This is a genomic window from Acinetobacter sp. WC-323, from assembly GCF_000314615.1.
Lineage (GTDB): Bacteria > Pseudomonadota > Gammaproteobacteria > Pseudomonadales > Moraxellaceae > Acinetobacter > Acinetobacter courvalinii.
The window spans coordinates 1-57453 of the sequence record NZ_AMZS01000012.1; the positions used below are offsets into that span (position 1 = coordinate 1).

Here is a 57453-nt window from a genome sequence, read left to right on the forward strand (position 1 = left end):
TCAACCAAACTTCGGCGATGATAGCCTGACCATTTTTTCCATAGTGTCCTACCTAAACGTTTAATTGTTCGAAGTAATTCATTTCGCTCTAGCGAGCTACTCTTTGTATCTTTCCATGGTTTCGCATTTTTTCTAGGTGGAATCACCGCATGTGCTTGCCGATCTGCAATGACCTGACGGCATTGCTTGGTGTCATAAGCTCCATCGGTATAAACAGAGTCAATCTGCTCATCTTGTGGAATCTGATTAAGTAAATCACCAAGCACCTGTGAATCACAGACATTATTGGTTGTGAGCTGAATAGCGCGTATTTGTAGGGTTTTGGCATCTATACCAATATGTAGTTTACGCCATTGGCGACGATATTCAGCTCCATGTTTCTTGCGTTTCCATTCGCCCTCACCTAGAAACTTCATCCCTGTAGAGTCTACGAGTAGATGCAGCCCATCGCTACTTTTTTGGTAGCTGATTGCAATATCAATATGCTTTTGTCTTCTACAAAGCGTACTGTAATCTGGTGCGGTCCAATTTAATCCGCAAAGTTTAATCAGACTTTGCACAAAGCCAGTGACCATACGTAAAGATAGACGGAATAAGGATTTAATCATTAAGCAGCATTGGATGGCTGCGTCGGAGTAGGTTTGATTTCGCCCTTGTTTGCCTTTTGATGGAGCATACCATTGCGTAGCAGGATCAAACCAAAGGGCAATATTTCCGCGATTAATGAGTGCTCGGTTATATGCGGGCCAATTGGTTGTGCGGTAGATTTTGTGTGTAGGCTTCTTCATTTGAAAATTATATCGCTGAAAAAGCCTTTACAGATAGGTTTGTGCAACAAAGCCGCTGCGGAATAAAAGGCTAAATTAGTATTAAATATTAAAATACGAGAATACTAGTTATTTTAAAGTGGTGTTTTTAAATATTTTTGGATGAATAATCATAAGTGAATAAATAAGTTTCTTAATTAAAAAATGGCTTATTTTAGTCAGGTTTTAAAGGCTGAATAATTGCGGATTTATCAATCAGGCATTTATTGGGTCGTGGGTATTTTAAAATACAAAAAAAGAAAACCTGAAAATTGCTCAGGTTTTCTGATCACATGAGGAGTGACGCCGTAAAAAGAGGAGGTATGGAAGCAGTTAAGACGCAACAGGCTGTTTACTTGGCGTGAGAATCAGATGCGCAATTACCCCGATGCAAATCCCCCAGAAGACTGAACTTAAGCCTAGAAAATGCATGCCAGAAGCGGTTGCCAGAAAAGTAATCAGTGCAGCATCACGATGTTGAGGATTCTGCATGGCAGCGGTGATATTGGTTGCAATTGCGCCGAGTAAGGCGAGGCCAGCCAAAGCCGCAACCAGTTCTTTTGGCAGCAAACTGAATAACATCACAAGACTGCCTGCAAACAGTCCGCCGAGAATATAAAAAATCCCGTTGGCAATCCCTGCGATATAGCGTTTTTCTTTCAGTTCATGGGCATCCTTGCCCATACATAAGGCTGCCGTAATCGAAGCGAGGACGATGGTAATTCCACCAACACAAGCCACAGCAAGAGAGGCAATACTAGTAGCACTGATAATGGGTTTGGCAGGTGTGTCATAGCCGCTCAGTTTCATGATCGCCATACCCGGTAAAAACTGGCCGGTTAAGCTGACTAAAATGAGAGGAACAGCGAGGTTGAGTGTTGAGTTCCATGTCCATTCTGGGCTAATCCACTGCGGAATAGCTAAACTAAAACTCACATCAACCGGATTCATTTTGCCTAAAATGAGGCTTAATAAAACTCCAGCAGCTAGCACCCAAATCATGGTGTAGCGCGGCATCAGTCGTTTAGCGACCAAGAACACAATCAACATGCTAAACACAATCAACGGCATATGATCTGAAGCCGTAAACAGATTGATGCCAAACTGGAACAGGATGCCTGCCATCATACCCGCAGCAACATCTTGTGGAATCCATTTCAGTAGTTTGTCGAAACAACCTGTAATGCCAACCAGAAAAATCACAATTGCAGAAGTGATATAGGCCGCGACTGCTTCATTCAGTGAAATGTCAGGAAATAGCGTCACCAATAAGGCGGTACCGGGTGCAGACCATGCGGTAATGACTGGGGTTTTATATTTTATCGAGAGATAAATCCCCGCCACGGCAGCACCGATGGAAATGCCCCAGATCCATGACACCATCATGTCGGTTGAGACATGGGCACGTTGCGCCGCCTGAAAGAAAATAATCAGTGGTCCTGAATAGGAAATCAGAACCGCAAGAAAACCAGCAACCGTCGCTGAAATGGACCAATCTTGTTTTAATGTTTTGAGTAAAGTTGTCATTGGGTAATGGCCTCCATGCACATCCGGTACTTTATTTGAAATGCAAAAGATCAGGGCTAACCCTGATCTCCACCTCCCACGGGAATGACGCTGCCGGTGATATAAGAGGCATCATCGGATGCAACAAAGACAATGGCTTTGACTTGTTCCTCAATACTGCCATAACGGCCCATGAAGGTGCGATCTATGGTTTGATCCACCACTTGTTGCATCCAGTCTTTTTCATTTTGACTGAGTGGATTGTTATTGCGTGGCACTTTGCGTGGTGGGGCTTCGGTGCCACCAGTGGCGATGGCATTGACCCGAATTCCATCTTTGGCATGTTCAAAGGCCAGCGACGCTGTCAGTGCATTGACGCCACCTTTGGCGGCAGAGTAGGGAATACGGTTAATGCCGCGAGTCGCAATCGATGAAACATTGACGATCACACCTGCCTGTTGCTGAATCATTGCAGGCAAGACCGCTCGGCAGCACCATAAAGTTGGAAACAATGAGCGATTCACTTCCTTGATAATTTCTTCTTCAGAGAATTCCTGAAAAGGTTTCATCCAGATTGCACCACCGACATTGTTGATCAGCACATCGACCCGACCAAAATGTTGAATAGCTTTGGCAACCACAGTTTGTGCACCTGCAAAGCTTTCCAGATCGGCTTGAACCGTAATGGCCTCAGCGCCTATGGCTTTGACTTCGGTCAGTACCTCCTGCACATAATCAGAACGATCAGCCAGAACCAGTTGCGCACCTTCCACCGCCAGTTGTAGCGCCACCCCACGGCCAATGCCCTGAGCACTACCTGTGACAATCACCACTTTATCGCTAAATCTTTGCAGGTTTGACATGGATAACTTTCTCACCTTGAATTAGTTTGCTGAGAATTTCTCAAACAGGAAGTTGGCAGGTTTGATCTGTTCAGCATCTAACCAGCCACGGACGGCTTCGACCATCGGGACAGGACCACACAGATACACATCAACATCGCCGCTATTGAGCCATTCAGATTCGATATGGCTTGTGACATAACCTTTACGCACATGCTGACTGTCAGGATGAGCAACGACAGTTCGATATTCAAACCACGGAAATTTCGCCTGCAACTCATTCAGTTTTTCTAAAGCCACCAGATCAAAGTCGTTGGTCACACCAAACACTAAGCGTACAGGTTGGGTTGAACCTTTTTCTTCCAGCACCTGCAACATCGAGATAAAAGGCGCAATACCGGTACCACCTGCCAGCATCAGCACAGGACGAGTGACATTACGTAGATAGAAGCTGCCGAATGGACCTGTGAAGCTCATCTTGTCGCCTGCCTGCGCGGCCTTGCTTAAGAAATCGCTCATTTTGCCATTTGGGACATTACGCACCACAAAGCCCGTTAAGCGGTTGCCCGGCTTTGAGCTAAATGAATATGAACGGGTTTCACCTGTTTCAGGAATAGCGACATTGACATACTGTCCTGCAAGGAAGTGAATATCGGGCTGACCTTCATCCAGTTGAATATCAAAGGTAATGGTTGAGTCGGAAAGATTTTCGACCCGAGCCAATGTGCCTTGGAAAGCATGGATTTCGGTTTTACAGACATCAGATGAAGCCTGAATCTGGAATACGGCATCTGAGCTTGGACGACATTGGCACGCCAGAATATAGCCTTGCTCTGCTTCTTCTGGGGTGAGGGCATCCTCGATGTAGCTTTCTTCCGGCATGTCATAACTGCCAGATTCGCAGAATGCACGGCAAGTACCACAGGCACCGTCACGGCAGTCCAACGGGATATTAATTTTTTGGCGATAAGCAGCATCGGACAGGGTTTCACCTTGAGCGACACTGATAAAACGTGTCACACCATCTTCAAATTGAAGTGCGATATTGTGGTTTGACATGGCATGTATCCTACAAAATATTTGAAACTTTTATCCTCAGCCAACAGTCCGTTTGGCTGAGGAGAGCTATTTTTTACAGGTGGTAGATATCAATCACTTGATTGATATAGTCATTTTTCAAAACCACATATTTGCTCAAGATTTTGGGCTGATCACCGGAACAATCGATCACATAACGTGACATGCCAAAGTAGCTATAGGTGGTTTTGTAGCGGAAGCTCAAGGTATTCCAGTTGAAGCGAACCGTGACTTTATCCCCGTCGCGCTCTACGATTTCAACATTGGCAATATTGTGGCAAGTACGCGTATCAGGCATGGTGGCAGAAGAGCGTTCGGTCTTGATCCGGAACACACGGTCTTCTAGTCCTTGACGATCCGGGTAATAAATCAGGGAAATTTCAGACTGTGGATCCTGCGTGAGCTGGTCATTGTCATCCCAGGCCGGCATCCAGAAACTGGCCTCAGTTGCATAGCAATTCAGCCAGTCATCCCATTGTTCATCATCTAAAAAGCGAGCCTCACGATAGAGAAACTGAGCAATATTTTCTAAAGTTAGGTTATCTTGGCCACTCATGCTGTTTCTCCCTGATCAGCAATTTGTTTCTCTGATGCAATCGCATGTTTCATAGTTTTTAACCAATATTGATGCTGGGCAAGATAAAGTCCTTCATCTTCGGTTTTAATCCCACTGAGCATGGGTTTTAAACCAATTTCATTGGCTGCATCATCGGGGCCATAAATCCAGTGCTTGGAACCACGGCACATGTCATTCCATTCCAGTGCGATCCCGGCATAACCTGCCTGACAAGCACGGAACTCTTCTAGGTCATCGGGTGTCGCCATACCAGAGGCATTGAAGAAATCTTCGTATTGGCGAATACGACGTGCACGTGCCTCAGGAGCTTCACCTTTCGGTGCGATACAGTAAATCGTGACTTCAGTGCGATCGACTGAGATAGGACGCAATACACGAATTTGCGAACCGAACTGATCCATCAAATACACGTTTGGATAGAGACACAGATTACGCGAGCGTTCGATCATCCATTTCGACATGGCTGCACCGTATTTCTCGGTATATTCATCTGCTTTCGGGAAGTTCGGACGATCTTCTGGATTGGCCCATTGTGTCCACAGCAACATATGACCATTTTCAAAACCATAAGAACCGCCACCTTGTTTGCCCCAAGAACCCGCGCTCATGGCGCGAATATTATCGGCAGCCTGAGTCTCTTTGCGGTGTTGTGTGGTGGCAGCATAGTTCCAGTGCACTGCTGATACATGATAACCATCGGCACCATTTTCCGCCGTCAGTTTCCAATTCCCTTCATAGGTATAAGAGGAGGTACCGCGTAGAACTTCTAACCCATGTTCGGATTGATCGACAATCATGTCGATGATTTTGCTGGTTTCACCCAAGAATTCTTCAAGTGAGGGTACATCTGGATTGAGACTGCCAAACAAGAAGCCTTTGTAGTTTTCAAAACGTGCGACTTTTTTCAGGTCATGTGAACCATCTTGGTTAAAGCAGTCCGAATAACCTGCTTCACTGGGGTCTTTCACTTTGAGGAGTTTGCCTGAGTTGTTAAAGGTCCAACCGTGGAAAGGGCAGGTATAAGTGGCTTTGTTCCCCCGTTTATGACGGCAAAGTTGCGCACCACGATGCGAACAGGCATTGATCATGGCATTCAGTTCGCCGTTACGGTTGCGGGCGATGATGACAGGTTGACGACCAATGTGGGTGGTGTAGAAATCGTTGTTATTGGGAATTTGGCTTTCATGGGCCAGATACACCCAATTACCTTCGAAAATGTATTTCATTTCAAGGTCAAATAGGGCTTGATCGGTAAACACTGAACGATGAAGTTTAAATTCACCGGTGTCGATATTATCGACCAGTAATTCATCAATGCGGTCAAGATGGCTGGTATTGATTACAGGAATACGTGGCATGTCCGTTCTCCGACTTTCCAAAACTGTGGAAGTCATCGAGTTGCGCTTAAAGCGTCTCGATATCCTAATAAGTTGAATGTGGCGAGTGTGGTGGCTTGAACCGATAAGGATGAATGTGGGCAGCTGGAATCTAGCGGAAGCGATTCATAACTTCATCGGTTTATCTCTTGTCTATACCTTAAAAGAATGAGTAAACTCTGTCTAAGACTGAATTTATATTTTTATATATCTTAAAGGTATGGAAACCTCATGGAATTACGTCATTTACGGTATTTTGTTGCGGTCGTTGAAGAGCAGAGTTTCACCAAAGCCGCAGAAAAACTATTTATTGCTCAACCTCCTTTGAGCCGGCAGATTCAAAATCTGGAAAGTGAGTTGGGTATTCAACTGTTCGAGCGCGGTAGTCGACCTCTACAAACCACACCTGCCGGACATTTCTTTTATCAGCATGCGATTAAACTTTTGTCTAATGCTGAAGAAATTAAAAGTATGGCGAAACGGATTGGACTGATTGAACGCAGTGTTACCATTGGTTTTGTCGGATCGTTACTATATGGCCTATTGCCACGGATCATTTATTTATTCAGGCAACAGCAGCCGCATCTTAATATTCAACTGGTGGAAATGAGCACCACAGAACAAGTGCAAGCCTTAAAAGAAGGTCGCATTGATGTAGGCTTTGGGCGCTTGCGGATTAGTGATCCTGCGGTTAGGCGAATTTTATTGCGCAAGGAACGTCTGGTGGTGGCGGCACATACCAGCCATCCGATTGCGCAGCGGACGGAAGGAGTCTATCTAGCTGATCTGATTGATGAAAAGATGTTTATGTATCCCACATCTTCAAAACCTAATTTTTCGACTCAACTGCTGAATATTTTTGCCGAGCATAGCCTGGTCCCCAAAAATATGCATGAGATACGGGAAATCCAGCTGGCTTTAGGTCTCGTGGCGGCAGGTGAAGGTTTGTGTGTGATTCCTGCCAGTGCGGATACCATTCGTTTTCCCCATCTCAATTACATTCCAATTCTGGACAATGGGGCTGTCAGCCCAATCTTTCTGACCGCACGGGCAATGGATCGTAGTGAAGACCTACAGCTGTTATTTGATTGTGTTTATCAGGTCTATGATCTGGAAGGCATTGCTTATCAGCGCACTGTATTTACACTAGATCAGAATCCGATTGATGATTCCAACGGCATTGATTTTTAAGTAAGTATAAAAATGCCTAGACTTCAAATAGCTAGGCATATTATTACTCATTAAGCTGACTTAGAATCTTCAACGCAATTATTTGCTTTGTAAAGTTTTGAGATCTTTCAATACTTGATCGGCATGAGTTTGTGTATTCACGCTGGTGTAGTGATACATCACCGCGCCTTGAGGATTAATCAAAAAACTCTCGCGTTTGGCAATTTTAGTAATACCCAGGTTTCGAACGATGCCAAATTTAGTTGCCAGTTCACCCTGATCATCAGCAAGAATCGGAAAGGGGAGGCCGAGTTTTTCCGAGAATTTTTGATGTGAGGCAACATCATCTAGACTGACACCCAGCACCACAGCATTTGCTTTGGTAAATTGAGGATAGAGTGATTTAAATTGATTGGCTTCTTGGGTACAACCCGCCGTATTATCTTTTGGATAGAAATATAGCACCACCCATTTGCCTTTATACTGGCTCAATGTATGCCATTTCCCACTCTGGTCTTGCAGTTTGAAATCCGGTGCGGATTTTCCAACCCATTCTTTTTGTGCAGTATCTTGTTTCGAAAATAAGGTATTTTGTGCGCTACTGAGCATCGGTGCGCTGAGTAAGAAAAGTGAACTACATAAAACGAGAACTTTGGACTTTATCGTATTCATCATGTTGATCTCAAAGTGTAATAGAACCTACTTTAGCAAATTTAGAGATTGGATGGGGTAGAAAATTCTTTACAGGGTTTTGCTCTGCTTTATATATTTCAATTGAATCATAGAGCGCTTTTAAAAGCCGAGAAATGATGAATGTTGAAAGTCATTTCTCCTTTGGGGAGGAGGGCTGCAAGTCAGCAATAGGATGAGTAGGACTCTTCATATAAATCCTCTCCCTAGCCCTCTCCTTTAAAAAGGAGAGGGAACTTTCATTGAGAATTTAACACAGCTCAAAAAATGATTTATGCAAAAATTCTAATGATTTAAAAAAAAGGAAAATTAATGGATGTTGGTGCAGTCCTGATTAAATTAAAAACAAATAGGCAGGCTGAGGTCGAGGCTTGGCAGCAAGAAATTCAACAACGTAAAGCCGAAGCGATTCAAACGCTGCAAGCTGAAGGAGTAACCGTTGAATCCTGGTTTCAACTTGAATTGAATGGCGACGATTATTTACTCGCCTATATGCGTGCTAAAGATATTGCGCATGCACAACAGGTTGCAAGAAACAGTGCCTTTGAAATTGATCAAGTCCATCGACAGTTTAAGCAGCATTGGGAACAGGTGATTCCAGCGCAGCTTTTGGTAGATTTGGAAAATAATGAGCAGTATTAATCGGGGTATACTGCGTTGAAGTTTTTGGAATTGAGCAAGCGTGTGACCTATAAGATTTTACTCATCACCGGCTGGGGTGGTGGTACCGAATTATTAAAACCCTTACATGAGGCTTTAGAACAGAAGGGACATCGCGTTGAGCGAATCAATATTTTTAATGCGCTGGATGAGGATATTTTACAACAGCAGGTCGAACATGCAATGAAATTCGATGTGATTATTGGGTGGTCGCTTGGCGGACAACTGGCGACTTTACTGGTCGATCAGATCTGGAAAAAATATGCTGAGCAGAAAGTTTTAATTACTTTAGCGTCAAATCCATGTTTTGTGGCACAAGCAGATTGGACCACTGCTATGCCTGTGGAAACCTTTATGCAGTTCAAACAGTCATTTGAACAGGATGCGATTAGTACTTTAAAGCGGTTTGGCCTGTTGGTCTGTCAAGGTGCAAGTTCGGCAAAGAAAGATTTTGTAGCCATGCAGAAATTGATTCGTCCACAACCGATTGCCTTGCTTCGGCAAGGATTAGAGTTGCTGGAGCAATTGAACTTGGTTGAGTGGTATAAAAATTATCAAGGTAGACAGTTGCATGTCTTTGCTGAGCATGATGCTTTAGTTCCTCACCAAGTTGTGCGAAAAACTAAAGATTTAGCTGCAAAAAATTTATCTGTTGTTTCGATTGATGGCGCTTCGCATGGTTTTCCGTGCTTTATGTTAGATCAGACTGTGCAATTAATTGAAGATTTTATTCAGTAGCTGGTTTAATCTTGCTTGAATTGAAAGTTCTCGCAATATATTTTAGGTTTTGACAAGTTTAAGATAAAACCTATTTTATAGATCTAACGGAATCGTGCCGAGTACTCATCCATTTTCAGGATATGCCTTCGGCGACCTACTTTTCTTTCGGGAAAAGTAGGCAAAACCATTTGTCATCTGCAAAACCTGTTCACTTCTTTCATTTTTTCTTTTGATCAAGTGTATGAGGCCTTGTATTTTATTTATACCACGCAGGTTGCAGATGACATTTCCGAGTATCGAAAAGTGTGATCAGGCAAATGGTAAATTTTGAAACAGCAGCAAATGAGGTAAAGGATGACCGATTTATTTGATTTAGAACATATATGGCATCCCTATACTTCGATGTTAAATCCACTGCCAACTTTTAAAGTCAAACGTGCCTATGGTGCAACCATCGAACTGGAAGATGGTCGAACTTTAGTTGATGGCATGTCGTCATGGTGGTGTGCGATTCATGGTTATAACCATCCTGAACTCAATCAAGCAGTTTCAGACCAATTGCAGAACATGGCACATATCATGTTTGGCGGTCTGACCCATGAACCGGCGATTGAATTGGGTAAACTCTTATTAAAAATTACGCCACCGGGCTTGGATAAGATTTTCTATGCAGATTCAGGTTCTGTTGCTGTAGAAGTGGCCTTAAAAATGGCCGTGCAATATTGGGCTGCATTAAACAAACCAGAGAAAACCAATTTTATTACCACGCGTTCTGGCTATCATGGTGATACCTGGAATGCAATGTCGGTGTGTGATCCAGTCACGGGGATGCATCAGATTTTTGGTACCAGTTTACCCAATCGCATTTTTGTTTCTGCACCACAAAGCCGCTTCGATGGAGAGTGGAATCCGCAAGACATTCAGCAACTCAAGCAACAGATTGAACAGCATCATCACAGTATTGCTGCACTGATTATCGAGCCAATTGTACAAGGTGCAGGCGGCATGCGTTTTTATCATCCTGAATATTTACGTCAGGCCAAAGCGTTGTGTGAGCAATACAATCTATTGTTGATCTTTGATGAGATTGCCACAGGATTTGGGCGCACAGGTAAAATGTTTGCGTGGGAACACGCACAGGTTGAACCCGATATCATGTGTATGGGTAAGGGCTTAACAGGCGGTTATATGACCCTGTCTGCGACCTTAACCAGCAAACAAGTGGCTGAAACCATTAGTCGAGGGGAAGCAGGCGTATTTATGCATGGCCCAACCTTTATGGCGAATCCATTGGCGTGTGCAGTTGCATTAAGAAGTACTCAATTGCTGGTGGAACAGGATTGGCAAGCCAATATCCAACGAATTGAAAAGATTCTGGTTGAACAATTAACCGATTTAGCACAGCTCGATCATGTTGCTGATGTGCGGGTTTTAGGGGCGATCGGTGTGGTTGAATTAACCAGCAATGTGGATATGAAAACTTTACAGCAACAGTTTGTGCAGCGTGGTATTTGGGTACGGCCATTTGGAAAATTGGTATATGTAATGCCGCCGTATGTGATTACGGATGATGAGTTAAATTACTTGTTAATGCATCTGATTGAAGTCGTCAAAGAAATGCCGGGAGTAAATGCCAATGTCCTTGCTTGATCACTATGCCGAGCAGCTTGAGCAACTCAAACAGCAAGGTAATTTTCGCCAATTTACTTCAAATCAACAGCAAGGACGATGGATTACCATCCAAGATCGAACCATGTTGAATCTGGCATCCAATGATTATTTAGGCTTGGCCGCTGATTTACATTTAAGAGAAGAATTTCTTGATACGCTGAAAATTGAACGAGCGCTCTTTAGTTCATCTTCTTCACGTTTGCTCACGGGTAATTTTGCAGAATATGAACAGTTTGAAAATAGCCTAAGCAAAGCCTTTGGCCGTGCGGCCTTACTCTTTAATAGCGGCTACCATATGAATATTGGTATTTTGCCAGCCTTGTGTGATAGCAAAACCGTGATTCTGGCCGATAAACTGGTGCATGCCAGTATGATTGATGGCATTCGATTATCGGCTGCTCAATATGTACGTTATCGTCATAATGATTTGCAGCATCTGGAACAGTTATTGCAAAAGTATCATCAAGATGAGCAAATTGATCACATTATTGTGGTGACCGAAAGTATTTTTAGTATGGATGGCGACGAGACAGATTTAGCTGCTTTGGCACAGTTAAAACAGCGTTTTGCCAAAACCATGTTGTATGTCGATGAAGCCCATGCGATTGGCGTCAGGGGTGAGCAAGGTCTGGGTTGTGCCGAACAATATGGGGTAATCGATCAGATTGATTTCTTGGTGGGAACTTTTGGCAAAGCAATTGCTTCCGTCGGTGGTTATATCATTTGTGATTCAATCATCCGTGATTATCTGATCAATAAAATGCGCCCACTGATTTTTAGTACTGCGTTACCGCCGATCTCGATGGCATGGTCAGATTTCATGTTTAATAAAGTATTGGGCATGCAACCACAGCGTCAGCACTTGGCTGAGATGAGCCAGTATTTACAACAGGCAGTGGTTGCCAAAGGTTTCTCTAGTCCTTCCAGCAGTCATATCATTCCGATTATTGTAGGTGAAAGTCAGGCTGCGATCGAAAAAGCACGCTATGTACAACAACAGGGTTTTTATGCCATGCCGGTACGACCACCAACCGTGCCACAGAATAGTTCACGCCTACGCATTTCTTTAACCTCTTGGGTGCAAAAAAATGAATTGGAGCAATTGGTGGAGTGTTTGTGAGCATCAATAAAGCACTGGTTGCGCAACGTTTTGCCAAAGCAGGGCAAAGCTATGTTGAGCATGCTGTGGTACAGAAACAGATTAGTGCGCAATTATTTGAATATCTGAAAGCATATTATCCGCACAGCTTGGACTCAGTCCTTGAGATTGGTTGTGGTTCGGGTAATCTCACTCATTTGTTTCAGCCCCATTTTCAGGTTGAACAGCTGTTTTTAAACGATTTATATGAGGATGTCGAGCAGCATTTTTCAAGCGTCGACAAGATTAATTGGTTGATCGGTGATATTGAGCAACTGGCATTACCGCCATGTCTGGATGCAGTGATTTCCAGTTCTGCTTTGCAATGGATGATGGACCTGCCCGCGTTATTACAACGGATTCAAGTGGCGTTAAACCCTCATGGATATTTCGGCTTTTCTAGCTTTGGTCCTGATAATCTCACCGAAATTAAGCGACTGACAGGACAGGGTTTAAATTATATCGATCGTGATGTGCTGCAGCAGCAGTTGCAACAGCAAGGCTTTGAAGTGCTATTCATCGCGCAAGAACTGAAGCAGGTTTATTTTGATCATCCCAAATCGGTATTGCAGCATTTGAAAGCGACTGGGGTAACCGCAACAGCGAAATCACATCGCTGGACCAAGCAATCCTTGCAGAAGTTTTATGCAGATTATCAACAGTTTTATGATGAGCAGGGTTTCCGCCTGACTTATCATCCGATTTATGTGATTGCACGGAGAATAGCATGAGTGCAGCAATTTATTTTGTCAGCGGCATTGATACCGAAATTGGTAAAACCTATGCCACAGGCTATCTCGCCAAGCTTTGGACCGAACAAGGGCGACGAGTGATTACCCAGAAGCTGGTGCAGACGGGGAATGTTGATGTCTCGGAAGATATCGAAAAACACCGTGAAATTATGGGCAGTGGCTGGTTTCAGGAAGACCATGACAAGCTCACCATGCCTGAAATTTTTACTTATCCTGCCTCGCCGCATTTAGCCACCCGTCTGGATGGGCGTGATCTGAATTTTGCCAAGATTGAAGCTGCGACCAAAGAGCTGGCTCAGCGTTTTGAGGTGGTGTTGTTAGAAGGTGCGGGTGGTTTAATGGTGCCTTTAACCACTGAACTGTTGACCATTGATTATATTGTGCAGCATCAATTTCCTGTGATTTTGGTGACTTCAGGACGTTTGGGGAGTATTAACCATACTTTGTTGAGTTTAGAGGCATTAAAGCAGCGTGGTTTGAGTTTGCATGCTTTAGTCTATAACTTAAAGGACGAGTCGAAAGATCCGGTGATTTCAAAAGATACCGCTGATTATCTAAAAGCTTATTTGGCAAAACATTTTCCTGATGCGCAATGGATTGAGTTGGAAAAGTTTAACTAACTTTAGGTATTTATGGTCTAGTAAATATCTGCGATCGTGGAGGGCGGCAAGGATGCCGCCAAGTTAGACTGCGGTAGCAGGGATGTACCGTCAGTCTAACAAAAGATTTTTGTTACTTTTCATCTTTGAAAAGTAAGAAGGTTTCCCTATGATCGGATGAGAGCTGGGAGAGACTCCGTCAAGACCGCTTTCAGATTTAATCACTAAAGAGAAATCATAATGAATAAAAAGAATTTTATTTTTATAACCCTCTGCTTGTCAGGTCTAATTTCGACAACTCATGCTGCTGTGCCAACAGATAAAACCATCATCAGTTGGATCACCAACTTACAAGATTCAAATGCCAATCCTCCTCAAGCCATTCAGATTGACTCGACTGAAGCCGTAAAACTGATCTCAGGAGAAGAAGCCTATTTATCGGGCGTAAGTTTTGAAAATGCAGGACGTAATTTTTGGGGAGGTTATGTATTAACCCGTCCAAAATTAAAGCAGGCGCGAATCTTGAAAGCGTTTGGTGGTCAATCGAATAGTTTTAAAGTACATCTAACTGTTTATAAAGGTAAGCCGATTCAACTGATCGAAATTGAAAGCGCAGGCTCAGGACAGGGCACGGTTGAATCGAGTAAAAGTCTGGTTTATTTAAATCAATGGACCAGTAAGCTGATTGCAGAAGTCGAAGAATCTTCTTACGAAGGACGTTATGATGAAAAATCAGGTGCAGAAGATTGTCATACTGGTCGGGATAATTCAGGTTATTTAAATGTGATGCCTTATTCACCTTATGTCATTCGAACCACCGTGACAGGGGATGCCTGCAACAATAAACCTCAAGGCTATAAAGTGAGTAGTAAGCTGATTCCGATTGTAATTAGTGAAATAAAATAAAAAAAGCTAACAAGCGAACTTGTTAGCGCAGGAGTAAACTTGTCATTATTGGATGAATTTCTTATCTTTATTGTTTAGTTATTACTGACGATGCCAATTTTGGTGACATTGCTCTGTTGAGCTAACGCCATCACCATGGCGATATTTTTATATTCTGCCTGGGCATCAGGCTTAAACTTGATTTGATCCTGATCGGCTTTTTGGGCAACTGATTCGAATAACACCTTTAGTGCCTGTCGGTCTGCTACTGCCTGATCATTCCAGAAAATATGCCCTTGTGCATCGACCCGTAAATTGATGGTCTCTGGTGGCTTCTGATCTGTTGGTGGCGGTGGCGTACCATTTGGCAAATTAATGTTAATCGCATTGTTTGGAATCGGAATGGTGATGATGAACATAATCAACAACACCAACATGACATCAATCAGAGGTGTCATGTTGACGTCGAGCATGACATCTTCTTCATCATTTTTTGAACCTACATTCATACCCATAGGTGAGTCCTCCTGTTATGGTGTGGTCGCAGGTGGGGTCGTGACAAATGCAATTTTGCCAATACCCGCTTGCTGAGTTGTACTGATTACCTGGTCAATCGCGTCGTAATGTGTCAGTTGATCGCCACGAATATGAACCTCAGGCTGCGGACGTTTTTGTGCTTCGGCCTGTAAGCGCGCAAGTAAGGTTTCCTTATTTGCAACATGTTGTTCATTCCAGAAAATATCACCCGTTTTATTCACTGAAAGCTGGATATTTTGTGGTGTGGTGGCATAAGGTGTATTTTTTTCTTCAGGCAGTTTTACCGGAACGGTGTGTGTGACCACTGGCACTGTAATTAAAAAGATAATCAGCAGGACCAGCATGATGTCGACTAAGGGGGTGGTGTTAATCGTTCCGATCACATCATCATCATTTTGATCTGAATTAATCATCATGCCCATAATGGTGTTCCTTATTTAGAATCACGGTTTGGGTGATTACTGTTTAAATCACCGCTGAGAAGTACGGCATGTAGGTCTGAGCCAAAAGAACGAACATTGTCCATGACTGCTTTATTGCGACGGGTTAACCAGTTGTAGCCCAGTACTGCCGGTACTGCGACCGCAAGACCAATCGCTGTCATAATCAAGGCTTCACCGACAGGGCCGGCCACTTTATCAATCGATGCCTGACCTGAAATGCCAATCGCAGTGAGCGCATGGTAAATCCCCCAAACCGTTCCAAATAAACCAACGAATGGTGCGGTTGAACCAACAGTCGCCAGAAAGGCCAGGCCATTGCTCAGATGGCTTTGAACTTTTTCAATAGCCCGTTGAATTGAAATGGTCACCCAGGTATTGAAGTCGATACGTTCTAATAAGGTGCCGTCATGGTGTTTGGTTGAACGAATGCCTTTTTCTGCGATATAGCGATAACTGCTATTGGTATTGAGGCTTTCAGCTGCGCTATTTAATGATTCAGCTTCCCAGAAATTACGTTCAGCTTCTGTACCATGGCGCTTGATTTTACTTTGTTGAAATACTTTAGACAGAATGATGTACCACGTCCCAATCGACATCAGGACTAAAATAAATAAGGTTGATTTCGCGACTAAGTCACCTTCGCGCCACAGGGCTTCCAGGCCATAAGGATTATGGACTTTTTCAACAGTTGCCGGTAATGGGGGCGGGGTTGGGTTTGCTTGTGCCGTGGCATCAGTCGTGACCGCCGTTACCGCTGTCGTTTGCGTAGTTTCATCGGCCCAAACCGTTGTAACAGGTAGTAAGGTACTTCCTACAATCAGGCCAATTGCTGCGATTCGAGAGATATGTTTTGCTGTATTTTTCATCTGTAAATTCTCCAAAAATTGTTTATTCAATATATTTAATTAGGAAAGTGTGAATGGATATTCGATTTCATACCATTCCTGCTGTGGCACACCGTCTTTCATTGCCGGTTTAAAAGTACACAGGCTATACGCCTTGACCGCCGCTTTATCTAAGCTTTTGCTACCACTCGATTTTTTGACTTTTGAATCGATGACTTTGCCTGAGCCGTCCACCAATACGCGAATACGTACCGTACCTTCCTCTTCGTTCATCAGTGCTTCACGCGGGTATTCTGGTTTTTGACAACCAGCTTCACCTTCGGAAACACCACGTGAAATCCCTGCGGGTTTGGCAGGAGCTGCAGGCGCAGTTGGGGCTACAGGCGCTGCCACTGGACTTGGGGTTGGTGTCGCAGGTGCAGGTGTTGGTGTTGCAACTGCTGTTTGGGTCGGTTGTGCAGGTGCCGGTTTTTGTACAGGTGTGGCTTTCTCCACCTGTTTAGGTGGGTCAGGCATTTTGGCCACTTTCTCAACCATCTTTGGTGGCTCGGGTGGCTTTTCTTTAGGTTTTGGTTCCTCTGGTTTTGGCGGAGGTGGTGGTTTGATGTCCTGAATAATCTGTAGTTCTACAGGCTTATCGACAGGCTTGCTAAAGTCAGTCGATAAACTTGTCATCAGAATATAGGCGATAATGAGATGTAGAAATAACACCAGACCAATACCGACAAGGCGTTTGGCTGGCTGGTTTTCATTCTCAGAAAAGGGGATGCCCATAATTACTCCTGAAATTGTAATCTTGCATTCATCTTTTTTCGGCGTAGAGCATCAATTTGAAATTGATACAGACCACTTTAAAATTGATAAATCAGAGGATTACGGTGAACCACTACGACAGAACAGTAGTCATGCCGTAGTGGCGAAACGCCTTAAAATTTGTAAGTGCCTCTTAGGAAATATGCTCGACCTGTGACATCGCTATAGCGGGGGTCATAACCATATTGGAAGTTGTCTAATACATTCGATGCAGATGGTTCAGCATCAAATATATTTTTTATACCTGCAGTAAGTTCTAGATTTTTAAAGCCTTTATAGGTTCCTGAAATGTTGTAGAGGGTATAGTCACTAACATGGTGGTTGTCATATTTATCATCGCCCGTTTCATTCTGGTCTTTATAACCTCGGTAGAACTCTTGCTCGAATACCATTTTCCAGTTTTCATAACTCCAGTTGATATTGGCAACATGCTTCCAGCGTAAAATTGCAGGGTCATCGTACTTGCCTGCATAGCCCTCCCAAGTTCCACCTTTTTCTTCTTGTCGGTCATATTTAATAATATAGGTACCATCAATTCCGAAGCCAAAGCGACCTGTTACGGTCATTGGAGAGAGATAATTTAGAGCAAGGTCAATCCCTTGGGTTTTAACCCCACCCATATTGGTTAATGCACTATTGATATATTGAAGACGGCCATCTTCTCCACGAATGAAACGATCTGCATATTTTTCTGGATCACCAAAGATCATGGCTTCACCAATACTATTAATCAATCCATCGATTTTGATGTTGTAATAGTCGGCAGAGAAAACCAGATTCTTAATTGGCTCTACGACGAAACCAGCCGTGATCGAGGTAGATTCTTCCGGTTGTAAGCCTTTGGTTCCGCCCTGAGTACGATAAAATTGTGTATTACATTCGGTCTTATACTGGTCTGAAATTGCTTGGCCATTTGGGCAAAGCACAGGATCATTGTATTTCGCTCCAGTATAGGTCTTACTCTGAGGTGCATTGATGTCATACAGACTTGGTGCACGGAAACCTGTACTGTAGGAGGTGCGGAACATTAACTGTTTTAAAGGTTCCCAACGGAAGGCCACTTTGGGATTGAAAGTATCACCAAAATCACTGTATTTGTCATAACGGGCAGCAAGTTGAGCTTCTAGTGTTTTGGTAACAGGGATGTGTAGCTCAGTAAAGAGGGCAGTGATATCGCGTTTTCCTTTACTTTCCGGTTTGTCTGGATCAATACCACTCCCTGGAACTTGTCTTACAATCTCTGAGTTAACATTTGCTTTCCATTCTTGAGAACTAAAGCTCCCCCCGAATGCAAAGCCAACATCACCAGCAGGAAGGGTATAAATTGGACGACTAACATTAAAATCAAATGTCGTTGCCGTTAGAGTACCTTTATTGGTATCTCCCTTAACTTCAAATGATTGCCATATATTTTGATCCGCACTTGGACCAAATGGATTCAATTTTCCTGCATTTAAAGCAGCTTGTACTTGGCTCTGATTGAGGTAACCCCCAGCAAAACCATCCGTTGCTTCACTGCGTGCATAGGAGATGCCTGTGTTGATATCCCATCCATACGCTTCACCTTCCAAAGCAAGTAGTGCTCGATGTGATTCATTGACAGGATTAGATATCCGATTGCCCGCCTGCGAACGTAAATAAAGTTCTAAAGGTTCTCCACTTAAACCGCTGACAGCAGGGGTAATACCATTTCCTGGGTAATAAGGACTTGTTGAGGGAAGCGTAACCGAACGGCTGTAAACATCAGGGGCAATAGACGTTGTCACTTCGTTACGTGAATAAATATATTCACCAATAGCATTAAAATTGTCATTTAATTTGAACGTGCCGCGTCCGAGTGCAGAAATTGTTTCTGATTTTGGAACGATACCGATCAATGCTTGCGTATTTAGATAGCATAGTTCACCATCTGACACGGTATTTGGAGCATTATTACATGCTGTACTTGCATAAGGGTTGCCAAGTTTTCCTGTTTTCGGATCACGAAAATTGGCTGGAAAACCATTGGCTGAACTGGCATCAATTCCTAATTCAGGAAGAAGTCCGCCTCGTTTACTGGCTTTACGATCTCTTGCCATAATGTCATTTGAGCGGCGGTAATCAATGACGCCCATCACATTAAAACCTTGTTCCTCCAAATCTCCATAGCCACCAAATATTGAGACATCCTGCTTATCACCACCACTTTCTTCAGGCTGGATTAAACCCGCGCTAATATTTAATCCTTCAAAGGACTTTTTGGTAATAAAATTGATTACACCTGCAATCGCATCTGCACCATAAATTGCAGAAGCGCCATCACGGAGGATTTCGATACGATCAACCATCGCCATTGGAATAATATTCAAGTTGGTTGTTGATGTACTAAAAGGGCTATACGCTAAACGGCGACCATTCAATAAAATCAAGGTCTTGTCAGTACCTAAAGCACGTAAATTCGCAGATGAACCTTCGGTATTACTTGCACCCACATTTTGGGCTGTTGCGAAACCAGCCTGGTTAGCACTCACTTTGGTTAACGCTTCTTCGACGGTGGTCACGCCTTGTTTAGCAAGGTCGTCGGCTTTGATAATGGTAATCGGCGAGGCACTTTGGGCTGCAATGCCTTTAATGGAAGATCCCGTCACGGCGACCTTAACCACCTTGGTGGGTTTTTCTTCAGTTGTTGAGTCCGCGTCGGCAGCGTGAGCCATGGTTAAACACAGCATACTTAAACTAAGCGTACTGAGTTTGAGTAGGGCTTTGCCCGATTTTTGTGTGAAGTCAGGTGTAGCGAAGTTGGCTTTTTTCATTGTTTATTGAACCCCTAAATGGTTTGCCACTCTAAAATTAGATAAATCCGTTTTAGCAAGACCTGTGCCAAGCTCTATTTTTAGATTTCGCTTAATGTAGAATAAATTATGTAAAAGTGTTTTAGTTTTTATATATAAGCTTTTCATATTTTTACTAAATATTAAAAAACCAAAAATAATGATGAGTGCGGATAAGTTGTCATAAAGTTACAAAATAGAAGTTTGCTATTGATGCATTAAAATGAATCATAAAGTTTTATTTTTGCTTTTTTCTAGTGCAAATACTTTTTTATTTCAATAAAACATGTATTTTATTAATCTGATTTCATGGAAATGGGAAATAATATAAAAAAATATGATTTGGCATAAAATTACTTTTATTTAAGATGCCTGAAAACCAGTTTAGCTTTGCATAGTTTTTGGTTAAAAAATAATCATAACTTTTTTATTTGAAAAGTGGCATGAATTTAGCAAGGTAATTTTTAACCTGAAAATGATTTTTCTTCCGATTTAATTTTTCCGAACGGTAAAATTAAATCAAGTAGATGATTTTTTAATGAAAAAAATTAAATCTGATTCAGGTCAAGAGGAATGGCAGCAGTGTTGAATGCTATGCAAAAGTCTAGTATTTATTAAAAAACGATGATGTGAGTATTAAGTTGAAGTCTATTTTTATTACGGTCACTGTTTTATCCAGTGTAGTTGCATGTATGCCCATGGTTTATGCAAAAACACCAGCTCAAGCTGACAAAGTACTCCGTGTTGCTTTTGAGGCGCCAGATGATGGTTTTGATATGGTTAAAACCTTCAACTACTACAGTGGAAATGTCGCTGATGTTATTTTTGAAAGACTGGTTCAATATGATTATCTAGCAGATCCCGTTAAACTAATGCCTGGAACTGCACAAAGTTTACCGGTCATTGAAAAAAATGGACAGGTGTATACCTTTAAAATAAAGTCAGGTATTTATTTTACGGATGATCCCGCATTTAAAGGTAAGCGCAGGGAGCTGGTGGCTGAAGACTATGTTTATTCCATTAAACGCATTTTAGATCCTAAAAATCATGCTTCATCATTTTCTTTTATTGATAATAAAATTGTCGGTGCCAATGCGCTGATTGAACAGGCCAAGAAAACCGGAAAGTTTAATTACGATGCCAAGATTGAAGGGATCAAGGCACTCGATAAATATACGATTCAATTTACGCTGACGCAACCTGATTATAACTTTCCTTATATTCTGGCTTATAGTTCATTTGGGGCAACTGCACGTGAAGTGGTTGAATACTATAAAGATCGTTTGGCTATGCATCCGGTCGGTACCGGACCCTATATGCTGAGTAAATATGTCCCTCGCAGCAAGATCGAACTGGTTGCCAATCCGGATTACCGGGGTTTTGTCTGGAACTTTAAATCGACGGGCACGGCATGGGACAATCAACTGGTCAAGGAAATGAGCGGCAAGCAGATGCCACAAATCGGCAAGGTCAATATCAGTATTATTGAAGAAGAACAGTCGCGCTGGCTGGCATTTCAGTCCAAGCAGCTCGATTTTGACAAAGTCACCTCAAATGCGATTCCTAAAGTGCTTGATCACAATAATCAACTCAAGCCCGCCATAAAAAAACAGGGGATTCGCCTGTATGCCAATAAAGAGGCCGAGATTACCTATTCGATGCTGAATATGCGTGATCCGGTAGTCGGCGGGAAGAGTCTGGAAAAAATTGCCTTAAGGCGAGCAATCGCAATGTCGTTTAATGTGAATGAATATATTCGCATATTACGAAAAGGCCAGGCAGTGAAGGCTGAAATGCTGGTTCCTGCAGGGATTAGTGGGCATAACCCCGATTACCGCAGTAGCATTGGCTACAATCCTGTATTGGCCAATAAATTACTGGATCATTTCGGTTATAAAAAGGGTGCCGATGGTTATCGTAACCTACCTAATGGCAAAGCTTTAACCTTAAAAATCAATACTGAAAGTGGCTCATCTTCAGTAATGTACTCTGAATTATGGAAGAAAAATCTGGACGCAATCGGGATACGTGCTGATTTTAAAGTCAGTAATTTTGCCGATAACCTAAAAGCGGCCACGCAGTGTCAATATATGATGTGGAGTGGTGCATGGCATGCCGACTATCCTGAAGGGGAAAATTTCACTCAGTTACTGTATGGGCCAAATATTGGGCGTGGCAATCAGTCCTGTTATCAATCTACTGCTTATGACAATTTATATAAGCAGGCCATGCAGCAACCACCTGAAAAACGCATACCATTCTATGAAAAAATGAGTCGGCAAATTGAAGCGGATAATACCTGGATTTTACAGGATACACGGATTCGCAACTGGTTGATTCAACCAGAAGTTCAGGGGTTTAAGGCTCATCCTATTATGAATACCAATTGGCAATACCTTGATATTGCTTCACCAAATCAAAAATAAGTGATGTGTATACGATGAAGCAAAATTTTAAACGTTCTATATCATGTATGGGGTTGGCACTGTTAGTGGGGGCAACATGTGCAAGCGCAGTCAGTACGGCAGTAGCGAAAAGTCCTGCAGATCCTAAAAAAGTATTACGTTATGCCTTCCCTGTGGCGGAAACAGGTTTTGATCCTGTAGCTGTACAAGACCTTTATTCTGCTCATATTTTATATTCAGTCTTTGAAACGCTTTATACCTATGACTATCTGGCATCGCCAGCAAAACTGGTTCCGAATACTGCGGTTGCCTTGCCCGAGGTCAGTGCAGATGGCCTGACCTACACCATACGGCTGAAGAAAGGGATTTATTTTGCTGCTGATCCGGTATTTAAAGGCAAGCCCAGAGAGTTGACGGCAGCTGATTATGCCTATTCCTATAAGCGCTTACTGGACCCGAATTTACGCTCACCGAATAGTTGGTTATTTGAAGATAAAATTGCCGGGATTGATCCTTTAATTCAACAGGCCAGTAAAACCGGAAAATTTAACTACGATCAGCCGATCAGCGGATTACAGACACCAGATCGTTATACCTTGGTGATTCGCCTGAAAGAACCGAATCATAATTTTCCGATGCTGCTGGCCCATCAACCAACGGGAGCAGTCGCCCGTGAAGTGATTGAGCACTACCGGGATAAAACAACTGGCTATGCCATGGCGCATCCGGTAGGAACAGGCCCGTATGTGCTGGCACACTGGACGCCAGGTTCACGGATTATTCTAAAGGCCAATCCTGATTATCGTGGTTTTAGTTGGAACTTTAAGGCAAACACACCAGACGAACAGAAAATCGTCCAGCAGATGCAAGGTAAAAAAATGCCGCAGATCGGAGTGATTGATATTCGTGTTATTGAAGAATCACAATCAGGATGGCTTGCTTTCCAGAAAGACGGTCTGGATTTATTTACACTGGACGGTGAGTTGCCTGCACAAGCCTTACAGCAAGATGGTAGCTTAAAACCCGAGCTGGCCAAGAAGGGAATCCAGTTGTCGCGTATACCCGATCCGTCGATTGATTATCTTTACTGGAATATCCAGAATCCGTTGGTCGGCGGTTTTGGCAAAGATAAAATTGCATTACGTCGTGCCATGTCGATGGCCATTTCCAAAGACAAAATGATTGCGATTCTGGCCAAGGGAAATGCCAAAAAACTGGAAACACCGATTCCTTATGGGGTCGCGGGGCATGATCCTGAGTATAAAAGCAGTATTCCTTATTCGGTCAAGGCCGCCAATCTGTTACTGGATCGGTATCACTATAAGGTCGGGGCTGATGGCTGGCGCAGACTGCCTGATGGCAAGCCGCTGGTGATTGAGTTTATGCCATCCACCAGCAGTGCTCGTAGTATGCAAATGGCCGAGCTATTAAAGAAAGACCTGACCAATATCAAAATTAATATGGTATCCAAGCCTGTGCCTTTCGCGGAAGGTTTAAAGGCGGAAAAACAGTGTAAGACCATGTTTAAAGCCTCTGCCTGGATTGCCGACTATCCCGATGCCGATAATTTTATGCAGTTATTCTATGGTAATAATATTCATGCCACTAACCATACCTGCTTTAAATTACCAGAATATGACCGTTTATATGAACAATCCCTGAAACTGGAAGATGGTCCTGAGCGCGATATGTTATATCGCAAAATGTCACGTCTTTTAGAGTTTTACTCACCCGTACAATTCGTCTCGACCCGTTATCGGACTGTGGTCGCACAGCCTCGTGTGCTGGGCTATAAAAAGCATCCTATCTTGCCAGCCGAGTGGATGTACATTGATATTCAAGACAAGAAATAACCAACACATTAAATTGGAGAGAAAGAATGGCGAAAAAAATATTGAAATTATCGAGTCTGGCTTTGTTATCCATGACGGCCGTCGGCATGAGCCAGAATATCTGGGCTGAAAGAACCACCTTACCTATTTTAAAAACCGCGGCTAGTGCGCAATGGTGTGATGCCAACTTAGAAAAATTACAACAGCGTATTGCTCAACTTGAAAAACAAACAGTAAAACAGCAGTCTGATGCCGCACCAGTCTTGGCTGAGTGGGATCAACTGATGGCAAGCTTTGAAGATTTTGCCGGACCGATCAGCTTATATAGCAATGTTGATCCGGATGCGAAATTGCGTAAAGCTGCTGAAGATTGTGAAGTCAAATTGAACCAGCTGCAAACTGAAATTTATCAGAATCCGAAACTGTATCAACGCATTAAAAATACCACGGCAGCAGATGCCATTGATCGCAAATATCGTCAGGACATCCTCGACGCCTTTGAAGATACGGGGGTGCAATTAGCCCCTGAGAAGCGAGCTCGGGTGAAAACGATTTTTGATGAATTGACCAAACTCTCGCAAGAGTTCTCCCGCAATATCCGTGATAATCCGGAAAAACTGGAATTTACCCCTGCGGAATTAAAGGGTTTACCTGACAGTTATATTGCTGGTTTAAAGAAAAATAACAAAGGTAATTATTTATTAGGCTTTGAATATCCTGAATATCAGCCTTTCATGGAACTGGCAGACAGCGATGCTGCACGTAAGCGTTATCAAACAGCTTTTACCCGTCGTGGTACGGAAAAGAATCTGGTTTTACTGAAACAGATTATCGACTTGCGTTATGAACTGGCGCAGCTGTTTGGTCAGGCTAGTTATGCTGATCTGGCCTTAAAAAAACGTATGGCAAAAACACCAAAAACCGTGAATAGCTTCTTGACGGATGTACATAAAGTGGTTGCACCGCTCGAGCAAAAAGAAGTAGAAGAACTACGGGCGTTTAAAGCCAAAACATTAAACATCGCTTTGGACAAGGCTGACATCAATCGCTGGAATGTGGGCTATTGGAGTGAAAAGCTGCGTAAAGCTAAATACCAGATTGATCAGGAAAAACTGCGTGATTATTTTCCAACTTTAGCCGCGCAAAAATGGCTATTTGCAATTTCTTCAGATCTGTATGGCATTGAGTTTAAACCAGCCAAAGTCGATACATGGCAGGATGAAGTTGAATATTACGATGTGACAGACAAGAAAACCGGCGAAGTGCTGGGTGGCCTGTATATGGATAAATTCCCGCGTGAAGGCAAATATGGTCATGCAGCGGTGTGGGGCGTCTATGGCGGCAGTACTTTAAGCAAGCGTAAACCGATTTCTGTACTGGTCACCAACTTTAACCGCAAAGGTTTAAATAGTGATGAGCTTGAAACCTTTGTGCATGAGTTTGGTCACGCCTTACATGGCATCCTGTCGAAAACCCGTTATTCGGGCCAGTCAGGAACCTCGGTAGAGCGTGATTTTGTTGAAGCACCTTCACAAATGTATGAAGAGTGGGCTCGCCGCAAAGAGACCTTAGCTAAAGTGGCGGATTATTGTGATCCAGCTTGTCCACGCGTAGATGATGCCCTGATTGCCCGTTTGAAATCGGTCCATAATTATGGACGTGGTATGCGTTATGCACGTCAGACCCTGTATGCACAATACGACATGGCTTTGCATGGTGCCGATGCCTTGAAAGTCCAGCCGATGGATGTCTGGAAGAAAATGGAGTCAGCCACGGCATTAGGCTATGTACCCACTACCGAATTTCCAGGCCAGTTTGGGCATTTGATGGGCTATCAGGCTGGCTACTATGGTTATATGTGGTCTGAAGTACTGGCGTTGGACATGTTGTCGGCTTTTGGGGACAACCTGAACAATCCGGTTGTCGGCCAACGCTATCGTCAAACCATTCTGTCACAAGGCAGCCAAAAGGATGCAGCCCAACTGGTGAAAGACTTTTTAGGTCGAGAGCCTGATAACAAAGCATTTTTTAATGAAATTACTGGTCAACGGGTCAAATAAGGATTTGCCATTATGCTTGCTTATGTCGTGCGTAGACTATGGCAAATGATCCCGACCATGTTGGGTGTTATTTTGCTGATTTTCTTTCTATTTAACTGGGTGGGGGGTGATCCTGCATACATTCTGGCAGGAAAGATGTCTAACCCGGAGCAAATCGAAAACATCCGTAAACAGTTGGGCGTAGATCAACCTTACTACGTACAGCTATGGATTTTTATCAAGCAGATTCTGAGCTTTGATTATGGTGTCAGCTGGAGTACCGGTGAATCGGTCTCACAGATTATTCTGACCCGTTTAGGGCCATCACTGACGTTATTGATTCCACTGACGATTTTACAAACCGTAATTTCAATTATCTTGGCACTGGCTGTTGCTTCCGTGCGTGGCTCGCTGACAGACCGTATGGTGATGATGCTGTGCACCATTGGTATGTCGATCAGTATTCTGGTGTATATCATTGTCTTCCAGTACGTTTTGGCCTATCAGCTCAGCTGGTTTCCGGTGCAGGGCTGGAGTGATCATTTCAGTGAAAACCTGTTTCAATACGCCTTATTACCAATCCTGATTATGCTGGTGGTAAGTATTGCACCGACCTTGCGACTGTATCGCAGTTTTGTGCTGGATGAGATTCATCAGGATTATGTGCGTACTGCTCGTGCCAAAGGTGTGGGCGAATCGCGTGTACTGGGTGTGCATGTGCTGCGTAACGCGTCCATCCCGATTGTCACTGAAGTCATGGCAAGTTTACCGGCTTTGTTAATTGGTGCCTTCCTGATTGAGCGTTTTTTTGGCATCCCGGGAATTGGACGGGAAATCATTATTGCGGTAGAGCGTAGCGATTTTCCAGTGATCAAGGCGATTACGGTCTATATCGCTGCAATGACCATGATTTTTAACCTGATCGCCGATCTGATTTATAAGCTCCTCGATCCTCGTGTTCAGTTGAAGTAGAGGAGAGCACAATGCTAAGTACAATTTTTAAAAGCAAAGCATCTTCTGGCGAAGCAACGGCTGCAACAGGATTATGGCAACTGGCATTAAAGCGATTGAAGTCGGATCGTATTGCGGTAGTTTCCTTTATTGTGGTGCTGTTCTATTTCATTCTGCTGGCCTTATCCATGACTGGTGTGATTGCATCGGACTGGAATAAGGAAGTGGCGGTCAGTTATGCACCACCAACGTTTTTAGGTGCAGATGCCGATGCCTCGTCAACTGGGGAAGCGGCGAAGCTTAACGAAGCGCTGCCAGAAAATCCGGTAGACCCATTAAAAGATGTCATCCGCCAGCTCAACAACGAGATACAGAATGAACAGCAAGGCGGTTATGTGGATCATTATGGTGTGATTGATCCTTTGGCGGAAGATATGCAGCAAATTGATCAGCAACTGGGTGGGCATTTGCTTGAACAAAAGCAGGAGTTAAAAGCCACCTTGCCATTTGGGGCCGATAAATGGGGGCAGGATATCCTATTGAAAACCATTAAAGGGGCGGAAACGTCGATTCTGGTCGGTTTATTGTCGGCGCTGCTGGCCGTGGTGATCGGGACTTTTTTGGGGGCGATTGCAGGTTATTTTGGCGGTTGGGTCGATGATATTCTGAACTGGTTTTATAACATTTTTACCTCGATTCCTTATTTGTTGCTGGTCCTGGCGATTGCCGCAGTACTCCAGCAAAAAGGGATTCTGTCGATTGTACTTATTCTCGGTTTGACGGGCTGGACTGGAGTGTTTCGTCTGATTCGTGCCGAATATATGAAACACAAGTCGCGTGAATATGTGCTTGCTGCCAAGGCGATTGGTGTCAGTCATTTACGCCGTATGTTTGTGCATATCTTTCCCAATGTGAGCCATATTGCACTGGTACAGATTTCGATTCTGGTGGTGTCTTTTATCAAATCGGAAGTGATTCTGAGCTTCCTCGGTTTTGGTGTGCCTGTCGGTGTGGTGTCGTGGGGCAGTATGCTGAATGAAGCGCAAAGTGAACTGATTCTGGGGAAATGGTGGCAGCTGGCAGCAGCATCAATGGCAATGGCGATACTGGTCACGGCATTCTCGATGTTTACCGATGCTTTACGTGATGCACTAGATCCTAAGTTGAAATAGCGGAGAGAACAATATGCAACATCAGAATGAAATACCGCTATTACAAGTAGAAGATCTTCGGGTCAGCTTTAAAGGCGAAAATAAACAGTGGATTGAAACCGTGAAAGGAATTTCATTTTCGATCCCTAAAAATAAAACCGTGGCTTTGGTGGGTGAATCCGGCAGCGGTAAATCAGTGACCTCACTGGCGGTGATGGGGCTATTGCCAAAAGGTCAGAGCCAGATTGCAGAACGCAGCCAGATCAAGTTTGAAGGCAAGGATTTACTGCACCTGTCAGCAGGTGAAATCCGGAAAATTTGTGGTAAAGACATTGCCATGATTTTTCAGGAACCCATGTCCTCATTAAATCCGGTATTTACGGTTGGTGATCAGATTGCCGAAGTCCTACGTATTCATCTGGGTATGCGGCGCAAGGAGGCTAGAGCCCGGGTATTGGAATTGCTCCGGGAGGTTGGTATTCCTGCACCTGAAACCAAGATTGATGCCTATCCCAGCCAGCTTTCGGGGGGGCAGCAGCAACGGGTCATGATTGCGATGGCTATTGCCTGTGAACCGAAGCTTTTGATTGCGGATGAGCCGACCACGGCTTTGGATGTGACTATTCAGAAACAGATCATTGATTTGCTAGAGTCATTACGACAACGTCACCAGATGTCGATGTTATTTATTACCCATGATCTGGCGCTGGTTGGGGAAATTGCCGATGAGGTGATTGTCATGCGGCATGGGGAAATTCGGGAATGTGGTCCTGTTGAGCAGGTGCTGGAACGGCCACAGGATGTCTATACCAAAGCTTTGCTGCATTGTCGTCCGCAGTTGGCTTCACGACCTTACCGCTTGCCTGTGACCAGTGACTTTATGAAACAGGAACATGGACAATGGGTTGAAGTGAGCCAGTTATCTGACCTGAATCTCAAACAACGTACTCGTGGTCTGAAGGGAGATGAACAGATTATTTTAGAGGTCAAAGACCTGAAAAAATCGTTTTATAGCCGTAAAGGCTTATGGGGACGAGAGGAGTTTCAGGCCGTGAAAGGGGTGTCCTTTCAACTGGCCAAAGGTAAAACTTTGGGTTTGGTGGGGGAGTCGGGTTCGGGAAAAACCACCATCGGTTTATTATTGATGCGCTTACACCAAGCAACCGGTGGACAGGCATTGATTGGCGGCAAAGACATTCTGGCCATGAGCGAGAAAGAGTTTTGTCAGTACCAACGCAAGATCCAGATCATTTTCCAGAATCCTTATGCCTCACTCAATCCACGCTTTACCATCGGACAGATTTTATTGGAACCGATGCGGATTCATGGTATTGGTCAAAATGACGCCGAGCGTAAGAAAATTGCCTTGGAATTATTAGAGCGTGTCAGCTTGCCTGTGCAGGCTTATGACCGTTATCCACATGAGTTTTCTGGCGGGCAACGGCAACGGATTGCGATTGCACGTTGCTTAACCTTAAAACCTGAAATCCTGATCTGTGACGAATCAGTTTCTGCACTGGATGTATCGGTGCAGGCACAAGTATTGAATTTATTGCAGGATCTACAGGATGAGTTTGGATTGAGCTATATCTTTATTTCACATGATTTATCGGTGGTGAAATATATTTCAGATCAGGTGATGGTGATGAATCATGGTGAACTGGTTGAAATCGCCAATTCGGATGAACTGTATTTGCATCCACAACATGAATATACCAAGAAACTATTGAATGCAATTCCGCAAGGGATTGCCCATCATTAAAATCAAGTCATAAAAAAACGCTCTAATCAGAGCGTTTTTTTATTTCAGACCTCAGGCTTAAAACTTTTTAAAGCCTTTGTTGAAACCAATGGTTTTACGACCATTGTTATTGTTGCTATTGCCGCCTGAACGTTGCTGTGATTGATCTTGTTCATCATCACGGCGCTGTTGACGTAAATATCCACCACGACGTGCAGCCATCGGCTTGTCTGCCATACGTTCGGTACGACGTTTTGCCATGCCGAATAGACCAGTCCCTTGACGTGGTTTTAACTCGACTGATTTGGCTAAATTGTCGATATCGGTTTTATCCAGTTCCATCCAGCGACCGGTACGTAATTCACGCGGTAAAATCACCGTGCCGTAACGGGTACGTAACAAGCGGCTGACTTTCAGGCTTTGTGATTCAAAGATACGACGTACTTCGCGGTTACGACCTTCTTTTACCACCACTTGATACCAGCGGTTGATGCCGTCACCACCAATTTCAGAGAAAGATTCAAATTTCGCAGGGCCATCTTCAAGCTCAACACCTTTGAGCATGTTGTTGCGAATTTGCGGCGTCACTTCACCCATGACACGAACCGCGTATTCACGCTCAACTTCGTTTGAAGGGTGCATTAAACGATTGGCAAGTTCACCATCATTGGTGAATAGCAACAGACCTGTACTGTTGATATCCAGACGACCCACCATGACCCAGCGGTCATTGGCAATTTGAGGTAAATGATCAAATACGGTTGGGCGTTTTTCAGGGTCATTGCGTGAGCAAATTTCACCTTCTGGCTTATAGTAAATCAACACACGACGACGGATTTCGTCTTCAATCTGGAACTGTACTTTACGACCATCGATACGGAGTTCATCACCTGGTTCGATACGTTCACCGACCTGGGCAATACGACCATTGATGCTGACACGACCAGCAGCAATGACTTCCTCCATATAGCGACGCGAGCCGAGCCCGACTCTCGCTAAAACCTTTTGTAATTTTTCACTCATGACAGCACAACCTTAGACATAATGATCAACAGTTCACCTTCTCAAGACTTCGGCGCATGTGCATCGAGAGCCATGAATGCTTCCTTGGCGTTCTGCAGGGGAGGCAATTGACCTAGCGAAGCTAAACCAAAAGCATTTAAAAACTGGGGCGTTGTAATCAACAACGCAGGTCTTCCGGGTAAATCTCTGAAACCGGCTTCTTTAATCCAGTTCCAGTCAAAAAGTGTTCTTAAAATCTGGCTGTTATTAGAGACACCACGAATCTGCTCAATATCGGCACGGGTTACAGGTTGATGATAAGCAATCACTGCGACAGTTTCGAGTAATGAGGGTGATAACTTGGTCGGACGTTCCGGCCAGACTTGTGCAATGATATTGCGATATTTGGCGCGCACCTGAAAACGAAAGCCTTGCACCGTTTCAATCAATTCAATCGAACGGCCATGCTGCAACATCGCCAGTTGCTGCACAAAGGTCCGCAATTGTTGCTTATTATATTGGTTTTGAAAGGCTTCTTTTAGACGGGCAATCGAAACTGGTGAGTCACTGGCGAACAGGATCGCTTCGATTTGTAATAAAACATCGTGGTGAATGTCTTCAAGTGACAGGCTTTCATTTTGTTCTAACTGATCTAGACTCATGCGGCAACTCCCTGAATGGTCAACGGAGCTTCAATACCGGTATGAATAATCTGGATTTTTTGCTGACGTGTGAGTTCAAGTACGGCCATAAAGGTCACCACCATCCCCATACGACCTTGCTGGGGATTTAATAATTCAATAAAACTCAATGCTTCACCTAGGGCAAGCTGACGCTCAATAAAGGCAATCCGTTCTTCTAGCAAGACGGGTTCTTGTGCCACCACATGCGTGATCGGTTCAGGGCGGTTAAATACACAAAATAATGCATCATGTAAGGCGGCGACATCATAGCCTTCATAAATCGGTGCAATATGCCCCAGACTGACATTGGCACTAAAGGTATCGCGCTCGAAGATCGGCATTTGTCCCAATCGTTCGGCAGCCTGTTTAATGCGTAAATAGGTTTCCAGACGGTCAATCAATTCCTGTTTTGGATCTTTTTCAAATTGATCGACAACCGCAGGTTTGGGCAATAACAGACGTGATTTTAGATCCGCCAGAAGCGCGGCCATCACCATATAATCCGCTGTCAGTTCGATATTCAACGATTTCATACTGTCCATATAAGACAGATACTGGGTGGCAATCGGTGAAATATCCACTTGTAATAAATCAAAGCCATTTTTTTGGATCAGGTAAATCAGGAAGTCCAGTGGCCCTTCAAACTGTTCCAGTAGAATTTCAAACGCGGCAGGTGGAATATACAAATCTTCAGGTATGACTTCTTGCCACTCGTCAAGCACGCGAATGGAAGGAGTGGACTCCAAAGTTTGGGGGAGGATTTGGTTCATTACCGTTATAAGCCACGCGAATTTTCAAAAGCATGAAAAGATATAATTTTTGTGCAGGAAAGGCACACGCTACCAAGAGCACGCTCATTCTACTCGAAAACCCAAATTTAATAAATTGCTGACTTACAAAAAACCTTAAACTTCTCAGGGTATTTTTCCTATTTATGTATGATCAGCTAGGTCAGCTAAAAAACTTATGCTTAAATGAGCAGCGAAAATCATGTTTGCTTCTTAATTATAAATTGCCATGAAAAAATATTTAAAAACGCAACAAAATCCATTTGGACAAAGTGTTGGCTTTGCCATTGATCATCAGGCCTGTCTACCCATTGAGCAAAATCTGACGGGGAAATACGTTCAACTACGTCGTATTGACGGTGAAATTTCCGATCATGCTGCCAGTGAAATCTGGCAGGCTGTAGAAACTGAGCCTGATGCGGCATGCTGGACCTATTTACCTTATTCTGCGCCAGAGAGCAAAGCACAACTAAAACAAAGCTTAGACGATTTATTTGGCTTTCAGGGCTCCACCCATTTTCTGATTGAAGTGGATGGCAAAGTTCAGGGCTGGATTGCGCTGTTGAACCCACGACTAAACTATGGGGCGATTGAAATCGGTAATGTGTACTACTCACATCAGATGAAAAAATCCAAAGCCTCGACCGAAACCATATTTTTATTGTTACAACAATGCTTCAAACAGGGCTTTAGGCGGGTAGAGTGGAAATGTGATGACTGCAATGCCCCCTCTAAAGCAGCGGCGTTACGCTTTGGTTTTCAATATGAGGGGCTATTCCGCCAAGACCGCATCACTAAAGGCCGTAATCGTAATACTGCATGGTTCTCAATCATTGATGAGGAGTGGCCGGTACTGCAACAATGCTACTTACAGTGGTTAAATCCATCAAATTTTGATGCCCAGGGATTCCAGAAACAACGATTATCAGACTTTTTTGAAATCTGAGTTGTTGTTCGTCGTTTTAATGAGAAATATTGCGGTATATCACTTCAATGAAAAGAAAAATAATTGTCGGCCTGATGCTGACCTTACCGATTGTTCTGATCGGAAGTTTTTTTGTCTGGAACAATCCTTCTGTTCAAAAAGAACTATTAAGGCAGTATTTAGGCAGATTGATCGTCAGCAAGATTAATCATCGCGCCAACCCGACGGCTTCGAAGTGGAACATGGATATTCACGCCGTTAATTCCTACCCGAAAATTAGGGTGAAGATGAAATTACGGAGTGAAGGTCATAACCCGGTCAGCGCTGCGCAGCTTCAGCAGCAAAGCTGTATCTTTCTAAAAAACTTTCAGACGCTTAAACAAAGCACAAGAACCAAGGTGTACGGGCTTTTAATTGAAGATCGGCTTTCATTTGAAATCGAAATTTTTAATATGTCTGGCCAGAAAATACAAAGTACCCAGCAAGTTCTGGCGCAATGTCCAAACTTTCCTTATGCCTAAGATTTAGAGAGAGCGGGTGTCAGTCCTTATTCAAAAGCACTAACATCACCGACACCACGACGTACGATTTCAGGATTTTCTCCTGACAGGTCGACAATACTGGTGGTCGATAAGGTTCCGAAACCACTGTCAATAAACACATCAATACGTTTACCCAACTGGTTTTCAATATCGTATGGATCATCCAATGGATCTTTCTGTTCTGGCAAAATTAAAGTACTGGTCAGTAACGGTTCACCGAGTTCTTTTAATAAAGCCTGTGCAACAGGATTACTAGGAATACGCAGGCCAATGGTTTTTTTCTTCGGATGCATTAAACGCTTTGGTACTTCGCTGGTCGCAGGCAAAATAAAAGTCGTAACCGCTGGCGTATTGTTTTTCAATAAACGATACATGGCGTTATCGACTTTGGCATAGGTTGCAATATCAGATAAGTCACAACACATAATGGCATATTGATGCTTAGGGCCTAAGCCACGAATTTGTGCAATCCGTTCCATTGCACTTTTATTCCCGATTTGGCAACCAATCGCATAGGCTGCATCTGTTGGATAAACCACAACATCACCCGCACGAATACGCTCAACGGCTTGTGTGATTAAGCGAGCCTGTGGATTCTCAGGATGAATATGTAAATGCAACATCGTTGAACTCCCTGATCTATATGGCTAAATTCAGTATGAAACGTGTTGAGGTCAAGTTGCAAGCACTAGATGTGACAATTTTGTCCTTTAATCAAGGTCTTCACGTTTAAATTCATCGAGTTGTAACGGTCGGCCATGACGGGTACATAGACAGATGTAATGAATAAAATGCGTAGCATCGCGTGGTAACTTGGCTTCACCTGAAAAATAATCTTGTAGCTGAGCAAAAACATGATCTTTAAATTGCTGACCATTACCGCCATCGCCGGTCAAGTTATCTAAAGAGACACGGAACTTTCGGCCAAAAGCCTTTGCAAACAACCATTCAATGGCTTGTGGCTTGATTTCAACCTGTTCAAACAGTGCCTGCTGTTCAGCTGTCCGACCATCTGGCGCATACCAGTATCCCAGATCCGGGAGTAGGCGACGCTGTGCACCCGAGATGCTCCAGTGACTAATTTCATGCAGTGCACTATTAAAGAAACCATGGGCAAACTGGATTCTTGCAGGCTGACCATTTTCCGCCGGGAAATATTCTGGTTCAAAATCACCTTTAACTAGTGTGACATTATGGTGGGAAAACCAGTGATTAAAGTGTAAAATAAGCCAATCGACCTGTTCTGGTTCTGATGTTAACTTTTGCCAAGATGAGCGTTGCACTTGATCTGGCGTTAATGCAGGAGCAGAGGTTGAATGGGTGCTTACAAGTAATGAAGTTGTTACTTCAAGTTGCGGCTGCAACAGGTGCATTGCTTAATTTACCCCGAGTTCTGTCTAAAGAAGTGCAAAATTGTATCTTAATCTTTGACAGAGTACCGATGAATTTGTAGAATTGCCGCCTTAATTATGTCAGCAAATACCTTTCCGGCACAGATTGAGCCGTTTAAATGGGCTGAACAGGGCTTTACATGGTCAGGCACACTGCCATTGTCTCGCTTTGCTCGTATCGCTCGTGAAGCTGTTGGATCAATTAATGATCGATTGATCAACGTAGACTGTAAGCTATCAATGGATGCATATCATCGCATTGTATGGCTGGATGGACGTATTGAAACGAAAGTTCCAATGGAATGCCAGCGTTGTCTGGATACTGTTGAAACTGAACTTGTTTCAGATTTTCATTTGGCCTTGATCGATGATGAGTCACTGATAGAGCGCTTGGATGAGGATGCTGATTTCATCGTTTTAGGTGAAAGCGAGTCTTCGAAAAAAGGTGATTTTGATACACCTGCTTCGATTGATTTGCTCGCACTACTAGAAGATGAACTGTTATTGTTGATGCCTTTATCTCCCAAGCATGATGTTTGTGAGCATAAGCATCGACCTGCCATTCAGGACGTTGTCGAAGAGAAACGGGATAACCCGTTTGATGTTTTGGCAAGTTTGAAGGGTAAACTTAACTCATAATTTGTGATATAATGTTGAGTTAAGACAACTGAATTTGTTTCTGATCCATTTTTTCGATCTTTGTAAGGAGCCATCATGGCCGTTCAGCAAAACCGTAAAAGTCGCTCTCGCCGTGACATGCGCCGTTCACATGACGCTTTAACCGAGAATGCATTATCTGTAGACCAAACTACGGGTGAAACTCATCGTCGTCACCACGTGACTAAAGATGGTATCTACCGTGGTCGTCAATTATTCGCTAAAGCAGCTGATGCTGAATAATTGAACCATATGCATTAAGCGTTAGCTTAAAGTATAGAAAAAATGGGAGCGAAAGCTCCCTTTTTTGTTGTTTTTCGCAATTAAAAAACGATTTAATCAATGGTAAATTGCCGCATCGGAAAAGAGTCTGTTGTCATTCTCATGTAGAATCATGCATGTTGATGAAATTGGCGATAGACCATTTTAAGGATTTTTATATGTCGACTAAGCGACTTGAGCAGGCTGCTCAAGCAACAAAAACAGCATTTGTTTTTCCTGGTCAGGGTTCACAAAAAGCAGGTATGTTGGCTGAACTTGCAGAGCAATTTAGTGTCGTTCAAGACACATTCGCAGAAGCATCGGCAGCACTTGGTTTTGATCTTTGGCATATTGCCCAGAGCGGTGAAGGTTTAGACCAGACTGAAAACACCCAGCCGGTGTTATTAACTGCAAGCATTGCCTTATGGCGTGTGTGGTTAGAACTGGGTGGAATTGTGCCAAAGTACCTTGCTGGGCACTCTTTAGGGGAATACAGTGCGCTTGTTGCAGCAGAAGCGATGACTTTAGCTGATGCGGTTAAACTGGTTCATTTACGCGGTCAATTAATGCAGAGCGCTGTTCCTCAAGGCGAAGGCGCAATGGCGGCAATTTTGGGCCTGGCAGATGACAAAGTGGTTGAACTTTGTGAAAAGGTTTCTGCTGCGGGTCAAGGTTCTGTTGAAGCTGCAAATTACAATGCACAGGGTCAAGTTGTGATTGCGGGTAGCGCTGCATTGGTTCAGCAAGTGATGGCTGAAGCAAAAGAGCAGTCTGGTAAGGCGATTGCATTGCCAGTTTCAGTGCCTTCACATTGTACCTTGATGAAGCCGGCAGCAGAAAAGTTTGCTGAAGCTTTGGAACAAACTGCCATTGAGCTACCATGCCTTCCTGTAATACAAAATGTCAACGCGGAAATCGCGACAGATGTTGCGCAGTTACGTCAGGCCTTAACAGCCCAATTGTACCAGTCGGTTCAATGGACACGGACCATGCAATATCTGCAAGATCAGGGAATCCAGTACATGGTTGAATGTGGACCAGGGACTGTGCTCAGCAATCTTGCCAAGCGATTACCGAACATAGAAAAAGCATTTGCCATTGATAGCAAAGCACGTATGGAAGATGCCCTAAACGCAGTGTTAGTGGCAGAAGGAAAAATTGCATGACACAACAACGAAAAGTTGCGTTAGTGACAGGAGCAAGCCGCGGTATTGGCGCTGCAATTGCACAGCAACTCATTCAAGACGGTTTTTTTGTGGTTGGCACCGCAACTTCTGAAGCAGGCGCGCAAAAGCTGACAGAAAGCTTTGCTGAACATGGTGCAGGTGCTGTACTCGATGTGCGTGATGGTGCTGCGATTGATGCACTGGTTTCAGACATCGAGCAAAAATACGGTTCGGTGCTGGTGTTGGTCAACAATGCAGGCATTACCAAAGATAATTTGTTGCTGCGTATGTCGGAAGATGACTGGGATGACATTCTCAATATTCATCTGAAAGCGGTATACCGCTTATCTAAGCGTGTATTGAAAGGCATGACCAAAGCACGTTTCGGCCGCATTATTAATATTAGTTCAGTGGTTGCTCATTTTGCTAACCCTGGACAAGCGAACTACTCGGCAGCGAAAGCAGGGATTGAAGCATTCAGTCGTAGCTTGGCAAAAGAGATGGGGAGCCGTCAGATTACAGTGAACAGTGTTGCACCTGGTTTCATTGCCACTGAAATGACTGATCAGTTAAGCGAAGAGATTCGTAAAAAAATGACTGATCAAGTAGCTTTAAATCGTCTAGGCGAACCTCAAGATATTGCTGATGCAGTGAGTTTCCTTGCCAGCGATAAGGCGAGTTACATTACTGGTACAGTTTTACACGTAAATGGTGGTCTATACATGGCCTAACTGGCGATGTATAAACTTTTAAAAATTTTTATATTCAATTAAACTAGTGGCAAATTAAAACGCCACAAGCAATGAGGAGAATTCCTGTGAGCGATATCGAACAACGCATCAAACAAGCTGTAGCTGAACAATTAGGTATGCGTGCTGAAGAGATTAAAAACGAAGCATCTTTCATGGATGACTTAGGTGCTGACTCTTTAGATTTGGTTGAACTTGTAATGTCTTTCGAAAACGATTTTGACATCACGATTCCAGATGAAGATTCAAATGAAATCACAACTGTTCAATCTGCAATCGATTACGTAACTAAGAAACTTGCTTAATCAGCTTGCATGATAAAAAAGCCACCGTCAGGTGGCTTTTTTATGGGCTATTGAACAAGAGCAGAAAATATCCTGAGTTTTAGTGGATATACATATATTTACAAGACCGCTTTAAATTGAAACTCGAGTGATTATTTTTTTCGGTATAACTAAAGTAAGTCTATTTTGACGATTTGAGATTAATAATTACAGAGGTAATAACAATGGGTCTTTTTGATTTTGTTAAAGGTATCGGTAAGAAAAATACAGCACCAGCAGAGCCACAAGCTGCGCCAGCAACACCAGCTGAACCATCAGCTCAAGAGATTGCAAATAAGTTATTAGGTTTGATTAAGAGTTTGGGTCTAGGGGTTGAAGGTTTGTCTGTGACCTATAATGGCAGCACAGATACCGCAACAATTAAAGGGCAGGTAAAAAGCCAGGCGGATAAAGAAAAGATCGTATTGGCGGTCGGAAACACAGATCATGTTGCGAAAGTGGATGATCAGATGACCGTGGAAACACCGGAACCAGAAAGTAAATTCTATACCGTGAAATCAGGCGATAACCTGTCGAAGATTTCAAAAGAATATTATGGCGATCCGAACCAGTACAACAAGATTTTTGAAGCGAACCGTCCGTTACTTAAAAATGCAGATGATATTTTCCCGGGTCAGGTTTTACGTATTCCACAGTAATCTGATGGAACTAAAAAAGGCGCTTGATGCGCCTTTTTTAATGAAAATTTTTTAAAAAAACCACCGGTTTCTGCAGCGCTTAAAAGCGTTTTGGAATCTTTTGCCCATTAGGTACAGGGGTTTCTGCCTGTTTCAGTACGCCAAACAACCAGGTTTCGGCATGTTGAACGGCAATTTTTAAAGAATCACCCAGTGCCAGACGTCCTGCAATGAAGCTTGCCAGAGAGCAACCTGAACCGTGATATTGACCTTCTAAGCGTGGACAGCGGCTTTCTGCAAGCATTTTTCCATCTGCATAAAGCACATTACGGATATGATCAGGCGTATCTTCATGGCCGCCTTTGACCAATACTGCTTTTGCACCCATTTCAAACAGTTTTTGCGTGGCTTGTTCAATATCTTCCAGACCCGTTAAAGCTCTTAATTCAACCGTGTTGGGCGTGATTAGCGTCGCTAAAGGAATCAATTCAACAAAGGCTTTGACTAATGTGGCTTGGTCACCCAATGAACCGCCGCTATTTGCGACTAAAACGGGGTCTAGGACATACAGATAGTCTGGATGGGCGCGCAAGAATTCAGCCAGTGCAGCAATATTATCGGTTGTGCCCAGCATGCCTGATTTTACACATTTAATCGGCAAGTCACCGACCACGGCATTGGCCTGTGCAAGGAGCAATTCTTTTGAGGTTGCTTCAAAGCCAAATACTTGCTGCGAGTTTTGGATGGTTAATGCGGTACAGGCAATGGCAGCATGCGCACCACTTTGTCCAATTGCTTCAATATCTGCCTGTAAGCCAGCACCGCCAGATGGATCTAAACCTGAAAAACAAAGCACGGTCGGACGCACTGCAATTTCCTTTTAGTCTTCAATATACGGTAGTATAGGGAAGTTTCGAGAAACTCTCGACTCTGTTGTGTAAGGCTGCAAGAGATTGAACGAATGACGATCAAAAATATTCTCATCGATTTAGACGGGACGCTGACTGACCCTAAAACAGGAATTCATGGTTCAATTCGTTTTGCTTTGCAAAAGTTAGGTCAACCTTTGACTGATGACGTGGATCTGGACTGGACCATTGGCCCACCCTTAAAAGCATCTTTGGCAAAATTACTCAATACCCGGGATGATGAATTGGCTGAGCAGGCATTACTGGCTTACCGTGAGCGGTTCTCAGTCACAGGCTTATTTGAAAATGAAGTTTATCCGTCAGTCGCAGAAACCTTGCAGCAATTACAGGCAGAAGGCTATCGATTATTTCTTGCCACCGCCAAGCCTGTAGTCTTTGCCAAACAAATTTTGGCTCATTTCAAGCTGGATCAATATTTTACCGCTATCTATGGCAGTGAGCTAACCGGTGAGCGGACCAATAAAGCGGACTTAATCGCCTATATTCTTGAGCAAGAACATCTCGATGCCCAGCAATGTATCATGGTGGGGGATCGCCAATATGATATTATTGGTGCGCGTGCTAATGGAATTGAAACCATTGCGGTTAATTATGGTTATGGTCGGGCAGAGGAACTGGCTCAGGCACAGCCGGTAACGCAAATTTCTCAATTTAGCCAGCTCATTGAAACGGTGGCTGAACTGAATGCAGAACGTAAGGTTTCTTAAAATCCAGATAATAAAACCAGGTAATAAAAAAAAGCCTCGAAAGATCGAGGCTTTTTTTATTTTAATTAAATATTGTGTTTGAGACGGTATTGCACCAGTTCTTCAATGCTAATCACGGTCAAGCCATGGGTCTGTGCATAAGCTAATACTTGAATACCAGACGCCATAGAACCATCCGGGTTGGTCAGTTCACATAATACGCCAGATGGTTTTAAACCTGCCAAACGCGCCAGATCAATCGTACCTTCGGTGTGACCACGACGGGTCAGAACACCGCCTTCGCGTGCACGTAAAGGGAACACATGACCTGGACGGCTTAGATCACTCGCCACAGCCCCATCTTTGGTGGCTGCCAAAACAGTGGTGACGCGGTCTTTGGCCGATACACCTGTGGTTACGCCTTGAGCTGCTTCAATGGTCACAGTAAACGCAGTTTTAAACTGGCTTGAGTTATCCACGACCATCGGGGGAAGTTCTAAATGATCTGCCAGCGCTTCAGTCAAACATAGGCATACAATACCTGAACCATCCCGGATCATTTGCGCCATGGTTTCAACAGTCAGTGTTTCGGCTGCAATAATCAGGTCAGCTTCGTTTTCACGGTCGAAGTCATCCATCACCAACACAGGTTTGCCTTGGCGGATATCTTCTAAAGCTTGTTGAATACGTTGTTCAGCAGGGGAAAGGGCTGAGAAGAAAAGTTCGGGTTGAATTAAACTAGACATAATGAAACGCTCTCGTAAATAGGATACGGTTGAACATTTCAGGACTGATGTAAAAAATAAGCGTACACCAAAACAACGCAAAAGCGTGTTTCAGTGGTTTCGTCTTCTTTCATCCGGACTATACCGTCGGCTTTGGCATCTCACCAAATCTGCGAGTATATAAAAATATATACAGGCTCGTGGGCTGGTTAGGTCATTTGATTGTGTTGCCTAACTTACCACCGGTGGGGAGTTTCACCCCGCCCTGAAGCGATGTACGTCGATTATAGCCAGATTTTTAAGTGAAAAGGCAACTTTTTATAGAATGTATCGTTCTATAAAAATGAAGAAAACTGCTGAGACTTGACGCTACTTTTCTATCATGATCAGTGCAACTGGTAATCCATTTCAATTGAGCATAGACTGAAAAGATAAAACAACAATAATCTGGAGTAGGCTCTATCATGGAAAAGACAGATAAAATCGAGCTGGAACAGCTAGCACAACAATTACATCGGCCTGTCATGAGCCTGAAGGCATTTTCTCAATTAAACCCGCAGGAGCTGGCCTGGCTCAACCAACAATTACAACATACCCTAGAACATGAAGATCAGAAAATGAATCAGAGTTTGTATCAAACTCCTTTTTTTCTACGTTGGCTGTTCCGAGATAAAGCCTAGGGGGCAAGCTTATGACTCGACTCGCGGTACAGGCAGAGATAATCAAATTGGCGCGTATCTTGAAGGTCAGCGAAGCTGAATTAGCCTTTTTGCAGCCTTTGGCACCAGAAAATTTAAGACAATTCCGTTTTGCCATACTAGAACGATTACAAAATCAGCAGAAAAAACGCTTCCGTTATTTGGCTGCCTGGGTAAGCTGGTTGCCGCGCTGGATCAGTGTTTTTATGGTCAAACACTGTTTAGAGCCGTTTATCGTGGCACAAATCGCCGTGTATTTATCGACAGAAAGTTCTTATCGTATCGTGAAGCATCTGCCAGCCGAAACTGTAGCCGCTATCTCGGTGTATCTCGACCCACGCTTGGCAAGAGAATTGTTGGGCTATCTCACCACGCATCAGATTACGGAGATTACCCGAGTTCTACTGGAACAACGTGATTTTGTTACCATGGGGCGTTTCGTCAGTATGCTGTCCGATGCGGTATTACAAGATGTGGCGCAAGTGGTCGAGAGTGAAAGTGACCTGCTGGAAATTGCATTTTTTATTGAGTCACGCGAGCAAATTGACCATCTGGTGCATGTCTTACCGAAACAGCGGATCGAGAAAGCGTTATTGATTATTGGCGATCCGGCACAGCGCCTCATCTGGCCAAAAGTTTTGGCCTTGATGAGTTACATCAGTTATGGGTTGAAGCAGGAGCTGGGTGATCTGGCGGTTCTGCAAGGCGAGCCTGTGATCAATGCGATTATTCAGGCTGCGCAAGAAGATCAGTTGTGGGAAGATATGCTACCGGTGGTGGCTTGCCTGTCAGCACAAGCCCAGCATTTTGTTGCTAATTTGCCGGCCTTAAGACGGGTCGAGATTATCCAGAGTATTGTTGAGGCGGCTGACCGTTGTGACTTATGGACAGATATGCTGGTCATTGTCAATTATATGCAAGATGAGGCCAGAGACGTGGTCGCGCGTGCAATTGCACAAATTGATGAGCAGGTCCTGCACCATATTGCCTATGCTTCGTTGTTGCGTTCCCAGTGGGAAGTGACATTTGACATCATGCGACGCATGCCTGTCGCAAAGCAGCAGGAGTGCCATCGTATCCTTGATGGCTATATGCAGCAGTTAGATCCTGAAACCTATCAATATTTAGATACATTGCTGGAGCGTTACCAGATTCAGTCCGCTATGGCAGGATCGGGAAACTAAATTCAAGATGAGGGAAGTGTATCCCGAATAGGCAATAGCATTTCGAGCGCATGTTCATATCCGCGTTCGACCAGTTCATCCAGTTTATGCCAGTCAAACATACCAATCCCTTCAATCGGCATACGAATGTGTAAATTCGCCCGTTCAATCGCTGCACTTTGAATCATGGTATCGCTGGCAAGGGTCGCAGTACGCATCAGGATCTCAGCCAGTCGTGGTGCGTGTAACAGCTTATCTTTAATAATTTTATTCCAGTTGAGCAGGGCACTCTGATCGGGTTCTTCCAGTCCGATACCGGGAACGCGAATATCATCATGCAAGCTGACATTGCTGGCAATAATGGTGCCTCTTTCCAGATTTTGCATGACATCGGTGGGCAGGTTGTTGATTACACCACCATCGCAGAGCAGGTTTTCATGCCAGGCCACAGGGGGTGCAACGCCTGGCACACTCATACTGGTGCCGACCCAAGTGGCAAGTTCACCCTGATCATGAATGACTGCCTGTCCGGTGGTCAGATTGGTGGAGATGCAGTAATAGGTCTGTCTGAGTTCTTCAATCCGCCGTTGCCCAAAGATGGCATGCAGGCGACTATGGAAACGCTGTCCCCGAATCAGGGAAACCCGCGGCATGGTGTAATCATTCAGATAGTTACGTGCCACAAAAGTCTCATAGGCGATATGCGTCATCTCGACACTGTCAAAACCACACGCCACCAGCGCCGCAACAAATGCGCCCATACTGGTTCCACCGACAATATCAATCGGGATATGTAGCTGTTCCAGGGCGCGAATCAAACCGATATGGGCGAATCCGCGTGCACCGCCACCACCCAGCACCAACCCGACCCCCTGACTGGAAATCTGGCGTGCTACCGCACAGATGTCATTTTGTGCCCAAGGATGGACAAAATAGTGGGCGCGGGCATGATAAAGCTGCTTCCATAATAGGGTATGGGGAGAAGGATCACCTTCAGAACGTAGCAAAACCAGTTCAATCGGACTTTGCCAGTCATGTTGACTGAGCACATGCGAGAGTGGGGTTCGTGTCGGGGTCTGATTGGCTTCTGCCAGAATCAGAATCCGGTCCGCCTGATGTAAACAGCGTTTTGACCATTCATCTTCACTATTATCGGCAGCATACAGGACATAGCAATGTTTTTCTTCCAGGCTGGCAAGCCACTGTCTGAGCTGTAAATCTGCAGGGCTATAATCCAATGGGGTTTGACTAAAACCAGAGCCAAACAGGGCATCGACATGTGCTGCAGACACCAAGCGAACATGCGGCCAGCGCTGTAAATGTTCGGTTAGTTTTTCTGCCAAATGGGTGGCAGGGATATGGGCTGAGACAGGAATCACGGAAAGCGTTCGGCTACTGCCCATAGCATGACTATGCTGCTGTTCGGATTGCGAGCGATGAATGATCAGCCGGGATAAAGCGAACAGGACTTTGGGATGCTGATGGATGAAATCCAGAAATTGTTGTTGTGGAATGCCAATGAGAGCAGTGTCCCGTACTGCATTGACTGTGCAATGATGTGGCTGATTGGAAATCACACCGGTTTCGCCAACCAGTTCATGACGGCCATAGTAGGTCAATACTCCCGTTGTGGTGGTGAGCTTGACCCGCCCATAAATCACAATATAAACATGATCGGCAATATCATGGGCACAGTACAGAGTTTGTCCGGTTTGTAGATGACGAATATGGCAAGCGGGAATCAAGCTCTTAAGTGTTGAATCATCCAATTCAGCAAAGAGGCTGACTTTGCTGAGAATATTAAGCATATCCATATTGATCAAATTATCATTATTGTCTGTTTATTAAACAAAGCCTGGCGATACTTTTCAAGTCTGTTTGCGTAAAACCAGGCTTGAGCTGAAGCAGGGCAGCTTTTATGTGGGTAAGGAAAGTAGTTCTGGATGCCAATAAAAAAGCCATAAGCAGCTTCATTCGCGGCTCATGGCTTTTTAGGAATCTTTTATACTTTATGCAATTTGTACCGGAATACAGTTTGCGGTGTGATTCACGGTATTGTCCGGGTTTGCATATACCAGACGTGGTTTGTGAAGATTGGCTTCAACTTCAGTAAAATCACCAAAAGTTGCGATAATCACTAGATCACCCACATCAGCTTGATGGGCTGCGCCACCATTGACCGAGATAATGCCTGAGTCGTCTTCACCACGGATTGCATAAGTGGTGAAACGTTTGCCATTCGTAACGTTCCATACGTGGATTTCTTCGTATTCACGAATTCCTGCCAAGTCCATTAATACGCCATCAATTGCACAAGAACCTTCATAATGAAGCTCTGCATGCGTCACAACTGCACGGTGAATTTTACATTTTAATAAACGAGATAGCATGGCTAGCGTCTCCTGAGTAAGACCTAAGATGATTATCTTATGGTTGACTTGTCACGTTTTCCGCGGGCTAGGGGCGGTTTGATGCGCATTTTGCGCCTAAAAATGCAATATGGCAAGCGTGATTGATCAACAATTCAGTTTAAGCGGGTTTGTAAGCGTTAATTTGATTCATTGCCTGTGATACTTGTCCGTCAACAAGCATTTTCACTTTCGATAAGGCATGATCAATTGCTGCATCCATTAGAGCTTGTTCACTACTAGGCGCTTTGCCGAGCACATGGCCAGAAACACGTTCTTTGGAACCCGGGTGTCCAATGCCAATACGTAAGCGATGGAAATTTGCACCGATATGCGGGACGATATCACGCAGACCATTATGTCCGCCGTGTCCGCCACCTGTTTTTAAACGGATGATGCCAGGGTCCATATCCAGTTCATCATGGGCAATTAAAATTGCTTCTGGTGCAACCTGATAAAATTTGGCAAAAGGGACAACACTTTGACCAGAACGGTTCATAAAAGTGGTGGGAAGTAATAGACGTACGTCGCGACCTTCAATTTGACCACGACCGCTGTATCCATGAAATTTAGGATCAGCTTTTAGGGAAATGCCATAACGGTCTGCAAGCTGTTCCACGAACCAGAAGCCTGCATTATGGCGGGTTTGGGCATATTCCTTTCCAGGGTTGCCCAAACCGACAATTAGCGAAATATTTGACACTAATTTACGCCTTTAACACTTATGCGCGTTTGAAGTCAGCGTGCATAGGTGTGTTTTTCGCTGGGTGACGTTGTAACGCTTGGATTTTAACGTTTTCAACTTTGTCACCGATTTTGATTTCGATCACTTCTTCGAAGAAAGCGTTGTTTTCTAAAGCTTTAACGATTTCGCGAAGCTCTAAAGTGATTGCTACAGGCTCAGCGCTACCACCGTAGATGATTGCTGGAATTTGTGAAGCGTGACGAAGGCGGCGGCTCGAACCTTTCCCTTGTTGTGCGACTTCACGTGCTTGAGCGTTTAATACGAAGTTTGCCATGGGCATATCCTCAATGGAGTTTAATGAACTAAACTTGCGACCAGTTTAGTGATAGAAAAACCCTAGCGAGCTAGGGTTTAAGAAAAAAAGCTGGGCTATTATAGATAACTATCGAACATTGCGCTAATAGATTCTTCGTTGTTAATACGACGAATTGTTTCAGCAACCATGCTCGCAACCGAAACCTGGCGAATTTTGCCGAGGCTCAAGGCTTCATCTGAAAGTGGAATGGTGTCTGTAACAACCAGTTCATCAATCACAGAATTACGAAGGTTATCAATGGCTTTGCCAGATAAAACAGGGTGGGTTGCATAAGCAACAACACGACGAGCACCAAATTGTTTTAGTGCATCGGCAGCTTTGCAAAGCGTACCTGCTGTATCGACCATATCATCAACGATGACACAGTCACGATCTTTTACATCACCAATCAAATGCATCACTTGTGATTCATTTGCTTTTTGGCGACGTTTATCAATGATGGCTAAATCGATATCACCCATTTGCTTGGCAACAGCACGGGCACGAACAACACCACCAACGTCAGGTGAAACCACAACGAGGTTATGATGTTGTTGTTGACGTAAGTCAGCCAATAACGCTGGCGTACCGTAAATGTTGTCAACCGGGATATCAAAGAATCCTTGAATTTGGTCTGCGTGTAAGTCAATCATGACTACACGGTCAATACCTACAGTTGTTAGCATGTCTGCAACAACTTTGGCAGTGATCGGTACACGTGCAGAACGTGGACGACGATCCTGACGGGCATAACCGAAGTAAGGAATGACGGCAGTGATACGACCAGCACTTGCGCGACGCAAAGCATCCGCCATCACCAAGATTTCCATCAGGTTATCATTGGTTGGGGCACAAGTAGATTGGACGATAAAAACGTCTTTACCACGAACATTTTCAGTAATTTCAACTGAAATTTCCCCATCAGAGAACTTGCTTACAGAAGCAGCACCGAGTGGGATATGTAGATGGCTTACGACTTTTTGGGCGAACTGTGGATGAGCACTTCCACTAAAAACGACAAGATTGGGCATGAAGCACCTGAGCGAGGGTTAAGCGAAGCTATGCTTCGACCGAGCGCAAGGGAAAAATTTTTAATTTTTCCAACGGGTAATTTGGAAACAATCTATTATATGGCAGGGGCGGCTGGATTCGAACCAACGGATGCCGAGATCAAAACCCGGTGCCTTACCACTTGGCGACGCCCCTAATGCGGCAGAACTTTAATCGTTTTATAGGACAATGTCAATATATTTGAGCAAATATCGATACAAAACAAGTCTGTCTAAAGATATGGCAGGGGCGGCTGGATTCGAACCAACGGATGCCGAGATCAAAACCCGGTGCCTTACCACTTGGCGACGCCCCTAAATTCAATGATATGTAATGGCAGGGGCGGCTGGATTCGAACCAACGGATGCCGAGATCAAAACCCGGTGCCTTACCACTTGGCGACGCCCCTATTACATATACATCTACAGGTGAAAATTGGCAGGGGCGGCTGGATTCGAACCAACGGATGCCGAGATCAAAACCCGGTGCCTTACCACTTGGCGACGCCCCTAACGTGTAACTGAGAAATGTCTTAACGGAGACTCTGCTAAACTGTTGACCAAGTAAGATTTACAAGGCGAGTTTTGCAAAATTTGCGCTGTATCCATTTCACCGGTTACTTCAATAAAAACACAAGCACCTGTACCTGTAAGCTTTGCTCGACCAAACTGATCTAAATACTGCATTGCTTCTTCTACTTCAGGGTATAACTGTCGAGCCAGAGGTTCAAAGTTATTTCCAAAATTAGAAGGTTCTATCTGATAGGCGCAAAATTTAGTGATCTTAGAGTCTCTTGTCAATGTTTTTTGCGAAAAAAGCTGTTGAGTGCTGATAAAACAGTCAGGTTTCAGGATTATGAATTTTTTTTGAGCTAAGTCTATGAATGATAAATGTTCACCGATGCCTTCAGCCCAAGCATTGCGGCCAAAAACAAAGATCGGAACGTCCGCACCCAGCTGTACGCCATAGTCGGCGAGTTGCTGCTCGTTTAAGCCACATTGCCAGAGCTGGTTCAGCACAATCAGGGTGGTCGCGGCATTGGACGAACCGCCACCCAGCCCAGCGCCCATCGGAATATTTTTTTCAATCCGGATATTCAGCCCACATGGTTTTTTGGCATGCGAACGTAAGAGCTGTGCAGCGCGATAGATTAAATTCTGTTCGAGTTGTACTTCTGCCAGACCTTCAATCTGAATATTTTCTTCTGCATGCGGTTCAAAAGTCATCCAGTCGTATAAATCAATCAACTGAAAAATAGTCTGTAATTCATGATAACCATTGTCACGACGACCAGTGATATGCAGAAACAAATTCAGCTTGGCGGGGGAAGGCACTCTAATCATAAAAAAATAATCTAAAAAATTATCGGTTTTGAATCACCATTGTAATACGGTTTTCTTTACCATCTGCAAGAGCTTGCTTCAACAAAAGCTTATTCGGAAGCGTTTGTGCATCGTTATAACTGAAATCTACAGTCCAGCCGTCTTCAATCAGCTGTTTAAGACGATTTTGCTCATCTTTACTGACTTGAGCATTCTGGGTTGCGGGTTTGGCTTGAATCCAGTAGGCAAGATGCATAATCGGCGCTTGCCAACCGGTTGCTTTTTCCAGTAATTCTTCTGGTGTTGCGGCCGTAATCAAGCCTGTTTTGGCACTATTTAAAGTGACCTGACCAGGTTTGCCCTCAATCTGGGTTTTACCTACGCCGAGGATACCGGTCAGCTCAATATCAAACTGATCCTGTTGCTGTACCCATGTAAAAAATGCACTGCCAGATTGTTGCGGTGTGCGGACACCGATTTTGCCTTGCAGGTTAAAATTATTTTCGTCTTGTAGTTGTGGTGAGGTAATCACTTTATTGGGCTGGCTCAGACTCTGACAACCGGTTAAAAACAAAATGCTACTGCTACACACGGCGAAGCATAATTTTGAAAACACGCGCATGGGTTTAACTCTTTTTTACAGTGATGGGTAAGATTAAGCTATCAAGCTGTTGTAATTGTGGGGCATTGGCATGTTTTTGTTTCAATTGCTGTAACACCTCGCTAAATTGCGTGAGTGCGCCTTGCATATACAAGGCTTTGGCATAGCGAATACCAATATTGACATTTTGACTGAGCGAATAGGCCTGACCAAGCACTTTGGCAGCCGTGTCAAAATCATTTTGTAAGAAAGCGATATAACCCAGAGTATCCAGAATCGATGCCTGTTCAGGTGCAAAATCCAGTGCCATCTCGGCGTATTTACGCGCCTCCTTGAGGCGGCGGTTTTGCAAGGCCAGGGTGTAGGCATATGCATTTAGATAGGTTGGGCTATTCGGCTCAAGCACCAGCAATTGCTTTAAGGTTTTGTCTAATTTGTCCCGATCTGTGTACGGGTCGAGTAAAAGCACTTCGGCATAAATCAGTTCCGGATCATCCGGCAAATTCTTGATGGCTTCATCCAGCAACGCCAAAGCGGCCTTTTTGTTATCCATTTTCTTCAGAATATCGGCCTGTGCCTGATAGAGGAAACTGGCATGTTGCGGATAGTTAACACGTTCCTGTGTCAGAAAGCGTAAGGCATCATTAAGCTGGTCCTGTTTCTCAAAAATCGCAATCATGTTGCGTCTGGAAACGATATACAGGCTACCATCGACCAGACGATAATAAGCCTTGGCTGTTTCATAATGCTGTTTGCGCTGGGCATTGATCGCCAGATAGTAATAGGCTTCATTTTGATATTTGGCCGATGACCGTAATTCCACCAGATATTGCTCGGCTTTTTCATATTGCTTCAGGTCAATACTGGTCAAACCTGCAATAAACAGCGCTTCTTCCGCTTTGGGATGATCTTTAATGATATCTTCAAGTTTGTCTAAAGCTTGCTGCTGCTGGTTGATCTGAATGTAATAGCGTGCTTCGGCCAGACGAATATCAATATTGTTTTTATTCTTGCGACTTGCCTTGGCAAACCATTTCTGTGTTTCTTCATCATCTTGCAAAGCCATGAGCAGATTGGCTTTCATTAAAATGAAACTGGTGGTTTTCGAGCGTTTTCTGAGTGCCCGATTAATGTTTTTAAGCGCTTGTTCATACAAACCATCTTGCGCTTCTAAACCTGCAATCAAGGCCAGAATAGAGGGATTGTTACGCTCTTCGCTGGCACGCAGGGCATTTAACAGCACTTCGCGATCTTGCGCCTGTTCGGGGGCAATCCCGGCTAAAATTTCTTCTAGATCGGCAGTCGGATCAATATTTAAAATTTTATCCAAGGTTTTTGCAGCCAGCTCGTACTCATGCGTTTTAAGCGCGATATGAGATAAATAGAATAAAGCTGGTACATCTTTGGGTTCTTGCTCCACCCAGTGGGTTGCAATGTCTAAGGCAGACTGTAAGTCATTATATTCTAAGGCAACATCTAAGGCGCGCTGCTTGATGGTGGTTGAATTACTACGAATTGCAAGCACGGTATAATTGTGTAGAGCGGTTGCAATATCATCATAAGCAAGAGAAAATTCAGCAATCATGCTTTGTTGTAAAGCATTTTCAAAGCTGTTATCTGCATACATGTCGTGTATTGCTTGTGCAGAGACATAAGAGCTCATGCTACCTAACAACAAGATTGTGGTAGAATACCGTCTAATCGTCTTGCCGCTAAAAAGGGTACGGCGATATAGCTGACGCAATTTTTATTGATCCAAAGTAATGCTTTTTATGACACCGATGTTGCACAATAACATAAATTTAGCGAAATGATGATCTGATATGTCTTTCTTTGCATTGGGTGTCAACCATCAAACAGCTTCTGTTGAACTTCGTGAACAAATTGCTTTCAATGCAGAGCGATTAGCTGCGCTATTGCTTGAACAAAACCAGAAGGCATCCTTGAATGACCTTGTGGTGGTGTCGACGTGCAACCGTACCGAAGTCTATGCCATGACAGAAGATGCGGAAAGTGTCCTGAACTGGCTGGCCCAAGTGAATAATATTGATGTAAAACAGTTAATTCATCATGTTTATCGTTACGAGAATGCTCAGGCTGTTACACATTTGATGCGGGTTGCCAGTGGTCTGGATTCGCTGATGCTGGGTGAACCGCAGATTTTGGGACAGGTAAAAAGTGCTTTGGCATTGTCAAAAGAGGCAGAAACCGTTTCTCCTGAACTGAATAGTGTTTTTGAGTATGCCTTTTATGCCGCCAAGCGGGTCCGTTCTGAAACTTCTGTGGGAAGTCATGCCGTTTCAATGGGTTATGCTGTTGCTCAGTTGGCATTGCAAGTATTTAGCCGTCCAGAAAAACTGACCGTAATGGTGGTGGCTGCGGGAGAGATGAACAGTTTAGTCGCTAAACATCTGGCTGAAATGGGGGTGGCAAAGATCCTGATTTGTAACCGTAGCCGTGAACGTGCCGATGTTCTGGCACAGGAAATTGCCCATCAGGTCGATGTTGAAATTATTCCTTTTACGGAACTTGCACAGAATTTGCATCGAGCAGATGTCATCTCGAGTTGTACAGGTAGTTTGCATCAAGTGATTGAATATTCAGATGTCAAAGCGGCATTGAAAAAACGTCGCTATCAACAGATGCTGATGGTCGATTTAGCGGTACCACGTGATATTGATCCCAAAGTTGAATCACTGGATAACGTGTATTTGTATGGCGTTGATGATTTGCAAAGTGTGATTGATGAAAATCTGGCACAACGTCGTCAGGCAGCGGTTGAAGCCGAGGTTATGGTCAACCAATTGGCTACCCAGTTGATGACCCAGCAAAAAGTCAAAGAGGCGAGTGGTACCATTCAGGCCTATCGTCAGCATAGTGAAGAAATCAGTCAGAAAGAACTGGCCCATGCCTTAGAGTCATTACAGCATGGACATGCCGCAGAGCAGGTATTACACGAGTTCGCGCATCGTTTAACCCAGAAGTTAATGCACCCGACTTCAATCTTGCTAAGAGAAGCCGCCAAAGCTGAAAATCCGGATTATTTCGAATGGCTACAGCAGCATTTACAAGACGTATTTGAGCACGAACGTAAACCAAGACAGTAAGGGTACTTTTTAGTTGGATTTAAGAATTTATTTTAATTTATAAGTAAATAGTGATTTGCCCAAGACTAATTTTAACTAAATAATTTTTTTAGAGTAAATAACGGTTTATATATTTGCATAGCAGATAGAATAGAAGTATTTTATGCATCTGAAAAATCACTTTAAGAAAGAACTATATAATGAAATTAAAACATCAAATATTAACCCTGTCGCTAATCTCAATTTTAAATACACATATTCATGCTGAAGATGTTGTAACAGAGAATCTGCAAGTTAAAAGTCCGTATGGTGCAGTGGTAGCCTCAATTTCAGCAGGGGCTGCTGAAGATGCTTATTTCTATATGCACGGAGAGAGCTATATTTATGGTACATCCACCGTTGTCGGTGAATTAAAAGCAACAGAATTGAATGCTGATAATATACGTATGACGGATAACAATAACAACACGCTGTTAGAAATTTCAGAGCAAAATACCGGTAAGGCTAATTTATATTTAAAAGGCTATGGTTATATAAGTGATGATTTAGTTGTTGATGAAAAAATTATTACGAAAGATTTGGAAGTTAAAGGCACAATAACAGGAAATGTTACAGGGAATATTGTGAGTAATGATATCTATGCAAAGTTCTTAGAGAGTGAAAAGCAGAGGACTCAGTCTTTAGAAGTAACGGGGCATTTAAATGCAAAAAATATAGATTTACAAGGAACGAATATCTCTTCTTTAGCTGATGCTACACAGGATAATCAGGCGGTTAATTTAAGACAATTGAACGCAGCTTCAACAAAAAATTTAGCTGATGCGAAAACTTATACTGATAATACTGCAAAAACTTTACGTGATGAGAATAAAGCGGAATTTGTAAAAATAAATAAAGCGATGCAGGATGGTGATAAAGAAACTTTAGCCTTAGCAAATAAAGCCATACAGGATGGTGATCAAAAAACTTTAGCGCTGGCGTATAAAAATACCACTGAAACAGCTACAACGATTCGTTCTGAAATGGAAAGAGCGAGTATCAATGTTTTAAATAATTCTAAATCTTATACTGATTTCCGTGTTGATCGTTTAAATGAAGATTTGCAATCTTTTAAAAAGGACTCTTATGCAGCTACAGCAGCAAGTCTTGCAACAGCATCTTTACCACAGCCTAGTAATGCTGGCTATAGCATGGTGAGTGCAGGTACTGGTACTTGGAAAGGTCAACAAGGATTTGCAGTTGGAATGAGTGGAATCTCAGAAGATAATAAAGTTATTTATAAGTTGGCAGGAACAGGGAATACTCAAGGTGATTTTGGGGGTTCTGCTGCTATTGGATATCAATGGTAATCCAGAAATAGATGAGGATATAAAAAATCTCTCGTGAAACGAGAGATTTTTTTTAAGACAACAGTCGCAAACTAATCTGTTTGGTTAACTCATTCAGCTGTTGACGCAAATTGCGTGATTCAATCAAGGAAATCGGCGATTTAAGCTTTAAGCGCAGATATTTTTCTTGTAAACCCAATGCATATTCTTTGGCCAGTTTATCTGCAATTTCAGGTGCCTGAGTTAATGACTGAATATTAGTGCGTTGCATAATATCAGCCAGCTCATGGCTATAACTGCTACATGCCCCCAGAACATAATAGGTTGCCAGCTCCTGATCATCAGGCAATTCATCAAATACAATATTCAATACGGCTAAAATTTTTGCCAGTAATTCATCCTGATCAATCACCGCGCGTAATTCTTCAAAATGAATGTACAAGAAGGGATGGTGCATTAAAATCGCTACCGCGAAATCTTCATCTTTGGTCTGGATGTTAAAAGACAACGAGGCATCATGGCTGACTTGAGGGGTAAAACGTTTGCCTAAACCCAGCTTTTCACGGAAAGATTGACTCAACAAATAACGAAATGAACCATGTTTAGGCAATAATTCAGTCAGTTCACGCAGTTCACCCATCACCAGACTTTTACCCTCAGGCGTGCTGACGTCATGTTGTCCGGTTAAATGGGCAAACACAAAGTCGGATAACAGCGGCGCCTGTTGCAGTAATTTCTGGAAGTTTTCCAGACCCTCACGGCGGATCAGCGAGTCAGGATCATGCTCATTGGGTAAAACAAAGAATTTTAATTCACGGCCATCATTCAGTAGCGGTAGCGCAATTTCCAGTGTGCGTCGTGCGGCCTTTTGTCCTGCAGCATCCCCATCAAAGGCAATAGTAATACGGGAGTTCTGTTTGAATAAGGTGGTTAAGTGATCGGCATTACTGGCTGTTCCAAGTGTTGCGACGGCGCCATTGATACCGTATTGCTGTAGCGCAATTACGTCCATATAGCCTTCCACCATCAACCAGTCATTGGCTTTCAGTTTACGGCCTTCATAGAGACCGTAAAGCAACTGGTTTTTATGGAACACTTCCGAGTCGGGTGAGTTAATATATTTCGGTTTAATCTCGTCATTCAGTGCACGACCACCAAAACCGACCACACGACCTTTATGATCGCGAATCGGGAAAATCACCCGTTCACGTAACAAGTCAAAATCCCGGCCACTGTCGCTTGAGCGAATCAGGCCGAGCTGTTTTAAGCCTTCAATATCTTGTGGAAAGGCTTTTTCAAGATGTTGCCAGTCTTCGGGTGCATAACCTAAACGCCAAAACTGGATGGTTTGTGCCGAGAGGCCACGTTGTCTGAAATAGTGTTGGGCTTTTTGACTATTCGGTAACTGGCGTTCATAAAACTGCGCCACATTCTCCAGCAGATCATACAGATTACCTTCCTGTACCGGCTCATCCATGTTGAATGAGGGATCAAACTGGGCAAACGGATCATCCATCACCCGATCCATATCGACAAAATGTCCATCGATAAATTCGTCGACTGCGGGTGATGCGACTGGATTTTCTTGTGCTGGTTTTACTGGCTGAGGTGTAGCGGCTTGTTGTGGACTGCGTTTATAAGAGAGTTTTTTATTGTCGTGATTATCTTTGGGGAGGTCGACACCGGTCTTGTTAGATAGCTCTTTCATCACATCGACAAAGTTACGGCCGTCGATATCCATTAGGAAACGGATGGCATTGCCATTGGCCTGACAACCAAAGCAGTGATAATACTGCTTGTCACGATAGACATGGAAAGACGGTGATTTTTCCTGATGAAATGGACAGCAGCCGGAGTAGGTACGCCCCGTCTTTTTTAACTTCACACGTTGACCGATCAAATCGACAATGTCGGTTCGATCTAAAATTTGATCAATCGTATGCTGTGGAATTGCCATGTGCGTTAAACCATTTCAGACAGGGAGTAAAACATTGTTGCAGCGCAAAAATGTTAGCAATCATTGTTGCATAAAATAAAAAACAGGCAAGGGAGACTTGCCTGTTTGCTGTATCAGATGATTGCAAATTAGTTTGCAGCATCGTCCTCAGTCGTGGTTTTTGCTTCAGGCTTGTCTAACAGGCCAAAGCTTAAACGGTTTTTCCAGCTTGGTTTGTCTGTACTTGCTGCTGGTGCTTCCGGAGCAGCCACAGGTGCTGGCGCAGCGGTTGCTTCAGTTTCAGGTTTATCCAGTAGGCCAAAACTTAAGCGGTTGGTTAAGCTGCGTTGTTCCGTATCGCTTTTGGCTTGTTCTTTCACCTGTACGGTTTTTGATTCACGTCCTAACAGACCTAAAGTGGCACGGTTGACCCAGCTACCTTCTTTACGTGCTGCACGTAAATTCACTTCACCATTCGATTTAACTAAATTCGGATAGTTCAGCTTGAGAATTTCAACATATTGTTGAGAGGTCGCCTGATCACCTAATTTTTGATAGCTATATGCCAAAGTGGCTAAAGCTTCAGGTGTTTGCGGGGTTTGTGGATAATGTTCAATCACCCATTGTGCACGTTCAGCAGCAGCCAGCCATGCTTTACGTTCAATATTGAAACGCGCTGCATTCATTTCACTTTCAGCAAGTTCCTGACCAATAAATTTCATGCGCTGTGCGGCATCTACAGAATACTGGCTACTTGGGAAACGACGGATCAGGTCAACAAAGTTCTGATATGCCACTTTGACATAGCTCACATCACGGTGTGATTGCTGCAGTGAAGTGTAACGAATCAGGCTGTCGTAATTCATTTCCATGTTGGCAACGCCACGCACGTAGTAAGCATAGTCAACATTCGGGTGTTGCGGGTTTAAACGAATAAAACGCTCTGCAAGCGCAATCGTCCCTTCATAATCTTTCTGTTTGAATTTCGCGTAGAGAAGCTCAAGCTGTGCCTGTTGGGTATATTGTCCCGTTGGATAATAGGTATCTAACGCTTCAAGTGATTTAACCGCATCGGTATATTGATTGCGTTCAAGTGATTTCTGCGCTTTTTCGAAATAAACTTGTTCACTTGATTGTGGTCCTTTATCAACCACTTCTTTCTTACTTGGATTGCTGCTACAGCCCACAAATGCAGACGCTACACCTAAAGATAGTGCAAGCACCGTAATTTTATAACGTGGTAGCGACATAAAAACTCCTCTGTTATTCTGGGCAATGAGCTACAATGGTGCTATTAAACCATTTTTGTACCGATCATCA

56 protein-coding genes, 4 tRNA genes and 1 riboswitch are annotated in these 57453 nt (G+C 43.7%); of the genes, 27 read left to right on the plus strand and 33 right to left on the minus strand.

What is annotated here, in order from left to right; translation table 11 throughout:
• The 6 genes from ACINWC323_RS17470 to benA all read right to left on the minus strand — a co-directional run.
• Positions 1-788, minus strand: a 788-nt coding sequence (locus ACINWC323_RS17470) for an IS5-like element IS17 family transposase (protein WP_009507051.1), incomplete at its 3' end; no start/stop codon positions are given.
• A gap of 351 nt (positions 789-1139) precedes the next feature.
• Positions 1140-2333 carry a benzoate/H(+) symporter BenE gene (gene benE / locus ACINWC323_RS17465; RefSeq protein WP_009507123.1) on the minus strand — a complete coding sequence of 398 codons (1194 nt, stop codon included), beginning with the start codon at positions 2331-2333 and terminating at the stop codon, positions 1140-1142.
• Between the two features lie 56 nt (positions 2334-2389).
• Positions 2390-3175: a benzoate diol dehydrogenase BenD gene (gene benD / locus ACINWC323_RS17460; RefSeq protein WP_009507152.1), complete on the minus strand. Its 786-nt coding sequence runs from the start codon at positions 3173-3175 to the stop codon at positions 2390-2392.
• 21 nt (positions 3176-3196) lie between these two features.
• Positions 3197-4213, minus strand: coding sequence for a benzoate 1,2-dioxygenase electron transfer component BenC (gene benC, locus ACINWC323_RS17455; protein ID WP_009507157.1), 1017 nt, complete (start codon positions 4211-4213; stop codon positions 3197-3199).
• Positions 4214-4286: 73 nt separating this feature from the next.
• On the minus strand, positions 4287-4787 hold the full coding sequence (benB, locus tag ACINWC323_RS17450) for a benzoate 1,2-dioxygenase small subunit (protein ID WP_009507155.1): 501 nt from the start codon (positions 4785-4787) through the stop codon (positions 4287-4289).
• On the minus strand, positions 4784-6166 hold the full coding sequence (benA, locus tag ACINWC323_RS17445; RefSeq protein ID WP_009507073.1) for a benzoate 1,2-dioxygenase large subunit: 1383 nt from the start codon (positions 6164-6166) through the stop codon (positions 4784-4786). Before benA ends, benB begins: the two co-directional genes overlap by 4 nt.
• A 249-nt stretch (positions 6167-6415) precedes the next feature.
• On the opposite strand from benA, the gene ACINWC323_RS17440 reads away from it, so the two are divergent.
• Positions 6416-7375, plus strand: coding sequence for a LysR family transcriptional regulator (locus tag ACINWC323_RS17440; RefSeq protein ID WP_009507141.1), 960 nt, complete (start codon positions 6416-6418; stop codon positions 7373-7375).
• 78 nt (positions 7376-7453) lie between these two features.
• Here ACINWC323_RS17440 and ACINWC323_RS17435 read toward each other — a convergent pair whose 3' ends face one another.
• On the minus strand, positions 7454-8029 hold the full coding sequence (locus tag ACINWC323_RS17435) for a peroxiredoxin (RefSeq protein WP_009507039.1): 576 nt from the start codon (positions 8027-8029) through the stop codon (positions 7454-7456).
• A gap of 327 nt (positions 8030-8356) precedes the next feature.
• Between ACINWC323_RS17435 and ACINWC323_RS17430 the strand changes: the two genes are divergently transcribed.
• From ACINWC323_RS17430 to ACINWC323_RS17400, 7 genes are all read left to right on the plus strand, one after another.
• Positions 8357-8686 carry a DUF6176 family protein gene (locus ACINWC323_RS17430; RefSeq protein WP_009507041.1) on the plus strand — a complete coding sequence of 110 codons (330 nt, stop codon included), beginning with the start codon at positions 8357-8359 and terminating at the stop codon, positions 8684-8686.
• Positions 8687-8728: 42 nt separating this feature from the next.
• Entirely contained in the window at positions 8729-9442 is a 714-nt protein-coding gene (locus ACINWC323_RS17425; RefSeq protein ID WP_009507094.1) for an alpha/beta hydrolase family protein, read from the plus strand.
• Positions 9443-9778: 336 nt separating this feature from the next.
• Positions 9779-11074 (plus strand): adenosylmethionine--8-amino-7-oxononanoate transaminase, encoded by a 1296-nt coding sequence (bioA, locus tag ACINWC323_RS17420; protein ID WP_009507056.1) that lies wholly within the window; start codon positions 9779-9781, stop codon positions 11072-11074.
• On the plus strand, positions 11061-12215 hold the full coding sequence (locus ACINWC323_RS17415) for an 8-amino-7-oxononanoate synthase (RefSeq protein ID WP_009507085.1): 1155 nt from the start codon (positions 11061-11063) through the stop codon (positions 12213-12215). Before bioA ends, ACINWC323_RS17415 begins: the two co-directional genes overlap by 14 nt.
• A complete protein-coding gene (gene bioC / locus ACINWC323_RS17410; RefSeq protein ID WP_009507097.1) occupies positions 12212-12964 on the plus strand; it encodes a malonyl-ACP O-methyltransferase BioC in 753 nt (250 codons plus the stop codon). The genes ACINWC323_RS17415 and bioC overlap by 4 nt, the downstream gene beginning before the upstream one ends.
• Entirely contained in the window at positions 12961-13605 is a 645-nt protein-coding gene (gene bioD / locus ACINWC323_RS17405; protein WP_009507143.1) for a dethiobiotin synthase, read from the plus strand. Before bioC ends, bioD begins: the two co-directional genes overlap by 4 nt.
• A 219-nt stretch (positions 13606-13824) precedes the next feature.
• The gene (locus ACINWC323_RS17400; RefSeq protein WP_009507103.1) at positions 13825-14490 is read left to right on the plus strand and encodes a hypothetical protein; all 666 of its coding nucleotides are present in this window, start codon (positions 13825-13827) and stop codon (positions 14488-14490) included.
• A 74-nt stretch (positions 14491-14564) separates the two neighbouring features.
• Here the strand turns inward: ACINWC323_RS17400 and ACINWC323_RS17395 are convergent, their stop codons facing one another.
• From ACINWC323_RS17395 to ACINWC323_RS17375, 5 genes are all read right to left on the minus strand, one after another.
• Positions 14565-14984 carry an ExbD/TolR family protein gene (locus tag ACINWC323_RS17395; protein WP_009507044.1) on the minus strand — a complete coding sequence of 140 codons (420 nt, stop codon included), beginning with the start codon at positions 14982-14984 and terminating at the stop codon, positions 14565-14567.
• Between the two features lie 15 nt (positions 14985-14999).
• Positions 15000-15428 carry an ExbD/TolR family protein gene (locus tag ACINWC323_RS17390; protein ID WP_005283843.1) on the minus strand — a complete coding sequence of 143 codons (429 nt, stop codon included), beginning with the start codon at positions 15426-15428 and terminating at the stop codon, positions 15000-15002.
• Positions 15429-15439: 11 nt separating this feature from the next.
• Positions 15440-16315, minus strand: coding sequence for a MotA/TolQ/ExbB proton channel family protein (locus ACINWC323_RS17385; RefSeq protein WP_009507062.1), 876 nt, complete (start codon positions 16313-16315; stop codon positions 15440-15442).
• A gap of 39 nt (positions 16316-16354) precedes the next feature.
• Positions 16355-17068, minus strand: a complete 714-nt coding sequence (locus tag ACINWC323_RS17380; protein ID WP_009507028.1) for an energy transducer TonB — start codon at positions 17066-17068, stop codon at positions 16355-16357.
• Between the two features lie 152 nt (positions 17069-17220).
• Positions 17221-19899, minus strand: coding sequence for a TonB-dependent receptor (locus ACINWC323_RS17375; protein WP_009507077.1), 2679 nt, complete (start codon positions 19897-19899; stop codon positions 17221-17223).
• Positions 19900-20558: 659 nt separating this feature from the next.
• Between ACINWC323_RS17375 and ACINWC323_RS17370 the strand changes: the two genes are divergently transcribed.
• The 6 genes from ACINWC323_RS17370 to ACINWC323_RS17345 are packed head-to-tail and all read left to right on the plus strand — an operon-like array spanning position 20559 to position 30057.
• Positions 20559-22343 carry an ABC transporter substrate-binding protein gene (locus ACINWC323_RS17370; protein WP_009507105.1) on the plus strand — a complete coding sequence of 595 codons (1785 nt, stop codon included), beginning with the start codon at positions 20559-20561 and terminating at the stop codon, positions 22341-22343.
• 14 nt (positions 22344-22357) lie between these two features.
• Positions 22358-24175, plus strand: a complete 1818-nt coding sequence (locus tag ACINWC323_RS17365) for an ABC transporter substrate-binding protein (RefSeq protein ID WP_009507079.1) — start codon at positions 22358-22360, stop codon at positions 24173-24175.
• Between the two features lie 26 nt (positions 24176-24201).
• Positions 24202-26214: a M3 family metallopeptidase gene (locus tag ACINWC323_RS17360; RefSeq protein WP_009507060.1), complete on the plus strand. Its 2013-nt coding sequence runs from the start codon at positions 24202-24204 to the stop codon at positions 26212-26214.
• 12 nt (positions 26215-26226) lie between these two features.
• A complete protein-coding gene (locus ACINWC323_RS17355) occupies positions 26227-27165 on the plus strand; it encodes an ABC transporter permease (protein ID WP_005229006.1) in 939 nt (312 codons plus the stop codon).
• 11 nt (positions 27166-27176) lie between these two features.
• Positions 27177-28316 carry an ABC transporter permease gene (locus ACINWC323_RS17350; RefSeq protein WP_009507127.1) on the plus strand — a complete coding sequence of 380 codons (1140 nt, stop codon included), beginning with the start codon at positions 27177-27179 and terminating at the stop codon, positions 28314-28316.
• A gap of 13 nt (positions 28317-28329) precedes the next feature.
• Positions 28330-30057 (plus strand): ABC transporter ATP-binding protein, encoded by a 1728-nt coding sequence (locus ACINWC323_RS17345; RefSeq protein ID WP_009507075.1) that lies wholly within the window; start codon positions 28330-28332, stop codon positions 30055-30057.
• 57 nt (positions 30058-30114) lie between these two features.
• On the opposite strand, the gene rluB is transcribed toward ACINWC323_RS17345, so the two are convergent.
• The 3 genes from rluB to ACINWC323_RS17330 are packed head-to-tail and all read right to left on the minus strand — an operon-like array spanning position 30115 to position 32491.
• Complete coding sequence (gene rluB, locus ACINWC323_RS17340; protein WP_005229009.1) at positions 30115-31059, minus strand: 23S rRNA pseudouridine(2605) synthase RluB; 945 nt, start codon at positions 31057-31059, stop codon at positions 30115-30117.
• Positions 31060-31100: 41 nt separating this feature from the next.
• A complete protein-coding gene (gene scpB, locus ACINWC323_RS17335) occupies positions 31101-31700 on the minus strand; it encodes an SMC-Scp complex subunit ScpB (protein ID WP_009507121.1) in 600 nt (199 codons plus the stop codon).
• Positions 31697-32491: a segregation and condensation protein A gene (locus tag ACINWC323_RS17330; RefSeq protein ID WP_005229011.1), complete on the minus strand. Its 795-nt coding sequence runs from the start codon at positions 32489-32491 to the stop codon at positions 31697-31699. Before ACINWC323_RS17330 ends, scpB begins: the two co-directional genes overlap by 4 nt.
• 247 nt (positions 32492-32738) lie before the next feature.
• Between ACINWC323_RS17330 and ACINWC323_RS17325 the strand changes: the two genes are divergently transcribed.
• Positions 32739-33455 (plus strand): GNAT family N-acetyltransferase, encoded by a 717-nt coding sequence (locus tag ACINWC323_RS17325; RefSeq protein ID WP_009507147.1) that lies wholly within the window; start codon positions 32739-32741, stop codon positions 33453-33455.
• A gap of 47 nt (positions 33456-33502) precedes the next feature.
• Positions 33503-33955: a hypothetical protein gene (locus tag ACINWC323_RS20325; RefSeq protein WP_009507095.1), complete on the plus strand. Its 453-nt coding sequence runs from the start codon at positions 33503-33505 to the stop codon at positions 33953-33955.
• Positions 33956-33981: 26 nt separating this feature from the next.
• On the opposite strand, the gene ACINWC323_RS17320 is transcribed toward ACINWC323_RS20325, so the two are convergent.
• Positions 33982-34599 (minus strand): L-threonylcarbamoyladenylate synthase, encoded by a 618-nt coding sequence (locus tag ACINWC323_RS17320; RefSeq protein ID WP_009507046.1) that lies wholly within the window; start codon positions 34597-34599, stop codon positions 33982-33984.
• 87 nt (positions 34600-34686) lie between these two features.
• Positions 34687-35349: an elongation factor P hydroxylase gene (locus tag ACINWC323_RS17315; RefSeq protein WP_009507150.1), complete on the minus strand. Its 663-nt coding sequence runs from the start codon at positions 35347-35349 to the stop codon at positions 34687-34689.
• A gap of 96 nt (positions 35350-35445) precedes the next feature.
• Here ACINWC323_RS17315 and ACINWC323_RS17310 point away from each other — a divergent pair, with 96 nt between their 5' ends.
• The 6 genes from ACINWC323_RS17310 to lysM all read left to right on the plus strand — a co-directional run bounded on the left by ACINWC323_RS17310 (position 35446) and on the right by lysM (position 39182).
• Positions 35446-36006, plus strand: coding sequence for a YceD family protein (locus ACINWC323_RS17310; protein ID WP_005229015.1), 561 nt, complete (start codon positions 35446-35448; stop codon positions 36004-36006).
• Between the two features lie 75 nt (positions 36007-36081).
• Positions 36082-36267: a 50S ribosomal protein L32 gene (gene rpmF, locus ACINWC323_RS17305; RefSeq protein ID WP_004638135.1), complete on the plus strand. Its 186-nt coding sequence runs from the start codon at positions 36082-36084 to the stop codon at positions 36265-36267.
• A 197-nt stretch (positions 36268-36464) separates the two neighbouring features.
• Complete coding sequence (gene fabD / locus ACINWC323_RS17300; RefSeq protein ID WP_005229016.1) at positions 36465-37451, plus strand: ACP S-malonyltransferase; 987 nt, start codon at positions 36465-36467, stop codon at positions 37449-37451.
• Positions 37448-38182: a 3-oxoacyl-ACP reductase FabG gene (fabG, locus tag ACINWC323_RS17295; protein ID WP_005229017.1), complete on the plus strand. Its 735-nt coding sequence runs from the start codon at positions 37448-37450 to the stop codon at positions 38180-38182. Before fabD ends, fabG begins: the two co-directional genes overlap by 4 nt.
• Positions 38183-38268: 86 nt before the next feature.
• Complete coding sequence (gene acpP, locus ACINWC323_RS17290; RefSeq protein ID WP_005229018.1) at positions 38269-38505, plus strand: acyl carrier protein; 237 nt, start codon at positions 38269-38271, stop codon at positions 38503-38505.
• A 203-nt stretch (positions 38506-38708) separates the two neighbouring features.
• On the plus strand, positions 38709-39182 hold the full coding sequence (gene lysM, locus ACINWC323_RS17285; RefSeq protein WP_005229019.1) for a peptidoglycan-binding protein LysM: 474 nt from the start codon (positions 38709-38711) through the stop codon (positions 39180-39182).
• Between the two features lie 79 nt (positions 39183-39261).
• Here lysM and ACINWC323_RS17280 read toward each other — a convergent pair whose 3' ends face one another.
• Positions 39262-40029, minus strand: coding sequence for a hydroxymethylpyrimidine/phosphomethylpyrimidine kinase (locus ACINWC323_RS17280; RefSeq protein WP_009507133.1), 768 nt, complete (start codon positions 40027-40029; stop codon positions 39262-39264).
• 93 nt (positions 40030-40122) lie between these two features.
• On the opposite strand from ACINWC323_RS17280, the gene ACINWC323_RS17275 reads away from it, so the two are divergent.
• Positions 40123-40797 carry an HAD family hydrolase gene (locus ACINWC323_RS17275; protein WP_009507145.1) on the plus strand — a complete coding sequence of 225 codons (675 nt, stop codon included), beginning with the start codon at positions 40123-40125 and terminating at the stop codon, positions 40795-40797.
• 65 nt (positions 40798-40862) lie between these two features.
• On the opposite strand, the gene ribB is transcribed toward ACINWC323_RS17275, so the two are convergent.
• Entirely contained in the window at positions 40863-41522 is a 660-nt protein-coding gene (gene ribB / locus ACINWC323_RS17270) for a 3,4-dihydroxy-2-butanone-4-phosphate synthase (RefSeq protein ID WP_005229021.1), read from the minus strand.
• A gap of 97 nt (positions 41523-41619) precedes the next feature.
• Positions 41620-41777, minus strand: a riboswitch (FMN riboswitch).
• Positions 41778-41965: 188 nt separating this feature from the next.
• Between ribB and ACINWC323_RS17265 the strand changes: the two genes are divergently transcribed.
• Together ACINWC323_RS17265 and ACINWC323_RS17260 are read left to right on the plus strand one after the other, a co-directional pair.
• Complete coding sequence (locus ACINWC323_RS17265; protein WP_009507053.1) at positions 41966-42181, plus strand: hypothetical protein; 216 nt, start codon at positions 41966-41968, stop codon at positions 42179-42181.
• 11 nt (positions 42182-42192) lie between these two features.
• Complete coding sequence (locus tag ACINWC323_RS17260; RefSeq protein ID WP_009507087.1) at positions 42193-43383, plus strand: hypothetical protein; 1191 nt, start codon at positions 42193-42195, stop codon at positions 43381-43383.
• 2 nt (positions 43384-43385) lie between these two features.
• Here the strand turns inward: ACINWC323_RS17260 and ACINWC323_RS17255 are convergent, their stop codons facing one another.
• The 12 genes from ACINWC323_RS17255 to ACINWC323_RS17205 all read right to left on the minus strand — a co-directional run bounded on the left by ACINWC323_RS17255 (position 43386) and on the right by ACINWC323_RS17205 (position 51527).
• Positions 43386-45176: a patatin-like phospholipase family protein gene (locus ACINWC323_RS17255; RefSeq protein WP_009507092.1), complete on the minus strand. Its 1791-nt coding sequence runs from the start codon at positions 45174-45176 to the stop codon at positions 43386-43388.
• A gap of 195 nt (positions 45177-45371) precedes the next feature.
• Complete coding sequence (gene panD, locus ACINWC323_RS17250) at positions 45372-45752, minus strand: aspartate 1-decarboxylase (protein WP_004655255.1); 381 nt, start codon at positions 45750-45752, stop codon at positions 45372-45374.
• Positions 45753-45891: 139 nt separating this feature from the next.
• Entirely contained in the window at positions 45892-46473 is a 582-nt protein-coding gene (gene pth / locus ACINWC323_RS17245; RefSeq protein ID WP_005229025.1) for an aminoacyl-tRNA hydrolase, read from the minus strand.
• A 19-nt stretch (positions 46474-46492) separates the two neighbouring features.
• Entirely contained in the window at positions 46493-46789 is a 297-nt protein-coding gene (rplY, locus tag ACINWC323_RS17240; RefSeq protein ID WP_005229026.1) for a 50S ribosomal protein L25, read from the minus strand.
• A gap of 98 nt (positions 46790-46887) precedes the next feature.
• Positions 46888-47841, minus strand: a complete 954-nt coding sequence (locus ACINWC323_RS17235; protein WP_004770906.1) for a ribose-phosphate pyrophosphokinase — start codon at positions 47839-47841, stop codon at positions 46888-46890.
• A gap of 100 nt (positions 47842-47941) precedes the next feature.
• Positions 47942-48016 (minus strand) — tRNA-Gln (locus tag ACINWC323_RS17230).
• Positions 48017-48101: 85 nt separating this feature from the next.
• Positions 48102-48176, minus strand: a tRNA-Gln gene (locus ACINWC323_RS17225).
• Between the two features lie 18 nt (positions 48177-48194).
• Positions 48195-48269 (minus strand) — tRNA-Gln (locus tag ACINWC323_RS17220).
• Positions 48270-48296: 27 nt separating this feature from the next.
• Positions 48297-48371: transfer RNA gene (locus tag ACINWC323_RS17215), tRNA-Gln, on the minus strand.
• Positions 48370-49203 carry a 4-(cytidine 5'-diphospho)-2-C-methyl-D-erythritol kinase gene (gene ispE / locus ACINWC323_RS0118645; RefSeq protein WP_032880894.1) on the minus strand — a complete coding sequence of 278 codons (834 nt, stop codon included), beginning with the start codon at positions 49201-49203 and terminating at the stop codon, positions 48370-48372. Before ispE ends, ACINWC323_RS17215 begins: the two co-directional genes overlap by 2 nt.
• Positions 49204-49222: 19 nt before the next feature.
• A complete protein-coding gene (gene lolB / locus ACINWC323_RS17210) occupies positions 49223-49804 on the minus strand; it encodes a lipoprotein insertase outer membrane protein LolB (protein ID WP_005283912.1) in 582 nt (193 codons plus the stop codon).
• A gap of 4 nt (positions 49805-49808) precedes the next feature.
• Entirely contained in the window at positions 49809-51527 is a 1719-nt protein-coding gene (locus ACINWC323_RS17205; protein WP_032880896.1) for a tetratricopeptide repeat protein, read from the minus strand.
• A 79-nt stretch (positions 51528-51606) separates the two neighbouring features.
• Here ACINWC323_RS17205 and hemA point away from each other — a divergent pair, with 79 nt between their 5' ends.
• Complete coding sequence (gene hemA, locus ACINWC323_RS17200; protein ID WP_009507125.1) at positions 51607-52890, plus strand: glutamyl-tRNA reductase; 1284 nt, start codon at positions 51607-51609, stop codon at positions 52888-52890.
• Positions 52891-53069: 179 nt separating this feature from the next.
• Positions 53070-54218 carry a YadA C-terminal domain-containing protein gene (locus ACINWC323_RS17195; RefSeq protein ID WP_009507119.1) on the plus strand — a complete coding sequence of 383 codons (1149 nt, stop codon included), beginning with the start codon at positions 53070-53072 and terminating at the stop codon, positions 54216-54218.
• A gap of 52 nt (positions 54219-54270) precedes the next feature.
• On the opposite strand, the gene ACINWC323_RS17190 is transcribed toward ACINWC323_RS17195, so the two are convergent.
• Together ACINWC323_RS17190 and ACINWC323_RS17185 are read right to left on the minus strand one after the other, a co-directional pair.
• The gene (locus ACINWC323_RS17190; protein WP_009507101.1) at positions 54271-56154 is read right to left on the minus strand and encodes a DNA primase; all 1884 of its coding nucleotides are present in this window, start codon (positions 56152-56154) and stop codon (positions 54271-54273) included.
• 128 nt (positions 56155-56282) lie between these two features.
• On the minus strand, positions 56283-57383 hold the full coding sequence (locus tag ACINWC323_RS17185) for an outer membrane protein assembly factor BamD (RefSeq protein ID WP_009507099.1): 1101 nt from the start codon (positions 57381-57383) through the stop codon (positions 56283-56285).
• Positions 57384-57453 lie beyond the last annotated feature (70 nt).

Excerpts from the sequence above, each read along its gene's own strand:
- benE (WP_009507123.1), bottom strand. The coding sequence starts at position 2,333 with ATGACAACTTTACTCAAAACATTAAAACAAGATTGGTCCATTTCAGCG.
- benD (WP_009507152.1), bottom strand. The coding sequence starts at position 3,175 with ATGTCAAACCTGCAAAGATTTAGCGATAAAGTGGTGATTGTCACAGGT.
- benC (WP_009507157.1), bottom strand. The coding sequence starts at position 4,213 with ATGTCAAACCACAATATCGCACTTCAATTTGAAGATGGTGTGACACGT.
- benB (WP_009507155.1), bottom strand. The coding sequence starts at position 4,787 with ATGAGTGGCCAAGATAACCTAACTTTAGAAAATATTGCTCAGTTTCTC.
- benA (WP_009507073.1), bottom strand. The coding sequence starts at position 6,166 with ATGCCACGTATTCCTGTAATCAATACCAGCCATCTTGACCGCATTGAT.
- ACINWC323_RS17440 (WP_009507141.1), top strand. The coding sequence starts at position 6,416 with ATGGAATTACGTCATTTACGGTATTTTGTTGCGGTCGTTGAAGAGCAG.
- ACINWC323_RS17435 (WP_009507039.1), bottom strand. The coding sequence starts at position 8,029 with ATGATGAATACGATAAAGTCCAAAGTTCTCGTTTTATGTAGTTCACTT.
- ACINWC323_RS17430 (WP_009507041.1), top strand. The coding sequence starts at position 8,357 with ATGGATGTTGGTGCAGTCCTGATTAAATTAAAAACAAATAGGCAGGCT.
- bioA (WP_009507056.1), top strand. The coding sequence starts at position 9,779 with ATGACCGATTTATTTGATTTAGAACATATATGGCATCCCTATACTTCG.
- ACINWC323_RS17415 (WP_009507085.1), top strand. The coding sequence starts at position 11,061 with ATGTCCTTGCTTGATCACTATGCCGAGCAGCTTGAGCAACTCAAACAG.
- bioD (WP_009507143.1), top strand. The coding sequence starts at position 12,961 with ATGAGTGCAGCAATTTATTTTGTCAGCGGCATTGATACCGAAATTGGT.
- ACINWC323_RS17400 (WP_009507103.1), top strand. The coding sequence starts at position 13,825 with ATGAATAAAAAGAATTTTATTTTTATAACCCTCTGCTTGTCAGGTCTA.
- ACINWC323_RS17395 (WP_009507044.1), bottom strand. The coding sequence starts at position 14,984 with ATGGGTATGAATGTAGGTTCAAAAAATGATGAAGAAGATGTCATGCTC.
- ACINWC323_RS17390 (WP_005283843.1), bottom strand. The coding sequence starts at position 15,428 with ATGGGCATGATGATTAATTCAGATCAAAATGATGATGATGTGATCGGA.
- ACINWC323_RS17385 (WP_009507062.1), bottom strand. The coding sequence starts at position 16,315 with ATGAAAAATACAGCAAAACATATCTCTCGAATCGCAGCAATTGGCCTG.
- ACINWC323_RS17380 (WP_009507028.1), bottom strand. The coding sequence starts at position 17,068 with ATGGGCATCCCCTTTTCTGAGAATGAAAACCAGCCAGCCAAACGCCTT.
- ACINWC323_RS17375 (WP_009507077.1), bottom strand. The coding sequence starts at position 19,899 with ATGAAAAAAGCCAACTTCGCTACACCTGACTTCACACAAAAATCGGGC.
- ACINWC323_RS17365 (WP_009507079.1), top strand. The coding sequence starts at position 22,358 with ATGAAGCAAAATTTTAAACGTTCTATATCATGTATGGGGTTGGCACTG.
- ACINWC323_RS17360 (WP_009507060.1), top strand. The coding sequence starts at position 24,202 with ATGGCGAAAAAAATATTGAAATTATCGAGTCTGGCTTTGTTATCCATG.
- ACINWC323_RS17355 (WP_005229006.1), top strand. The coding sequence starts at position 26,227 with ATGCTTGCTTATGTCGTGCGTAGACTATGGCAAATGATCCCGACCATG.
- ACINWC323_RS17350 (WP_009507127.1), top strand. The coding sequence starts at position 27,177 with ATGCTAAGTACAATTTTTAAAAGCAAAGCATCTTCTGGCGAAGCAACG.
- ACINWC323_RS17345 (WP_009507075.1), top strand. The coding sequence starts at position 28,330 with ATGCAACATCAGAATGAAATACCGCTATTACAAGTAGAAGATCTTCGG.
- rluB (WP_005229009.1), bottom strand. The coding sequence starts at position 31,059 with ATGAGTGAAAAATTACAAAAGGTTTTAGCGAGAGTCGGGCTCGGCTCG.
- scpB (WP_009507121.1), bottom strand. The coding sequence starts at position 31,700 with ATGAGTCTAGATCAGTTAGAACAAAATGAAAGCCTGTCACTTGAAGAC.
- ACINWC323_RS17330 (WP_005229011.1), bottom strand. The coding sequence starts at position 32,491 with ATGAACCAAATCCTCCCCCAAACTTTGGAGTCCACTCCTTCCATTCGC.
- ACINWC323_RS17325 (WP_009507147.1), top strand. The coding sequence starts at position 32,739 with ATGAAAAAATATTTAAAAACGCAACAAAATCCATTTGGACAAAGTGTT.
- ACINWC323_RS20325 (WP_009507095.1), top strand. The coding sequence starts at position 33,503 with ATGAAAAGAAAAATAATTGTCGGCCTGATGCTGACCTTACCGATTGTT.
- ACINWC323_RS17320 (WP_009507046.1), bottom strand. The coding sequence starts at position 34,599 with ATGTTGCATTTACATATTCATCCTGAGAATCCACAGGCTCGCTTAATC.
- ACINWC323_RS17315 (WP_009507150.1), bottom strand. The coding sequence starts at position 35,349 with ATGCACCTGTTGCAGCCGCAACTTGAAGTAACAACTTCATTACTTGTA.
- ACINWC323_RS17310 (WP_005229015.1), top strand. The coding sequence starts at position 35,446 with ATGTCAGCAAATACCTTTCCGGCACAGATTGAGCCGTTTAAATGGGCT.
- rpmF (WP_004638135.1), top strand. The coding sequence starts at position 36,082 with ATGGCCGTTCAGCAAAACCGTAAAAGTCGCTCTCGCCGTGACATGCGC.
- fabD (WP_005229016.1), top strand. The coding sequence starts at position 36,465 with ATGTCGACTAAGCGACTTGAGCAGGCTGCTCAAGCAACAAAAACAGCA.
- fabG (WP_005229017.1), top strand. The coding sequence starts at position 37,448 with ATGACACAACAACGAAAAGTTGCGTTAGTGACAGGAGCAAGCCGCGGT.
- lysM (WP_005229019.1), top strand. The coding sequence starts at position 38,709 with ATGGGTCTTTTTGATTTTGTTAAAGGTATCGGTAAGAAAAATACAGCA.
- ACINWC323_RS17275 (WP_009507145.1), top strand. The coding sequence starts at position 40,123 with ATGACGATCAAAAATATTCTCATCGATTTAGACGGGACGCTGACTGAC.
- ribB (WP_005229021.1), bottom strand. The coding sequence starts at position 41,522 with ATGTCTAGTTTAATTCAACCCGAACTTTTCTTCTCAGCCCTTTCCCCT.
- ACINWC323_RS17265 (WP_009507053.1), top strand. The coding sequence starts at position 41,966 with ATGGAAAAGACAGATAAAATCGAGCTGGAACAGCTAGCACAACAATTA.
- ACINWC323_RS17260 (WP_009507087.1), top strand. The coding sequence starts at position 42,193 with ATGACTCGACTCGCGGTACAGGCAGAGATAATCAAATTGGCGCGTATC.
- ACINWC323_RS17255 (WP_009507092.1), bottom strand. The coding sequence starts at position 45,176 with ATGGATATGCTTAATATTCTCAGCAAAGTCAGCCTCTTTGCTGAATTG.
- panD (WP_004655255.1), bottom strand. The coding sequence starts at position 45,752 with ATGCTATCTCGTTTATTAAAATGTAAAATTCACCGTGCAGTTGTGACG.
- rplY (WP_005229026.1), bottom strand. The coding sequence starts at position 46,789 with ATGGCAAACTTCGTATTAAACGCTCAAGCACGTGAAGTCGCACAACAA.
- ACINWC323_RS17235 (WP_004770906.1), bottom strand. The coding sequence starts at position 47,841 with ATGCCCAATCTTGTCGTTTTTAGTGGAAGTGCTCATCCACAGTTCGCC.
- ispE (WP_032880894.1), bottom strand. The coding sequence starts at position 49,203 with ATGATTAGAGTGCCTTCCCCCGCCAAGCTGAATTTGTTTCTGCATATC.
- lolB (WP_005283912.1), bottom strand. The coding sequence starts at position 49,804 with ATGCGCGTGTTTTCAAAATTATGCTTCGCCGTGTGTAGCAGTAGCATT.
- hemA (WP_009507125.1), top strand. The coding sequence starts at position 51,607 with ATGTCTTTCTTTGCATTGGGTGTCAACCATCAAACAGCTTCTGTTGAA.
- ACINWC323_RS17195 (WP_009507119.1), top strand. The coding sequence starts at position 53,070 with ATGAAATTAAAACATCAAATATTAACCCTGTCGCTAATCTCAATTTTA.
- ACINWC323_RS17190 (WP_009507101.1), bottom strand. The coding sequence starts at position 56,154 with ATGGCAATTCCACAGCATACGATTGATCAAATTTTAGATCGAACCGAC.
- ACINWC323_RS17185 (WP_009507099.1), bottom strand. The coding sequence starts at position 57,383 with ATGTCGCTACCACGTTATAAAATTACGGTGCTTGCACTATCTTTAGGT.